A 55,906-nucleotide genomic window follows, 5' to 3' on the forward strand; every position below is an offset into this window, starting at 1 on the left:
CCAGTTCCTCCACGAGCAGGGCCGCGAGCCCACGCCCGAGGAAATGGCCGAGCGCCTGTCGATGCCGCTCGAAAAGGTCCGCAAGGTGATGAAGATCGCCAAGGAGCCGATCAGCCTCGAAACGCCGATCGGCGACGAGGAAGACAGCCACCTGGGCGATTTCATCGAGGACAAGAACGCGATCATACCGGTCGACGCGGCGATCCAGGCGAACCTCAAGGAAACGGTCACCCGCGTGCTCGCCTCGCTCACGCCGCGTGAGGAACGCGTGCTGCGCATGCGCTTCGGCATCGGCATGAACACCGACCACACGCTGGAGGAAGTCGGCCAGCAGTTCTCGGTAACGCGCGAACGCATCCGCCAGATCGAGGCCAAGGCGCTGAGGAAACTCAAGCACCCAAGCCGGTCAAGGAAGATGCGCTCGTTCCTGGACCAGTAAGAGAAAAGCCCCGCTCCGGCGGGGCTTTTTTCTAGCAGCTGGGCTTAGCGTGTGTTTGCCGGCATTTTATCTTGAAAGCTGCCGGTCCGGTCACACCGGCATTCCGGTCATTCGGTGAACTGCTTGACGTTCCCGAAAGAAGTCAAACGGCTAACCGCCAGCTACGCTCTGCAGTCACTGTCACTCGACCGCACACTCGCAATGGACTGTTCGATCGATTGCCCGGGCCAACGCCATCAATTGGCTCTGACCTTTTGAATCATCTGATTCATCTGAGGACGCGCGCTTGCCCAAGCGGTATCGGTGCAGAGCTTTCTATCGCGCTCCTCCCAATGCGCGGGGCGCGGAGCAGTTGGGCAGATCGTCGAGACCGCCGTGCCGACACGCCGTTCCAATTCCCGCTCGCCCCCAGGCGAGGCGAGATCGATGTCCGTGATATCGACCACTTGCTTGACGAGCTCAAAGCCTCTCGGAACCTTGATCTTGCCGGTGACCATGATGTCCGTCTGTTGGGCGGCTGCCGGAGCCGTCAGGCAGAGAAGGCTTGCGCCTCCGATTATCGGAAGAACGAACTGACGAAGGTTTGTCATGACTAATCCTTTCCCAAACACTGGCGAAGCACGCCCAAGTCTGGATTGCCGGGCTTTCGGCAAGAGGATCATGCCGAAACCGGCAGAGGAATGCTTACTCCCTTAAAGTGAGTCGCACCACCCGGCTGGGTTCGGCGCGGATGCGACATCCACGCAGCCAGGTCCGGTCACCCGACATTCCTCCCCTTCGGCGGCGTCAAGCAGCCCCGGGAAGTTGACACTCCTGCTCCTGGCTCACTTTGTCATTCCCGCGGACGCGGAAATGACAAAGTGGAGGGACACGGATTCCCCCCGGGACACACACCAAGAGAAGCGCCCGCCCTTACTTCCCCCGGTGCGGTTTCTTGGCACCCCATTTCTTCTTGCCGCCTTCGCCATGCGGGCCGGGCTTGCCGCCTTCGTGGCGTGCGCCGCCGCCGTGCTTGCGGAAGGGCTTGGGCGCATAGCTCTGACCGCCCTTGTCCTTGCGGCGGTGGCGAGCCTCGTCGCGCGGCTTGCCGTTGAAGGGATGGATTTCGACTTCATCGTCGGGCTCGGCGGTGCGGCGCACGGCGTCGAGAAAACGGCCTGCCAGCGCGCTCGGCACTTCGAACACGGTCTCGTGCGAGGTGATGCGGATCGCGCCGATCTCGCCGCGGCTGACATGGCCGCGGCGGCACAACAGCGGCAGGATCCAGCGCGGGTCGGCGTTCTGGCTGCGGCCGACGTTGAGACGGAACCACTGCGTGTCCTCGAAGCCCGGACGCGGGCCGCGCGGGGCTGGCGGGGCGTCGCTGGCAATCAGGTCCTCCGGCTCGGGCAGGCGCGCGCGATGCGCGTGCACAAGAGCGGCGGCGATTTCCTGCGGCGTGCGCTCGGCCAGAAGCCGCTCGGCCAGTTCATGATCCTGCTCGACGAATTCAACCGGTGCGAGCAGCGTCGCCATCAGCCTTTCGCTGTCGGACCGGCGGATGTCGTCGATCGTCGGCGGCTTGGTCCATTCGGCTTCGATCCGCGCGCCGCGCAGCATCGATTCCACGCGCTTGCGGCGCGGATACGGCACGATCACCACCGCCGTGCCCTTGCGGCCCGCGCGGCCGGTACGGCCCGAACGGTGCTGGAGCGTTTCGGCGTCGCGCGGGATCTCCACGTGAATGACGAGGCTAAGGCTGGGCAGGTCGATGCCGCGCGCAGCCACGTCAGTCGCCACGCAAACCCGCGCGCGCCGGTCGCGCAGCGCTTGCAGCGCGTGATTGCGCTCGTTCTGGCTGTGCTCGCCCGAGAGCGCGACGGCGGTGAAGCCGCGCTCGACAAGGCTGGCGTGAAGACGGCGCACTGCCTCGCGCGTGGCGCAGAACAGCATCGCAGTATCGGCTTCGTGGAAGCGCAGCAGGTTCACAACCGCATGTTCGATATCGGCCGGGGCAACGGCCATCGCCTGATAGCTGATGTCGCCATGACCGCGCTGTTCGGTGATGGTCGAGATATGCAGGGCATCGCGCTGGTAGCGCCGGGCAAGCGCCGCGATCGGCGCCGGCATCGTGGCCGAGAACAGCAGGGTACGACGCTCGGGCGGGGTTGCGTCGAGGATTTCTTCCAGATCCTCACGGAAACCCATGTCGAGCATCTCGTCGGCCTCGTCGAGCACGACCGCGCGCAGATCCGACAGGTCGAGAGCGCCGCGCTCAAGGTGGTCGCGCAGGCGCCCCGGCGTGCCGACGACGATATGCGCGCCCTGCGAAAGCGTGCGGCGCTCGCGGCTCGGGTCCATGCCGCCGACGCAGGTGGCGATGCGCGCACCCGCCTTGCCGTAGAGCCAGATCAGCTCGCGGCTCACCTGCAGCGCCAGTTCGCGCGTGGGCGCGATTACCAGCGCCAGCGGCGCGATCACGTAGGGCATCGAGGCCGCGCCGCCGAGCAGGTCGCCCGCCATGGCGAGGCCGAACGCAACGGTCTTGCCCGAGCCGGTCTGCGCGGAAACGATCAGGTCGCGGCCTTCGGCCTGCGGTTCAAGGACGGCGGCCTGCACCGGGGTGGGCGCTTCATAGCCGCGCTCGGTCAGGGCTTCGGCAAGAACCGGCGGAAGTTTGGAAAAAGGCATATAACTCGCAAATCAAAACGGGGCCGCCAGTGGTGGCGGCCAAGGGGGACGGACATTTTCAGCCGGAAACATGTTCGCGAAGGGCATGATCGCGCATGCCACTCCGTCAACGCTCTCGCGGGCCTATACATACATTACACGTGTTTGGCTTGCGTTGTTTTTCGCCACCGTTCAGGCGCCCTTCCCGGGTCACTTGTCGCCGGGACTCGCTTTGCGTCAGACTCGCGACTAAGGGGGGCGCAAACGAATCCCCCTAAAAGGACAGGCCCGTCTCGCCCATGCGCATTGCCATCGCATCCGACCACGCCGCCGTCGACCTCAAGGCGACCTTGCGCGAATACCTCATCGGCCTCGGCCACGAAGTCGCCGACCTCGGCCCCGAAACCGCCGACCGCGTCGACTATCCCGACTATGGCTACAAGCTGGCGTCGGTGGTTGCCGACGGCACTGCCCAGTTCGGCGTCGCGCTGTGCGGTTCGGGCATCGGCATCTCGATCGCGGTCAACCGCAATCCGGCGTGCCGCTGCGCACTGGTCTCCGAGCCTCTCTCGGCGGCGCTGGCGCGCGAGCACAACAATGCCAACTGTATCGCCATGGGCGCGCGCCTGACCGGCGAGGATATGGCCAAGGCCTGCCTCGACGCTTTCCTTTCGACCGAATTCGGCGGCGGCCGCCATGCCGGACGCGTCGAAAAGCTCTCCAACCCCGCAATCTGATCCGAAGAGGTCCCAGAACATGACCGTCGAAACCGCCATCCGTTCCCCCGGCTTCTTCACCGATACAATTGCCCAGAGCGACCCCGCCGTCGCGGCCGCCATCGGCCACGAGATGAAGCGCGAGCGCAAGCAGATCGAGCTGATCGCCTCGGAAAACATTGTCTCCAAGGCTGTGCTCGAAGCCCAGGGCTCGGTGCTGACCAACAAGTACGCCGAAGGCTACCCCGGCAAGCGCTACTACCAGGGCTGCGAGCCTTCGGATGAAGTCGAAACGCTTGCGATCGAGCGCGCCAAGCAGCTGTTCGGCTGCGGCTTCGCCAATGTGCAGCCGCACTCGGGCGCGCAGGCCAATGGCGCGGTGCTGCTCGCCACGGTGAAGCCGGGCGACACCATCATGGGCATGAGCCTCGATGCCGGCGGCCATCTTACCCACGGCGCGCGCGCTGCAATGTCGGGCAAGTGGTTCAATGCCGTGCAGTACGGCGTCACCCCCGATACCCACCTGATCGACTATGACCAGGTTCAGGCGCTGGCCACCGAGCACCAGCCCAAGCTGATCATCGCGGGCGGCTCTGCCTATCCGCGCGTGATCGACTTCAAGCGGATGCGCGAAATTGCCGACAGCGTGGGCGCGCTGTTCCAGGTCGACATGGCGCACTTCGCCGGACTCGTCGCCGCCGGACTGCACCCCTCGCCCTTCCCGCACGCGCACATCGCCACCACCACCACGCACAAGACGCTGCGCGGTCCGCGTGGCGGCATGATCCTTACCAATGACGAGGCGCTGGCCAAGAAGATCAACTCGGCGGTGTTCCCCGGCCTGCAGGGCGGCCCGCTGATGCACGTCGTCGCCGCCAAGGCGGTGGCCTTCGGCGAAGCGCTGCGTCCCGAGTTCAAGGACTACGCCGCCAAGGTGATCGAGAACGCCAAGGTGCTCGCCGACACGCTGAAGGAACGCGGCGCCGCGATCGTTTCCGGTGGCACCGACACGCATCTCGCGCTGATCGACCTCTCGCCGCTGGGCGTCACCGGCAAGGATGCCGACGAGGCGCTGGAGCGTGCGGGCATTACCTGCAACAAGAACGGCATCCCGTTCGACCCGCTGCCGCCGATGAAGACCAGCGGCATCCGCGTCGGCTCGCCGGCCGGCACCACCCGCGGCTTCGGCGCGGAAGAGTTCCGCGAAATCGGCAACATGGTCGCCGACGTGCTCGACGGCCTTGCCAAGTGCGGCGAAGCGGGCGACGCTCAGGTGGAACAGAACGTGCGCGCCCGCGTTGAAGCGCTCTGCGACAGGTTCCCCATCTACGAGGACTGACATGACCGACTCCCGCCGCCCCAACGACACTGGTGATTTCGTCCACGACGCCCGCCAGGAACTTGCCGGAATGCTCGCAGATGGCCTCGACCATCCTTCGACCAAGCCGGTGCTCGTCTGGGGGGCGCTGGGCGCAGTGGCAGGGGCCATGCTTCCGTTTGTTTCCGTCGGTCTCGGCCTTGCCGCCGGGGCCGGCTACAAGTTCTACAAGCGCGTGCGGCCTGACTGAACGCGCCACAACTCAAGAGAGTGATTGCCTGAATGCGCTGCCCTTTCTGCGCCAACGACGACACGCAGGTGAAGGATAGCCGCCCCACCGAGGACAATACGGCGATCCGGCGGCGGCGCCAGTGCTCAAGCTGCGGCGCCCGCTTCACCACGTTCGAGCGCATCCAGCTGCGCGAAGTGACCGTGGTGAAAAGCAACGACGACCGCGAACCGTTCGAGCGCTCGAAACTCGAACAATCGGTGACTCTCGCCTGCCGCAAGCGCGGCATCGACCGCGAGAAGATCGACCAGCTGGTCTCGGGCGTGCAGCGCCAGGTGGAAACCAGCGGCGAGGCCGAGATTTCCTCGCTCGCGATCGGCGAGATGGTGATGGAAGGCCTGCGCGTGCTGGATTCCGTAGCCTATATCCGCTTCGCCAGCGTCTATCGTTCGTTCAATGAAGCCAAGGATTTCGAGGAATTCGCCGGAACCGTGCGCGATGTCGCCGGAGGTGATCCGGACAATGTCTGAACGTCCTCCCGTCATCGTCCTCGTGCGCCCCCAACTGGGCGAGAACATCGGCAAGGCGGCCCGCGCCATGCTCAATTTCGGGCTGAGCGAAATGCGCCTCGTCACCCCGCGCGACGGCTGGCCCAATCCCTCTGCCGGGCCTGCTGCCGCAGGCGCCGACGTGGTGCTGGAAAAGGCGCAGGTGTTCGAATCTCTGGCCGAGGCCGTGGCGGACTGCGCCAACGTCTACGCCACCACCGTGCGCAAGCGCGGCGTCACCAAACCGGTCGTCACCCCGGAAGAAGCTGCGCGCGAAATCCACACCGCGAGCCAGACGACAGGAGGCCGCTCGGCCTATGTCTTTGGCCCCGAACGCTCCGGCCTGGAAACCGAGGACGTCGCGCTCGCCCGCGCGATCCTGACGGTGCCGATCAACCCGGAATTCGCCTCGCTTAATCTCGCTCAGGCCGTAATTCTCTGCGCCTATGAGTGGAGCAAGGGGGCCTCGCTGGAGCAACCGACGGTCGAGGACCTGCTCCCCCCTGCCCCGCAGGACGAACTGGAAGGCCTCATCGGCCACTTCGAGCGCCTGCTGGAAGACAAGAACTACTTCTGGCCGGAGACGCGCGCTGCGGCCAACCGGCTGACCCTGCGCAACCTTCTGACGAAGCCCGCCTGGAACCATCTGGAAGTGCGCACCATGCGCGGCGTGCTTTCGGCACTGGAAAAGGCCCGCCGCCCGCGCGATCAGGCTTGACTTTCCGGCGTAGCCCCGTATGGGCCACGCCTTCACATGGCGCCTGCCCTTACAGACAGGTTTGACCATTCGGCCCCGCACCCCGGTGAAGCGGCGGCCGCATCCAGCGAAATACGGCTGGATGGTGCGCCCCGGGAAACTAAGGATCGCTGGCCACCCCGGCCGGGCGACAAGCAGAACGGAGACGACTTATGTCGAAGCGCAAGAGCGCCAAGTACAAACTCGACCGCCGCATGGGCGAGAACATCTGGGGCCGCCCCAAGAGCTCGGTGAACCGCCGCAGCTACGGCCCCGGCCAGCACGGCCAGCGCCGCAAGAGCAAGGTTTCGGACTACGGTCTGCAACTGCGCGCCAAGCAGAAGCTCAAGGGCTACTACGGCGACGTGACCGAGAAGCAGTTCAAGCGCACCTATCAGGAAGCTTCGTCCATGAAGGGCGACACCGGTCAGAACCTGATCGGCCTGCTCGAACAGCGCCTCGACATGGTCGTTTACCGCGCCAAGTTCGCGCCGACCATCTTCGCTGCCCGCCAGATCGTTTCGCACGGCCACATCCGCGTGAACGGCGTGAAGTGCAACATCGCCTCGCGCCGCATCAAGGTTGGTGACGTGATCAGCCTGGGCGAAAAGGCCAAGGAAATGGCGCTCGTCATCGAAGCCCAGAGCCTGCCCGAGCGCGAAGTTCCCGACTACGTCGCTCAGGACGGCACCGACAAGGTGAGCTTCGTTCGCGTCCCGACGCTCGACGAAGTGCCCTACCCGGTGAAGATGGAACCGAATCTGGTCGTCGAGTTCTACTCGCGCTGATTTCGGATCCCTTACGGAATTCAGGAAAGGGCGGTCCTTCGGGGCCGCCCTTTTCGTTTGACGGCACGTGTGAAACTTTTCGTACGATTATTGACACTTGTCAGGGAACTGACGCGGTTATCGGCCATTGAGCCCACACCATGAAAAACTATCGTTTCGTCACGCCCAGACGCACCGGCAAATGGTATCCCGATCTGCTGACAGCACAGCGCCACGCAAGCGAGATCGGCGCCGGATACCTCGACAAACGCACCGGCCAGTTCGTGGCCTATGTGGGTACAGTGCTGGAAACCATTATTAGAAACACAGCACGCAAAGATCCTGCGACGGCCTGAACCCGCTCAGGAGACCGGCGCCAGTTCCAGCTTCGCACTGACCCAGTCCCACAGCGCGTCGGCCTCCCCCGCAGCCTTGCCTTCCGGTTCGACCTCGGACGCAACTTCGCCTGACGCTGACGCGCGGTGGAACGCTGCCCGCTCGCCGAAATGCACCGGGCAAACCTCAAGGCCATGGCCCGAGACCAGGTCCGCTGTTTCGGCGAGGAGCCTCGTGGCACGGGCAGGTACTGCGTTCAGCAGCACAAAGGCTGGTTTGCGCGCATATCTCACGAGTTCCGACGTGGCTTCCAGTGCGTGAAGATCGAATGCACGGGCGCGCGTGGGGATGAGGATAAGGTCGGCGGCCCGCGCCGCCTCACGCGAGGCGAGATCACTTTGCGGCGGCGTATCGATCACGAGGATTTCCGACCCGCCGCGCGTGGCCTTCAGGATCGTGCTGACAAGCCGCACCGGCGGGCACGTGATCACTTCCGGCAGGTAATCGCCGCGCCAATCCCCCCACGCGGCAGCCGTCGCCTGCGGATCCATGTCGATGACGCAGCTTTTGCGGCCATCGTACGTCGCGCAAGTAGCGAGGTGCAGAGCAAGGGTGGTCTTCCCGGAACCGCCCTTCTGGCTCACAATCGCAATCGTCGGCATCAGCAGCCTGCCTCCGGTTTCTGGCGGAACCGCGCTGAGTCGTCCGCTATGGCGTTCATGCAGGGAGGTTCTTCGCAATTGCAGCAAAAGTCCAGCCGCGCGGCGCGAATTGACTCTGCCGCCAGTCAGCCCATCCGCAGGTAGTCCTGCCGGAAATCCGATGCGAACGCGGCAAAGCGCCCTTCTGCGATCGCGTCTCGCATTCCCTGCATAAGCTGTTGGTAGAACGAGACATTGTGCTCGGTCAGCAGCATCGCCCCCAAAATTTCGCCCGAGCGGATCAGGTGGTGGATATAGGCGCGCGAATAAGTGCCGCAGGTCGGGCAAGTGCAGCGCTCGTCGATCGGGCCTGTATCCTCGGCATGGCGGGCATTGCGCATGTTGAGCGGACCGTTCCAGGTAAAGGCCTGTCCGTTGCGGCCCGAGCGCGTGGGCAGCACGCAGTCGAACATGTCGACGCCTCGTTCTACAGCGCCAACGAGATCGTCAGGCTTGCCAACGCCCATCAGGTAGCGCGGACGGTCGGCGGGCAACTGGCCCGGCGCAAAGTCGAGCGTGGTGAACATCGCCTCCTGCCCCTCACCCACGGCCAGACCGCCGATCGCATAGCCGTCGAAGCCAATGTCGATCAGAGCATCGGCTGAAGTCTTCCGCAGGCCTTCATCCAGCGCGCCCTGCTGAATGCCGAACAGTGCCGAATTGGCCTCGTGCTCACCACCGCTGTCGAACCCCTCACGGCTGCGTTTTGCCCAGCGCATCGACATTTCCATGGAGCGGGCAATCACGTCGCGCGGCTGATCGATCTTGGGACATTCGTCGAAGCACATGACGATATCCGAGCCTAGCAGGCGCTGGATTTCCATCGACCGTTCAGGCGTCAGGTGATGACGCGATCCATCAATGTGGCTGGCGAAGGTAACCCCTTCCTCCGTAATCTTGCGCAGATCTGACAGACTCATGACCTGATAGCCGCCGCTGTCGGTGAGGATCGGGCGATCCCAGTTCATGAACTTGTGCAGCCCCCCAAGCCGCGCGACGCGCTCCGCTCCGGGTCGAAGCATCAGGTGGTAGGTATTGCCGAGGATGATGTCTGCGCCACTAGCGCGCACGTCCTGCGGCTTCATGGCCTTAACCGTGGCGGCGGTGCCCACCGGCATGAAGGCCGGCGTGCGGATCTCGCCGCGACGCATACGGATCAGGCCGGTACGCGCCTTGCCGTCAGTGGCGTGGATCTGGAATTCGAAACGGGGATTCTGCTGGGACGTCATCCCCGCCCGTTAGAGAAATCAGAAGCCGTAGACCAGCGAGAAGCGCGAGATCGTGTCCGTCGGCAGGGTTCCCGCCGCGGGCGAGGTCTCATGCTTGATCGAATAGGACAGCTTGGCCTTGAGGCCCCGGGCCATCCCGGCTTCAAGTCCGGTCAGCGAGGTGAAGGTGCTGTCGTCCGATCCAATGTAACTCGTCGCGTTCTGCGTCAGCTTGAGCGTACCGTTGACCCTCCAGTCGAAATCGAGGGTGGTGAGCGCGGACCATGTCGTTTCGTTCGGGTCCGCAACGTAGTTCGTGCGACGAAGCGCCGGTCCGGCTTCCACGGACAAGTTCATGTCATCGCTCTTGATCACCCGGTAGCCGAAGCCTCCAGAGGCCGAATAGCGGTCGCTGAACCCTTGTATCTCGTCTTTCTCATACTGGAGACGGCCATAGGTGAACACGCCGTCGTGCAACGTGTAGCGCGGTTGATAGCTCGCCCCGTACTGCTCGCGCGTGACCGTGCCGGTATCCTTCTGGTAGTCGGCATTGAGCTGGATCGTGTGCTGCCAGTCGATCCCCTTGCGGTCGAGTTTCACAGCACCCGTATACCCGAAATTACTGGTGTTCCCTGTCGAACGGAAAGCGCCCAGCTCGATCTGGCCTTTCCACAGTTCCAGCACGCCGGATCGGCGGATACGCTCGCGGTCCGCCTCGGCACGCCGCTCAATCAGCAGCTTGTGCCGGTTGACGTAAGCCTCGTTCATTGCGTCAATCTCGTCCTTGTCGAACGGATTGGTCTGACGCGCGAATTTCACCAACGCTGCGACCGCCTCGGTATCCTCGGTCTTCATCGCCGCTTCGAGAAGCTTGCGGACAGGCTTGGCAAGACGCGGCGGGTCAGCGTCGATGAACGGCACCGGATCGACGAAAGGCGGCACCTCCACCCGCAAGGGCCCGGCCGGAAGCACCTCTTCAAGGGCTGTATCGTCGGCGGCGCTGTCATCCGGAAGCAGCACCTGAGCGACGGCCGGGTGGGCGACGACAAGAAAGGGCAGGATGGCGAGGACGGGGGGAGACTTCGTCATGCCGGGTTGTTATCGCGTCATGTGCGCAAACGCCACCCGGTCTTGAAGATCCAGGCGATGAACGTCACGCAAATTGCGAGGAAAAACAACGTCAGGCCCAGCGAGACCCCGATCGACACATCCGAACTGCCATAGAACGTCCAGCGCAGGCCGTTGACCAGATAAACTACCGGATTGCCCATCGCCACCGAACGCCAGGGCTCGGGCAGAACCTGGATCGAATAGAATGTGCCCCCCAGAAATGTCAGCGGCATCAGGATCAGCATAGGCACGATCGAAAGCTTCTCGAAACTGTCCGCCCATATTCCGAGAATGAATCCAAAGAGCGAGAAACTGGCCGAGACCAGGAGGATATAGCCGAATGCGTAGAACGGATGGGCTATAGTGTAGTCGACGAAGAAGCTGGCCGTACCAAGAATGATAGCGGCGAGAATCAGCGACTTTGTCGCCGCCGCCCCCACGAAACCGGCCAGCGTCTCCGCCACGCCGACCGGCGCCGACAGCAGTTCGTAGATCGCGCCGGTGAAGCGCGGCATGTAGATACCGAAGCTGGCGTTGGACGTGCTTTCGCCCAGCAAGGTCAGCAGCAACAGGCCCGGCACGATGAAGGCGCCATAGTTCACACCCCCCATGCCGCCCTGCATCTGCCCGCCGATGGCTGCACCGAAGACCACGAAATAGAGCGTCGTGGTCAGCACCGGCGCAAGGATCGACTGCATGGCCGTACGAAAGGCTCGCATGAGTTCCTGCTTGTAGATGGTCCAGGCGCTGCGTGCGTTGAACAGGCTCATGCGGCGCCTCCTTCCAGCAGGTCGACGAAGATGTCCTCAAGGCTCGATTCGTGGATGTCGATGGCGGTGTAGTCGATACCCGCGCGGGTAAGCGCCTTGGTCAGTTCGGCAACTTCGGCCGATCCGCCGAGATCGCCTTCTCCGCCACCGCCACGGTAACATAGCACGGTGCTCTCCTCCGTCAGCGAAACGGGGAACGCGCCAAGCGCCTCCGGAATTTCATCCAGCGGCTGCGCCAGCGTGATCAGCGCCTCGGTCCGGCCGAGACGCTCCATCATAGCCTGCTTGTCATCGACCATCAGGATATCACCCTTGTTGATGATGCCCACACGGTCGGCCATCTCCTCGGCTTCCTCGAGATAGTGGGTCGTCAGGATGATCGTGGTGCCACGCTCGCGCAGCAGCGCGATCTGACGCCACATGTCGCGCCGCAGTTCGACGTCGACGCCCGCCGTGGGCTCATCAAGGAAGAGCAGTTCGGGTTCATGAGCCAAGGCCTTGGCAATCAGCACACGCCGTTTCATGCCGCCGGACAGCGTGCGGATCTGCGCGTCGCGCTTGTCCCAAAGGCTCAGAGCCCGGAGGATTTCCTCGACCCTGGCCGGGTCCGGCGGCAGCCCGAACAGTCCCCGTGAATGATTGACGGCCCGCTCAACGCGCTCGAACATGTCGGTCGCGAGTTCCTGCGGGACAAGGCCGACACGGGCACGCAGGCGCCTCCAATGCTTACCCATGTCCTCACCAAACGCGTGGATCGTGCCCGAAGTCGGCCGCACCAGCCCGCACACGGCGCCGATGAGCGTCGTCTTGCCGGCGCCATTGGGTCCGAGCAGCGCGAAGATCTCGCCCTTGTTGATCGAAAGGTCCACGCCCTTGAGCGCGGTGAAGCCGCCTGCATACGTCTTGGTCAGGCCGCTGATTTGGAGAATGGTTTGCATAGCCCATAGATGCGCGAGCAAGGCTGCGGTTCCAAGACCCTTTGTCCAAAGAACAACTAGGGCAGCAACAAGCTGGAATCGCCGTAGGAATAGAACCGGTACCCGCTTGCGATCGCGTGTGAATAGACCGCCTGCATCCGCTCGCGCCCCATCAGCGCCGAAACGAGCATAAACAGGGTCGACTTGGGCAGGTGGAAATTGGTCATCAGCCCGTCGATGGCCTTGAAGCGATAGCCCGGCGTGATGAAGATCGAGGTGTCGCCTTCGAACGGGCGGATCACGCCATCTTCGCCCGCCGCGCTTTCGAGCAGCCGCAGCGATGTCGTGCCGACCGCGATCAGCCGGCCGCCATTGGCACGAACCGCATTGAGGCGCTCTGCCGTTTCCGCATCGATGTGGCCCCATTCGGCATGCATGCGGTGATCGTCGGTGTCGTCTGCCTTTACCGGAAGAAACGTGCCCGCGCCGACGTGCAGCGTCAGCGTTTCCCGCGCAATTTTCGCCGCATCCAGTCGATCCACCAGTTCCGGTGTGAAGTGCAGCGCCGCTGTCGGTGCCGCCACGGCGCCTTTCTCGCGCGCGAACATGGTCTGGTAATCGCTCGCGTCGGCTTCGTCGGTCTCGCGCTTGCCAGCAATATAGGGCGGCAAAGGCATCCGCCCGGCCCGTTCGAGCAGTACTTCGACCGGTTCTTCGCCCTCAAAGAGCAAAGTCCAGCTGCCGTCTTCGTGGCGCTGCTCCGCAAGAGCGGTGACATCCGCCGGAAAGGTAATGCGATCACCGGGCTTGAGGCGCTTGGCGTTGCGCACGAAGGCCTGCCAGCGCCGCAGATCGATCCGCTTGTGCAAGGTGGCCCCGATCCGTGCCTCGCCCCGCTTGCCCTCAAGCTGCGCCGGGACCACGCGCGTATCATTGAAGACCAGTACGTCACCCTCGCGCAGCAGATCCGGAAGGTCGCGCACGTGACGGTCCGCGAAAGCCGCATCACCCGCGACCACCAGCATCCGCGCGGCATCGCGCGGCCGGGCCGGACGCAGGGCAATGCATTCGGGCGGCAAATCAAAATCGAACAGGTCAACACGCATGGCGCGGCGCGCTAGACGAGCAGGCGCGCTTCGACAAGGTCCGCAATACCGGCCCGGCTCAGCCTGAGCGGGCCGAAAGGATCAATTCGACTTGGAATTGCTCAGCTGATCAGCGGTAATCGGCGTGGATGCAGCCTGCATCGCGGCGAAATCCGGTGGAGGCAGCTGCTGTGATGCCAGCGAAGCCTGGACGATCTTCGTGGGATGCTCGGGCGGCTCGCCGCGCTGAATCTTGTCGACATATTCCATGCCTGAGATCACGCGGCCGAACACGGTGTACTTCCGGTCAAGCGCGAAGCGCGGGTAGAAAACGATGAAGAACTGGCTGTTCGCGCTGTCCGGATCATTGGTGCGCGCCATCGAAACGGTGCCGCGCAAGTGCGGCATCGAATTGAACTCGGCCTTGAGGTCCGGCAGATCCGAACCACCCTGTCCCGTGCCGGTCGGGTCCCCGGTCTGCGCCATGAACCCGTCGATCACGCGGTGGAATATCTGGCCATTGTAGAAGCCCTGCTTCGCCAGCGACTCGATCCGCTCGACATGATGCGGCGCCCATGCCGGCATCAGGCGGATCACCACGCGGCCGCCGTCCGACAGGTCGAGATTGAGCACGTTGTCGGGATCGTGCGTGGGATCGGGATCGACGAAGGTGGGCAACGCCACCGGAGCCGGAGTGACCGGTTCCTTTTTCTTCGCGATCGCGGGAGAGGCAACGAGCGCAACGCCCATCATCAATGTGGTCAGCGGCAGGCGAAACTTCATCGAATACTCACAAACAGGTCCGATCATGCCATGGCGGATAAAGCCCGGCCGCTGTCGGCACAATGAATGATTTTGGGGAAGATCAGGGCTGCGCCCCGTTCAGTAGTCCCCCTGAAGACCGTTGGCGGCGATACGGGCCACGACATCCTCGCGTACGGCGGGGCTGACGAATTTCGCGATATCGCCGCCAAACAGGGCTATTTCCTTGACCAGCTTGGACGCAATGGGCTGCAGACTGACGTCTGCCATGAGGAACACCGTCTCGATGTTCGGGTTGAGCTGCTGGTTCATCCCGGCCATCTGGTATTCGTATTCGAAGTCCGCCACGGCGCGCAAGCCACGCACGATCACGCTCGCACCCTGCTTCTGGGCAAACTTCATCAGCAGCGCGTTGAAGCCGACCACTTCGACATTGCTGATGCCCATCGCCGCCACTTCACGCTCAACCATGGCCATGCGCTCTTCAGCTGTGAACAGCGGATTCTTGGACATGTTGGTGGTGACGCCAATGATCAGCTTGTCGACCAGCTTGGCTCCGCGCCGGATGATGTCGGCGTGGCCGAGCGTAAGAGGATCGAACGTGCCTGGATAGACACCGATCCGTTCGCTGACCGTCATCAATGATCCCTCTCGACGATATAGCGCGCGACCGCACGCAGAAGATCGGCCTCGCGGCCATGCTGGGCAAGATGCTCGACTGCCTGTTCAACCAGCATGCGCGCCTGTTCGCGCGCACGTTCAGGGCCGAGCAGCGAGACGAATGTCTGCTTGCCGGCGACGGCATCCTTGCCGACGGCCTTTCCGGCCACCGCTGCATCGCCTTCATGATCGATGAGATCGTCGGTGATCTGGAAGGCCAGACCGATATCGCGTGCATAGCCGCGCAAATGCGTGCGGCCTTCTGGCGCGACCCGTCCGAGGACCGCACCCATCTCCACCGCCGCGCCCAGCAGGGCACCGGTCTTGAGCTGCTGCAACCGGGTAACGGTCTGCAGATCGAACTCGCTGGTCTCTGCAACGAGGTCCATCATCTGGCCGCCGGCCATGCCGCGCGCGCCGCTGGCCTGCCCCAGCGTCTGGACCAGTTCGATGCGCGTGAACGGGTCAGCGCTCGTCGCCGGATCGGACAGCACCTCGAACGCGAAGGCATGGAGCGAATCGCCTGCCAGAACCGCGGTGGCATCATCGAACGCCAGATGCACGGTGGGCTTTCCGTGGCGCAGGGCATCATTGTCCATGCACGGCAGATCGTCGTGGATCAGCGAATAGACATGGATCGCCTCGATCGCGACACCGGCCCGCACTGCCGCCTCGCGTTGCACGCCATACATGTTGGCGACCGCCGTCAGCAGCAGCGGCCGCAGCCGCTTGCCGCCGCCAATCGCGGCATAGCGCATGGCTTCGATCAGCCGTGCGCGGGCATCATCCGGAACAGGAAGAAGCGCGTCAAACGCATCGTCGATTTCGCTGGCGATGCGCGCCAGTCCTTCAGCCAGCACCATGTCTGTGACGCCCGGCGCGCTCACGGCTCAGCGCTCCGCCGCATCGAACGGCTGCGTGCCAGCAGCCGCGCCATCGGGACCGGTCACGATCCGTTCGATGCGGGCCTGCGCGGCGTCGAGCCGCTTCTGGCAATGCTGACGCAGTTTCTCGCCCTTTTCGTAAAGCGAGATCGAATCCTCAAGCGGCACGTCCCCGCTCTCGAGCTGGCGCACGATGGTTTCAAGGGCACGCAGAGCATCTTCGAAGCTCAGCTCTGCGATCTCTTCGGTCTCTCCGGTCATGCCGCAGCAATGGCGGCACCGCCGGGCACGGTCAAGGTGGGAACCGGAGAATTCCGGGATCCCCCGGAAATCGGACACGAACGTGCGAACTCGCTGCAGCGGGCTAGCGCATACGACAGGACGGGGCTAAGGCGCGACGCATGAGCGGAATCACCCCTGACGTCGTCGAGGCGCATGGCCTCAACCCCGAAGAATACGAGCGCGTGCTGCATGCGCTGGGCCGCGAGCCCAACCTCGTCGAGCTCGGCATCTTCTCTGTCATGTGGTCGGAGCATTGCTCGTACAAGTCGAGCCGCTTCCACCTGAAGAAACTGCCGACCGAGGCGCCCTGGGTCATCTGCGGCCCCGGCGAGAATGCCGGCGTTATCGACATCGGCGACGGACAGGCTGCTATCTTCAAGATGGAGAGCCACAACCACCCCAGCTACATCGAGCCCTATCAGGGCGCGGCGACGGGCGTGGGCGGCATCCTGCGCGACGTCTTCACGATGGGCGCGCGCCCCGTTGCCAACATGAACGCGCTGCGCTTCGGCCGTCCGGACCACCCCAAGATGAAGCACCTCGTGCAGGGCGTCGTCGCGGGCATTGGCGGCTACGGCAATTGCGTGGGCGTGCCCACCGTCGGCGGCGAGACGAACTTCCACAAGGCCTATGACGGCAACATCCTCGTCAACGCGATGACCGTGGGCGTGGCCGATACCGACAAGATTTTCTACTGCGCCGCCACCGGCCTCGGGAACCCGATTGTCTATGTCGGTTCGAAGACCGGCCGCGACGGCATCCATGGCGCCACCATGGCCTCGGCCGACTTTGACGAGAACTCGGACGAGAAGCGCCCGACCGTGCAGGTGGGCGACCCCTTCACTGAAAAGCTGCTGATCGAAGCCTGCCTCGAACTGATGGCGACCGACGCCATCGTCGCCATTCAGGATATGGGCGCCGCGGGGCTCACCTCGTCTTCGGTTGAAATGGCCAGCAAGGGCGGCGCCGGCATCCGCCTCGACATGAACAAGGTGCCGTGCCGCGAAGAGGCGATGACGCCTTACGAGATGATGCTGTCCGAGAGCCAGGAACGCATGCTCATGGTGCTGAAGCCGGGCAAGGAAGCCATGGCCGAAGCCATCTTCCGGAAGTGGGAACTGGACTTCGCCGTGATCGGCGAAGTGACCGACACCGGCCACATGGTGCTGGAATTCAACGGCGAGGTCGTCTGCGACATCCCGCTGGGCCCGCTGGCCGACGATGCGCCGGAATACGAGCGCCCCTACGTCTCGCCTGAGGAATACAAGGCATTGGCCGCCGTTCCCGCGCTCGGCGATGTGCCGGAAAGCACCGACATCGGCGCGGACCTCGTCAAGCTGATGGGCTGCGCGGATCTCGCCTCGCGCAAGTGGATCTGGGAACAGTACGACAGCCAGGTCGGCGCGGACACGATGCAGAAGTCAGGCGGTGACGCCGCAGTGGTCCGCGTCCACGGCACGCAGAAGGCGCTTGCGATCAGCACCGATTGCAGCCCGCGTTACTGCTACGCCGATCCCTATGAAGGCGGCAAGCAGGCGGTCGCGGAGACCTACCGCAACATCAGCGCGGTCGGCGGACTGCCGCTGGCGATCACCAACTGCCTCAACTTCGCCAATCCGCAGCGTCCGCAGATCATGGCCCAAATCGTCGGCTGCCTGAACGGCATGGGCGATGCTTGCCGTGCGCTCGACTACCCGATCGTGAGCGGCAACGTCTCGCTCTACAACGAATCGAAGGCAACCGGTGGCGGCTCGGCGATCCTGCCGACCCCGGCCATCGGCGGCGTCGGCCTGCTAAACGATCACGACAAGATGGCGACTATCGCGTTCAAGAACGACGGCGACGAGGTGTTTCTGCTCGGCGGCAATGGCACGCACCTCGGCCAGTCGCTGTGGCTGCGCGAAATCGCGGGCCGTGAGGCAGGCGATGCCCCCGCAGTCGATCTCAAGGCCGAGGCTGCCCACGGCGCCGCCGTACGTGGCTGGATCGGCCAAGGCAAAGTTACCGCCGTCCACGACGTCAGCGACGGTGGCCTGCTGGTGACACTCGCCGAAATGGCATTGGCCAGCGGCAAGGGCTGCACGCTCGATAAGCCGCTCACCACCGCCGAAGCTTTCGGCGAAGACCAGAGCCGCTATGTTGTGACCGCTCCCGCAGGCACAGCGCTGCCGGGCGCCGTCAAGATCGGCTCGGTCGGTGGCTCCACTGTTGGAGGCGTTGAAGTTGCCGCGCTGCGCGAAGCCAACGAGGCATTCTTCAAGGACTGGATGGAAGCCTGATCGCTTACTGACAGTTCAGACGTATTTACCGCCCCCTTGCCCGTCAGGCTTGGGGGCGGTTTCGTATCAGCCCTGCACCCAGTCCTTCTCGGGAATGCCGAGCAGGCGCAACACGCTCGTCAGGTCGCCGCGATCGATCCAGCCATTGGCAGCCGCACGGGCCTTGGGCTTGGCACGGTAGGCGATGCCGTAAGTCGCGGCCTGCAGCATCGGAATATCGTTGGCGCCGTCACCGGTCGCAAGGCTGGTCGCCCCTTCCGGCTCCTCTGCCATCAGCGAATCCAGCGTCGCCTTCTTCACCGAGCTGTCGACGATCCCGCCGACCAGCCCGCCGGTCAGCTTGCGGCCCGATACTTCGAGCCGGTTGCCGACGACCTGCTCGAAACCCAGCCATTCGGCGACGGGATCGGCGAAGTGATGGAAGCCGCCTGTTACCAGCACGGTGCGGCATCCCAGCTTCTTGAGCGTCTCAACGAGGACCTTGGCTCCGGCCATCGGACGGATACGGCCCGTCAGGCACTGGTCGATCGCATCGATCGAAAGCCCTTCCAAAAGCCCGACGCGCTCACGCAGTGCCTGTTCGAAGTCGAGTTCGCCCTGCATCGCGCGCTCGGTGATGGCCGCGATCCGGTCCTTCAGCCCTGCGAAATCGCCCAGTTCGTCGATACATTCCTGACCGATCATGGTCGAATCCATGTCCGAGATGAACACTTGCGGGACCGCCGGCTCGTCGGCACAGACAAGGCCGTCACTGGGGGCAAAATGTGCGTCCAGCCCGGCACGCAGCGCTGCCGCATCATCATCAGGGGAGTCGATTTCCATCGTCTGCCCGCAGAAATCGAGCATCGAGGCCGAGGCGATCCGCACGCCCGATTGGGCCATGTCCGCTTTCGCGGCTTCGAGCCGGGTCGAAAGATGATCCGGTTCTGCTATCAGGCGGGCAATGAGCACTGCGAATTCCCTTGATGCGTCATATGATATCGAAGCCGGAGACCGGCCGCCGCTGGCGCTCATTGCAGGGCCGACCGCCAGCGGCAAGAGCGATTGTGCGGTCATGCTCGCGCAGGAACTGGAAAGGCGCGGTCGCCGGACGGTCATCGTCAATGCCGACAGTTCGCAGGTCTATGCCGACCTGACGATCCTGAGCGCACGCCCGACTGAAGACGAGATGGGCGGCATCGAACACCGCCTGTTCGGGGCGTGGGATGGGGCGCAGAGCTGTTCCGCCGCCGACTGGGCCCGCGTGGCGCGGGATACGATCGCCGATGTCCATGCCGAAGGCGCAGTGCCGATCCTCGTGGGCGGAACAGGCCTTTATATACGCACCCTGCTCGATGGCATTGCGCCGGTGCCGCCGATCGACCCACACGTTCGCGATGAGGTGCGCGCCCTGCGCGTCGAACAAGCCTTTGCCGCACTGCAGGCCGAAGATCCGGATCGGGCCGCCCGTCTTGCCCCCGCCGACACCACTCGCATCGCGCGCGCATTGGAAGTCGTACGCTCCACCGGCAAGCCGCTTGCCCACTGGCAGGCGATGACTACCGGCGGAATCGGCGATGCCGTCACGCTCTTTCCCGCCATCCTGCTGCCCGAGCGGCAGGCGCTCTATGAGCGCTGCGACTTGCGCTTTGCCCGCATGATCGAGCGCGGCGCGATGGCGGAAGTGCAAGTCCTGCTCGCACGGCGACTCGACCCGGCGCTTCCCGTGATGCGCGCCATCGGCGTGCCCGAACTGGCCGGAGTCGTTACCGGATCGTGGTCTCTGGACGATGCCATCATGCGCGGATCGCAGGCCACGCGCAATTATGCGAAGCGCCAATACACCTGGTTACGCCACCAACCGCCTCCGGAGTGGCCTCGCGTTGAATTTCAAAATTACCATAATGTCGGCGTTATTGATATTTTATTTCCTATTTTTGGGTTGACGTGACAGATAGCATCACATAAAGCGCCCCAACAGCCTGCTGATGGAAGTATTGCAGGGAGGAGAGGTTGACCCGGTACGGCCATTGTCGTGCCGGGTCGGTTTCTTTAGAAGGCGCAAGACCTCGCGAAACGCTTGTTTCCGGGGGCAGTCCCACTATGGATGCGCGCTTTCGAATGGAGCCCGGGCAATCGGGCCTGCATCGATTCGAGACGGCTCGCACCAAACGGGCCAAACTTGATAAAGGAATGTGTTGTGAGTGAAGAGCGCAGCGGCGCAAACATCCTGGTCGAAAGCCTGGTCAAGCAGGGCGTCGAATTCGTATTCGGCTACCCCGGCGGTGCCGTGCTTCCGATCTACGATGCTCTCTTCGGCGACGAGCGCCTCCGCCACATCCTCGTGCGCCACGAAGCTGGTGCGGCCCATGCGGCCGAAGGTTATGCGCGCTCGACCGGAAAGCCCGGCGTCGTACTCGTCACCTCTGGCCCCGGCGCGACCAATGCCGTTACCGGCATTGCCGATGCCTTCCTCGATTCGATCCCGCTCGTCGTCATCACCGGGCAGGTTCCGACCGCGCTGATCGGTTCGGACGCGTTTCAGGAAGCCGATACCGTCGGCATCTCGCGCCACTGCACCAAGCACAACTATCTGGTGAAGGATCCGGCCGATCTGGCCGCGGTCGTCGACGAGGCCTTCCAGATCGCCACCACCGGCCGGCCCGGCCCGGTCCTGATCGACATCCCCAAGGACGTCCAGATTGCCATGGCCACATGGCATGACGGCCCGGCCCAGCGCCGCCAGCGCTATGCGCCGCGCACAAGGGGTGAGATCGAGGAAATCGAAGATGCCGTCGCGATGATCGCGGCAGCCAGGGCGCCCGTGTTCTACACCGGCGGCGGCGTCATCAATTCCGGCCCGCAGGCGACCGCATTGCTGCGCGAGTTGCAGGCCAAGACCGGCGCGCCCGTCACCTCGACGCTGATGGGCCTCGGTGCCTTCCCGGCAGACAGCCGCGACTGGCTGGGCATGCTCGGCATGCACGGCACCTACGAAGCCAACATGGCAATGAATCAGTCGGACCTGATCATCTGCGTCGGCGCCCGCTTCGACGACCGCGTGACCGGCCGCCTCGATGCCTTCGCGCCGAATTCGAAGAAGATCCACATCGACATCGACCGGTCCTCGATCAACAAGACGGTCCGGGTCGACCTCCCGATCATCGGTGACTGCGCGCAGGTTCTCGAGCAGATCCTCGAAGTCTGGGGCGACCGCAAGCCGCAGGACCTGACCGCGTGGAAGGACCGCATCGACACCTGGCGCCAGAAGAAGAGCCTCTCGTTCCCTGACAACCGCGATGCGATCATGCCGCAGCTTGCAATCCAGCGCCTGTTCGCGCTGACCAAGCCGATGGACCCGATCATCTCGACCGAAGTCGGCCAGCACCAGATGTGGGCGGCACAGCACTTCCACTTCTTCAGCCCGAACAAGTGGCTGACGTCGGGCGGCCTCGGCACCATGGGCTATGGCCTGCCCGCCGCGATCGGCGCGCAGCTCGGCAACCCCAACAGCCTTGTCATCGACATCGCGGGCGACGCCTCGATCCAGATGAACATCCAGGAACTGGGTACCGCCACGCAATACCGCCTGCCGGTCAAGGTCTTCATCCTCAACAACGAGTGGATGGGCATGGTCCGCCAGTGGCAGGAACTGACCTACGAGAGCCGCTATTCGAACTCGTATTCGGACAGCTTGCCCGATTTCGTGAAGCTCGCCGAAGCCTATGGCTGGAAGGGCATCCGTATCGAGAACGAAAGCGAGCTCGATGCGGGCATCCAGGCGATGATCGACTATCCCGGCCCAGTGATCGTCGATTGTCTGGTCGCCAAGGAATCGAACTGCTTCCCGATGATCCCTTCGGGCGCCTCGCACACCGAAATGATCCTGTACGGCGATACGGTCGCCGGAACCATGGATGACGAGGCCAAGGCGCTCGTCTGAGCTCGGTCCGCCTAGGAAAATAATGGAAATGATGCACATCAAGCACGAGGCCGAGGAACGGCACGTCCTGACCGTGACGGTCGACAACGAGGCGGGTATTCTCGCCAAGATCGCCGGCCTGTTCACCGCACGCGGCTACAACATCGACAGCCTGACCGTGGCCGACATCACCGAGAACCACGCGGTGAGCCGGATCACCATCGTCACCCACGGCCCGCCGAGCCAGATCGACCAGATTCACGCCCAGCTCGAACGGCTGGTGCCGGTGCACAAGGTCGTCGACCTCACCGAGGCAGGCCCCTTCGTCCAGCGCGAACTGGCGCTGATCAAGGTTGCGGGCGCAGGCGAAAAGCGCGTCGAGGCGCTGCGCATCGCCGACGTGTTCCGCGCAAAGCCGGTCGATACCACGACCGAAAGCTTCATTTTCGAGCTGACTGGCGCTCCCGACAAGATCGACACTTTCGTGGCGATCATGCGCGAGCTGGGCCTTGTCGAAGTGGGCCGTACCGGTGTTGTCGGCATGATCCGCGGCACCAAGGAAGCCTGACCATTTGATCCATGGCTTTCGCAAGACCGGAAGCCTAACCGAACCCCGCGCCACAGGCGCACCGATACCAGGCCCGGCAAAGTCCGGGCCGCCGAAAGGACAGTACGATGAAGGTCTATTACGACGCCGATTGCGACATCAACCTGATCACGGACAAGAAGATTGCCGTGCTCGGCTACGGCAGCCAGGGCCACGCCCACGCGCAGAACCTGCGTGACAGCGGCGTCAAGGAAGTCGCCATCGCCCTGCGCGAAGGTTCGGCGACCGCCAAGAAGGCCGAAGCCGCCGGCTTCAAGGTCCTGTCGAACAAGGACGCCGCTGCCTGGGCCGACATCATCATGATCCTCGCGCCCGACGAGCATCAGGCCGCGATCTATGCCGAAGACCTGCACGCCAACCTGAAGCCCGGCGCGGCTCTCGCCTTCGCCCACGGCCTCAACGTCCACTTCGGCCTGATCGAGCCGCGCGCCGACATCGACGTGATCATGATCGCGCCGAAGGGTCCCGGCCACACCGTGCGCAGCGAATACCAGCGTGGCGGCGGCGTGCCCTGCCTCGTCGCGATCGCGCAGGACACCACCGGCAATGCCCACGACATCGCCCTTGCCTATGCCTCGGGCGTCGGCGGCGGCCGTTCGGGCATCATCGAGACCAACTTCCGCGAGGAATGCGAAACCGACCTGTTCGGCGAGCAGGCCGTGCTCTGCGGCGGCGCCACTGCGCTCGTCCAGGCTGGCTTCGAAACGCTGGTGGAAGCCGGTTACGCACCGGAAATGGCCTACTTCGAGTGCCTCCACGAGCTCAAGCTGATCGTCGACCTGATGTATGAAGGCGGCATCGCCAACATGCGCTACTCGATCTCGAACACCGCCGAATACGGCGACATCACGATCGGCCCGCGCATCATCACCGAAGAGACCAAGAAGGAAATGAAGCGCGTTCTCACCGACATCCAGTCGGGCCGCTTCGTGAAGGCCTTCGTGATGGACAACCGCGCCGGCCAGCCCGAACTGAAGGCCGCCCGCAAGATGGCCCAGCGCCACCAGATCGAGGAAACCGGCGCCAAGCTGCGCGCGATGATGCCCTGGATCGGCGCCAACGCTCTGGTCGACAAGACCAAGAACTGATCAGTTCCTGATCCGGCCTCCCCGGAGGCCAGGACCTACTCCCGGTCCCGCCGCAAGGCAGGGCCGGGAGTTGTCGTTTGAAGGCTGCCGCTATCCGCGCTAGGCTGGCCTTGACGGTCAGGAGAGATGCCCATGATCACGCCCCGCCTCGCCCTTGCTGCCACTCTGCTGAACCTTGCCGCATGTTCCGCCGAAACGCCGCCGGTTGAGGCGGCCATGCCGCCAAGGCCCAGTCTGGAACCCGGTTGTGGTGCTGAAGAGCTGAGTGCCTACATAGGCACGAAAGCTACTGACGAGGCGGTCGCAGCAATCCGCGCCTGGCGCGGCGATCATCCGGTTCGCGTGCTAACGCCCGGAACAATCGTAACGATGGACTACCGCCCCGACCGCCTCAACATCAATGTCGATGCCGATGGCGTGATCAAGGGCTTCCGCTGCACCTGATCAGCGCATGAGCGCGAAGCAGCTGCGTACTTCCTCGACGAATATGTCCGGCTGCTCCCACGCGGCGAAATGGCCACCTTGTAGAGCATCGTTCCAGTACACGAGGTTCTGCAGGATACGCTCGGCCCATTTGCGCGGGGCCCTGGTGATCTCACGCGGAAAGGTCGTCACGCCTGCTGGCAGATGCACCGGCTGCGAGCGGCCGATGGCGTCGAAGCTCTCCCAGTAAAGCCGCGCCGCTGAAGCCCCGGTGGCGGGAAGCCAGTAGAGCATTACATTGTCGAGAATCGCGTCCATCGAAAGGGCATCGAGCGGCGAGCCGCGGTTATCCGTCCACGACCACATCTTCTCGTAAAGCCAGCCCGCCAGAGCCACCGGGCTATCGACGAGACCATAGCCAATCGTCTGCGGCCGGGTCGACTGGATCGCGGAATAGCCGGAATCGACAGCCTTGTACTTCTGGCCCGCCTCTTTCGCGGCCGTCACTTCCGGACTGGGATCGGCGTAGTCCTCACGCGTGGGCCTTGCGACAGGCATGTTGGTATGGATGCCGACCAGTCCTTCGGGCGCCTGCCCCCCCATGACCGTCGTGACGATCGCGCCCCAGTCGCCGCCTTGCGCAAACCAGCGGCCGTAGCCGAGGCGGCGCATCAGTTCGGCCCAGGCTTGCCCGATCCGTTCGACGCCCCAACCGGGTGCGAACGGTTTGCCCGAAAAGCCGTATCCGGGCAACGACGGCACTACGACGTGAAAGGCGTCCTCCGCCCTGCCCCCATGCGCCACGGGATCAGTCAGCGGCGCGATCACCTCCATGAACTCGATCACCGAACCCGGCCAGCCATGCGTCAGGATCAGCGGCATGGCCTGCGGATGCGGCGAGCGGACGTGCAGGAAATGAATGTCGACCCCATCGATTTCCGTCAGATATTGGCCGAACAGGTTCAGCCGCGTCTCGCAGCGGCGCCAGTCGTAGTCACCGGCCCAGTACCGAATGAGGTCGCGCAGCGCGGCCAGCGGCGTTCCCTGAGACCAGTCATTCACCGTCTCGCGCTCCGGCCAGCGGGTCATCGCGATACGGCGGCGAAGGTCGTCGAGTTGCTCTTCGGCAATCGAAAGGTGGAAAGGGCGGATAGCGGTCATCCCGCAAACCTAATCCTCTGCTCTGCCCGCCAGCAAGACCGTGCTCGTATCGGGCTAGCCGCTATGCCGCCACGGCCAAAAAGCGCGATTTCGAGCCAGCTGGACTGCCTTTGCCTCTTTACACGGCGCCAGTGAATGCCCATAGGCACAACCATGAATCTCCGTCTCGGCCTTCTCCTGCGACTTACACGCCCTTGGGCGTGAGTTGACGCGTCGCACCTGCGGCGCGCTCGGCGCCCAAGGGGACCTGAAACAGCGACGCCCAGTAGAAGACGAATTCCCGAGCGAGACACGACCATGACCATGCTGAAAGATCCCTCGGTCAAGTACCGACCGTTCCCGCAGATCGACCTGCCCAACCGCCAATGGCCTTCGCAGGTCATCACCAAGGCACCGCGATGGCTCTCCACCGACCTGCGCGACGGCAATCAGGCGCTGATCGACCCGATGGGCGCCGAAAAGAAGAGCCGCTTCTTCGACCTGCTGGTGAAAGTGGGCCTGAAGGAAATCGAGGTCGGCTTCCCGAGCGCAGGGGCGACCGAGTTCGATTTCATCCGCGGCCTCGTCGATTCCGGCCGCATTCCCGAGGACGTGCTGATTCAGGTGCTGACCCAGTCCCGCCAGGACCTGATCGAACGCTCGTTCGAAAGCCTCGCCGGTGTCCACGCCGCGATCGTCCATGTCTACAATGCCGTCTCGCCCCTGTGGCGCAACGTCGTGTTCGGCATGGAACAGTCCGAAATCCGCGGCATTGCCGAGAACGGGGCGAAGATCATCCGCGACCAGATCGCCAAGTATCCGCAAACCAAGTGGCATGTGGAATACTCGCCGGAGACGTTCTCGACCGCCGAACTCGATTTCTCGATCGAGTGCTGCGAAGCGGTGATGAACATCCTGCAGACCACGCCGGAAAATCCGATCATCCTCAATCTGCCCGCGACGGTCGAAGCGGCAACGCCGAACATCTACGCCGACCAGATCGAGTATTTCTGCCGCAACCTGCCGAACCGTGAATCGGCAGTCATCAGCCTGCACACCCACAACGACCGGGGTACCGGCGTCGCGGCGGCGGAACTGGGCCTGATGGCCGGTGCGGACCGCGTGGAAGGCTGCCTGTTCGGGAATGGCGAGCGCACCGGCAACTGCTGCCTGGTGACAGTCGCCCTCAACATGTACACGCAAGGCGTTGATCCGGAACTGGATTTCTCGGATATCGACGAAGTCATCCAGACCGTCGAGTACTGCAACCAGCTCAAGGTGCCCGAACGCCATCCCTATGGTGGTGAACTGGTCTTCACCGCTTTCTCCGGCTCGCACCAGGATGCGATCAAGAAGGGCTTTGCCGCGCAGGAAACGCGCAACGACCAGCTCTGGTCGATTCCCTACCTGCCCATCGACCCGGCAGACCTGGGCCGCGACTACGAGGCGGTGATCCGCGTCAACTCGCAGTCCGGCAAGGGCGGCTTTGCCTGGGTGATCGAACAGGATCAGGGCCTCAAGCTGCCCAAGAGGATGCAGGCCCATTTCTCCAAGCACGTGCAGGATCTGGCGGACGAACTCGGCCGGGAACTGCAGGCCAGCGACATCTGGCAGGTCTTCCGCAAGGCCTACCGCCTTGATGAGCCGCAGCACTTCCAGTTGATCGACTGGGACGAAGCTAGGAGCGCCGACGGCACCCGCGTCTTCGCTGGCAAGATCGGCGTCAACGGCAAGGAGCAGAGCGTCTCGGGCAAGGGCAATGGCCTCATCTCCTCGGTCATCGCGACCCTGAAGGACAGCTTCGGTGTCGAGCTCGAAGTGCGCGATTATGCCGAACATTCGATGGGCAAGAGCTCGGATGCCCGTGCAGCCGCCTATGTCGAATGCGTGCTGCCCGATGGCCGCACCATCTGGGGCGTCGGCATCGACGAGGACGTCGCCACCGCCAGCGTGCGCGCCGTGCTCAGCGCCGCCAACGCCGCCTGACGCGGCGTCAATTGCAAGACAATTGAAAAGGGGCCGGTCTGGGGACCCGCCCCTTTTTGATGCCCGGCGTACCCGACGAGCATTGGAAGACGGATGCTAGGCCCTGCCTTGCGCCTGCAGTTGATGCACGCGCAAAGCGAACTCTTCCAATGACATGACCTGATGGAACACCAGTCCATAATACGGGTGACGCCGCCAGCGCACCGTCACATCAAACGCCGGCAAGTTGTCAGCCTCAAGACCCAGCACCTGCCCGATCGCGAGATGCTGGGAGGTCTCGATCTTGGCACCCTGACTCGAAAGATCGTGAATGCGGCTTCCGTAAGCAGCTCCGCCATGACGCAGCCGGGCGGAACAATCCAGATTGATGCGCATGGGACGCTTGGGAAACGGTCCGTGTTCGGCCACGAATTGCGAAATATCGATCGCGTCCAGAAACCGGATACCGGCCTCGTTGCCATTCTCCCAGACTTTTTCGACCGCTACGCGTTGACCCGTCGCCGTTTCCAGCACCAGCTCTTCACTATCGACCATAGGATGGAACAGGCGGAGCTTGGCTCCGCTATTCGACACGTCACGAACAATGCATAGAAATTCGCCGGACGCTCCCGCCAACTTGGCACTGCGCAACAGCAGCGCAACGCGCGGTTCGATCCGCTTCTCGTTCAGACCCTCCGCCTCCTCTATCGGACGGCTTTGAGAAAACTCTGGAACCTTCATAACCGGCACCTTGCCTATTCGCCCACCCACCCGAACGCGACCACCCTGTATGGATACGTGTGGGAGTACTGAACGAATTACGTCCAGTTTATGTTACCATTGCCATTAAGTGTATGATGACCGGCGCATTAATCATTTGCACCCGCGACCGGCCAATCCGCGAAATTCGCGCATGATGCGGCATGGGAACGCCCTCACCACCCACCTGCAGATGTGGCTTATACAAACGATATTAATCAAGGTAATCCGGGATTTTGATGCTGACGGCCCCTTCTTGCTCCGCGGCTGCCTGGCGAACCAGGTCGCAAGTCCGACGCAGGCACATTAAAATGCGTTCATTCGCAAGTTTCACTCCAAAATGGACTAATCTAGCGACCGAAAACCCGCTCCGCCCGGTAATGCCGGGAGAAGGAAAAAGGGGCACCCTCCGGCGCCCCTTTTCCATTTCAGCCTTTGCGCCGGATCAGTCCGGCTTCTTTGGCAGCGCAATCTCGGCCACGCCCATGCACATCTTTACGCCCTTCTGATTTTGCATGAGATGCTTGACCTGCACGAGATGGCGACCTTCCTCGTCCACCATCTTGTCGACCACTTCGGCGGTCTGGATGGTCACATCGCCCGAGAGCGCAGGGCCGCGGTAATTGGCGGTGGAGTGGACGACCATGCCGTGCTCGCCCGCCCATCCCGCGAGATAGTCCGTCACCCAGGCGCCCATTGAGGCACCATAGCCATAGGCGCGCGGCATGCCGATCTTGCGTGCGTACCTTGGGAACAGATGGCCGCGCGAAGGGCCGAAATAGGCGCCATCCGTAAGTTCGGGGTTGATACGCTCCATGTGCGGATCATTCTCGTGGCCAGCCATTTCCTTCGTGAAGCCCAGCGCCTCCAGGTCCAGTTCGCGGCGATCGAGCGTACCCCAAGTAGTGAACAGGTAGGAACGCCATTCGGTCGTGAAACTGGCGATGGTGTGCGGACCGAACACGCGCTCGGGAAGCTGGTCTCCCACGCTGACGTCATCCCACCAGCGTTCGCCATGTCCCAGATCGTGAAGCATCTGGATCCACGTGAACTTGCGCTCCTCGATCTGCTCCAGTTCAGCGTCGGTCCATTCCGGCTCTTCGAACTCCGCGGTGTTCACGGTATCGCCGCCGGCATGGGCGAGATACCGGATCGCCGTCGAACGCTGCTTGGCGATCAGTTCGCCGTGCTGGTTGCGGTAAAAGTTGTCCCCGCGCTGGAAGCAGGTCGGCCCGAAGCCTGTGTTCTTGACCGTGTAGTCGAAGGGGATGCGCTCGTTCGTCACGGTGTCACCGCCGAAGACGCGTGGACCGTAATGCCAAAACTCGTCGCCGCCGAAGAGCAGGTGCGAATTCTCGATCTTGCCGACGCACGAAGGCGCTGTGCCATGGCCATCATCCATGACGATCGGGAAGCTCTGCGGCGCCACCAGCTTGCCCCAGCGGCTTTCGGCGGCAAAGGCCGGATCGAAGTGCAGCAGGTTGGGATAGTGCATTGCCTGCACCCAGCGGCGGATGTCGTTATTCCCCAGCGGCTCGCGGATCGGCGAGGAATCGATGACCTTGCCGAGCCACTGATCGATGTCCGAGCAATCGAACGGAATTTCGGTAACGTCATCTGCCATGGCTCAAATCCTCCCAAACGGCCTGCCGGTGCAGCCCGCTACTAATCGACACTGATGTCTAGATCAGCTTGCCACGAAGGTCACGCCTGTTTGCGCACGCGAACCACGACAACGCGATGGCGGTGCGGGGCCGCATACTCGACAGGCCCGATCCGGCGCAGTATGGCGCCATTTAATCGCTCGCTTAAACGGAGAAGAGATGCCCCTGCCCGCGCCGTTCCAGTCGCTGCGCCTGCCCGTGATCGCAGCGCCCATGTTCATCGTCTCCAACCCGGATCTGGTGATTGCGCAAGTGCGCTCGGGCATTGTCGGCAGCTTTCCTGCGCTCAATGCGCGCCCTGCCAGCCAGCTCGACGAATGGCTGCACCGCATCATCGAGGAAACGCAGGACTGCGAGGCACCGTTCGCCGTCAACATGATCGTCCACAAGACCAACAACCGTCTCGAGGAAGACCTGAAGACGCTGGAAAAGTGGAAGGTCCCGCTCGTCATCACCTCGCTCGGTGCCAATGCCGAAGTGAACGCGGCCGTGCACGGGTGGGGCGGTGTGGTGCTCCATGACGTCATCGACAACAGCTTTGCCCGCAAAGCCGTTGAAAAGGGCGCGGACGGCTTGATCGCCGTCGCGGCGGGCGCTGGCGGGCACGCCGGACCGCAATCTCCATTCGCGCTGATGCAGGAGATCCGGGACTGGTTCGAAGGACCGCTGGCACTGTCGGGCTCGATCGCCTGCGGCCGCTCGATCCTCGCCGCGCAAGCCATGGGCGCCGACTTCGCCTATATCGGCACGCCGTGGATCGCCACGCGCGAAGCCAATGCGGTGGAGGCTTACAAGCAGACGATCGTGGACTGCCATGCTTCCGACATTGTCTATTCCAACCTTTTCACCGGCGTGCACGGCAACTACCTGCGCCCGTCGATCGTCGCGGCGGGCATGGACCCCGACAACCTGCCCGAAGGCGATAAAAGCCAGATGAACTTCGGATCGGGCGGAAACATGGAAGCCAAGGCCTGGAAGGACATCTGGGGCGCAGGCCAGGGCATCGGTGCGATCCACGCCATCGAGCCCGTCGCGGACCGGGTGGATGCTCTTGTCACCCAGTATCAGGCTGCCAAGAACGAGTTGCGCGCCCGCGCGGACATATGAGCTTCGGCCGAAGCGTCCGTCGCTCCCCATAGTGCCTCAGCCATGGCATCCAGGCTTGTGAAATCGACGCCCGTGCCAAGCGGATCGCGTCGGTTCAGCACCGCCCGCCGCCTGCCGTTGAGCAGGAACCGGCGCAACGCATGCTGCAGCAGGGCCAGACGCATATGCACTTCCACCGCGGCATCTTCGGGCGAGCGGCAGTGCATCACGGACCATCCCGCCTCGATCTGGCCTACCCGCTCCATCACCATGCCGCTGTAGCATCGGTGCGGCCCGCGGTGGAGCGGCAACCCCATGCGCAAGGCTGCAAGCTCATCGCAAGGCAGGAGCAGGCCATTTGCGCGAAAGTCGTCGAACCGGTAGCGCTTCCCGCCCGCGGCTGCGAACATGCGCGCCAATGCGGGCCGGGCCAGAACCTGCCGGGGCAGAAGGTGATGCCGCTGCATTCCGGCGTCATGGTCTGAGGTGCCCCGGCGGTTGACTGCGCGAAATGGCAGATAGCCTCGCGCAATCCCCGGCATTCAACTATGCGCGCGCCAGACCCAAACCCGCTTTCCCACGCTCGAGGGTTCGGCCAGCAACTCGCCTGCCGCTTGCGTGATCGTATGCGGCTCGGTCAACGGGCCATGGCGCACGAGATAGTCCACCAGCCGGATCGCGAGCTTCACGGAATCGACACGCGCTTCACCTTCCATGGCTTCAAGTTGCATTTCCTGACCGATAAAGTGCGAAAGGCCAGTGCTGGTGACAGTTCCGTCACTCGCGGGCGTCAGCGCGGTCAACCCCAGAGCCGGAAAAGCGCCGCCAGCCAGCCAGTTGAAGACTGCGCCGGAGAAATACCGCGGTTCCATCACGGTCCCGGCGGGAAGCCACAGCACTGCTTGCACCGGCAGCCGGATGGCCAGATTCGCGGCGAGCTGGAACATCGTGCGCAACACCGGTCCAAGTACCGCACCCGCAGCGATGTGGCCCGCCGCGACAAGCCCCACGCCCTCCATCTGCCCGTCGGGAAGTGCGCCCTCAAAGCCATAGGCATGCGGCACGGGATCATGCGGCACGGGTGCAGCAGGGGACAGGCCCCGCAAGTCGAATGTCAGCCCGCTGGCAAGCAATTCCAGCCATCCCTCGGACGGATCGGGTTGGTGGCTGATGCGGACAGCCATGCCCGCGTCTGGAGCGTCCAGCAAACGGGCAATGTCAGCTGCCGCCGGACGCGAGTCCGCACCAAACAGCAGCATCAATGCCGCCTGCCCGGCATCACCTGCCTGAGAACTGGGCAATTCCGGTTTCTCCGCCACCAACGGGAACGCGAAAGAATAGGCACGATTCTCCCTTCCGCGTCGAGTCTGTTTCGCACAGGCCATGCCTGTACGTCAGAATATCCCGAGCGAGAGACCCTCGGCCAGCGCCGCGCCAAGATCCCGGCATTGCAGCAGTGCGCTTTCCGGAACCATCTTCTCCGCCAAGATCTGCTCGGGCGTCTGAGCGCCGAGATTGACGATCAGGGGCTCCGCTACACGTTTCAGCCGCCAGCCGGCAACGATCCGGTCAATCTGACGTTGCGCCCCTTCTCCATCCGATCCCGCCGCGATCACCGTGGCATAGGGCCTGCCTTCGACCCGCCCCAGGAGGGGATAGTAGCAGCGGTCGAACATCTCCTTCATCAGGCCCGACATCGAGGCCAGATTTTCGGGACAGACGAAGACGTAGCCTTGTGCCGCCAGCAGTTCCTGCGGGCTTGCGTCAGCAGCGGCAATCAGGCGCGCTGCTGAGCGCGCGCCTTCATGCACCGCCTCCGCCAGCGCCCGCGAGGCTCCGGTACGGCTATGCCAAACAATCGCCAGCAAGGTTCAACACCCCTGTCCACCGCTCAGCACGCCGCCCAGCATCCCGCCAAGGCCGCGCTTGGGCTTGCAACCGGAATTCGCCGGCTGCTGCGCCCCCATGGCCGATCCCATATCCATGCCCTGCGCCTGCATCCAGCTGGTCGTCGAACGATGGCGGATACGTGCCGTCCATTCGAGGTGCCATGGAGCCTTGGGATCGGCCGGTCGCGGGGGATAGGCAAAGCTCTCCTGCGGACCGAAGGCCGTCAGCGTGCCCATGCGGAAATCGGGGGATGCCGCCGTCACCTCGGCCGGTACCACGCAACTGGTGGTGGCCGGCGCCATCAGCGTGCCGGTCTTGACCAGCGAAGCCGCCTGATCCGGCGAGATCCAGTCGGCGAGACCTCCGCCGAACTGGCGGTCAGCGCTGCTGGTCCACATCACCATGTCGCCCGACTTCCCATCGGGGCCCATCTTGCCGCCGGTCAGGAACGCCAGCCATGCGGTCGCCCCGGAAACACCGGTCCACGACACGCGCGAGGCTCCCGACGGCAAGGCCGCAGTCCTTGCGCTGAGCGGTGCCATGAAATCCTTGGCGAGCGTAAAATCGATCTCGGGCGCATAGGTGCTGACCACCCGGTGCGCGCCGACCAGCGAGCTGTCGGGCTTCACGAACTTGTGATCCTCGGAAGGCCAGCGCGCGAATGTCTTCGAGTTGCCAGCGTTCGGGCCCCAATCGCGGATGACGGCAGAACCGGGCATCCCGGCGGGCATCTGCCCAGCGGCCACCTTTGCGAAATCAATCACCACCGGCTGCCCCTTGGGCGCATGTTCGCCGCAGCCCCAGAAGATCAGCAGCCGCCCCTTGGGTTTTTCCGGAAGCAATTCTGGCTCCGTCGCCGGCTCGCTTTTGGCGGGAGCCGTCAGCGCCACGGACTTCCCGAGGTTGGCAGCAGGCGGCATGAAGTGATCAGCCTTCGCCTTGCCTCCGGTGGGCGCCTGCGCGGACCCAAGGCGCAAATACAACTCGTGCTGGACGTTGTTGCCACCGCCCCCGCCGAACATCATGCCCATGCCGCGGCCCATACCACCGCCCATTGCCCCGAAACCAGAAACAGTACCCGCGCGCATGTCATAGCGCGCGACAGGTGCAGCCTCCCCGGCAGCAAATACAACGGCAGGAATTGCGATTGCCGCGACTGTTAACAGGGCCACCCGCGTCTTTGTAACGAATGACATGCTTCAGGTCTCCTCCAGTTTAACGAACACTCTGTACTTGCGAAGCGCGGGCGCCCCTAGAGCATAATCATTCGCAGAATACCGGGGATCGACGAAACCGCACCTCTTCCCGACGAAGGCGGTGTGGAGTAACGGGAATCCATGGATTCCCGTTCCGCGAATGTCTTCGGTATCGCCCGCTCGCTTACTGGCAAGGCCTGGCGGTGGCGCGGCGGCAACATGGATCTGTCGGAAGGCCCGATGGGTCTTGAAGACGGCATCGTCACCCAGCTCCTGCTTTCGCGGGGCGTCGCGCGCGAGGATCTGGAGCGCCATCGCGTCCCTTCGCTGCGCGCCTTCCTGCCCGATCCCTCCGCGTTCCGCGACATGGACGCGGCGGCCGAGCGGCTGGCGCAGGCCGTCATGACGAACGAGACGGTCACCATTTATGGCGACTACGACGTCGATGGCGCGACGAGCGCCGCGCTGCTGATCCTGCTGCTGCGCCATCTGGGGCACGAGGCCCGCTATTACATCCCCGACCGCCTGCTCGAAGGCTACGGCCCCTCGGGCGAGGCGCTGGTGCGGATTGCGGGCGAAGGATCGAGCCTGATCGTCACTGTCGACTGCGGCGCCATGGCTTACGAAGCCCTGCAGATGGCGCACGAGGCCGGCGTCGACGTGGTCGTGGTCGATCACCACAAGTGCGCGCCTGAACTTCCCCGCGCCGCAGCACTGGTCAACCCGAACCGGCTGGACGAGAGCGCGCTCGCCGCCAGCCATGGCCATCTTGCCGCCGTCGGCGTGGCATTCCTGCTTGCGGTGGCGACGGTCCGCGTGCTGCGTCAGCGCGGCTTCTTCGAGAGCCGCCGCGAGCCGGACCTGTTCGCGCTGCTCGATCTGGTGGCGCTGGGCACGGTAGCGGATGTCGCCGCGCTCCACGGCCTCAACCGCGCACTGGTGGCCCAAGGCCTCAAAGTCATGGCCAGGCGCGACAACGTGGGCATGTCCGCGCTCATCGACGCCAGCCGCCTCAACCGCGCGCCCACGTGCTCCGATCTGGGCTTCGCGCTTGGCCCGCGCATCAACGCTGGCGGACGCGTGGGCGAATCGACTCTGGGCGTGCGCCTGCTCACCACGACCGACCCCGACGAGGCTCGCGAAATCGCGGCCCAACTCTCGCGCCTCAACGAAGAGCGCCGGGCCATCGAGCAAACCGTGCAGGAAGCCGCCGAAGCGCAGATCGAACGCCAGCACAACCGCGCCGTGCTCGTGCTCGCGGGCAAGGGCTGGCATCCGGGCGTGATCGGCATCGTCGCGGGTCGGATCAAGGAAAAGACCGGCAAGCCGACCCTCGTCATCGCGCTCGATGCGGACGAGGCAGGCAATGGCAAAGGATCGGGCCGCTCGATCACCGGTGTTGACCTCGGGGCCGCGATCATCGCGGCCCGCGAAGCCGGCTTGCTGATCGCTGGCGGCGGCCACGCGATGGCTGCGGGCCTGACGATTGCACCGGACAAGCTGGAAGCCCTTTCCGAATGGCTCGATTCGTTGCTCGCTGCCGATATCTCGCGCGCCAGCGCCAATCAGGCGATGTTGCTGGACCTCGCTCTCGCCCCCGGCGGCCTGAACCCGTCGCTGGTGGAGACTCTCGAAAGCGCGGGCCCCTTCGGCATGGGCTGGCCCGGGCCGCGCGTGGCGGTGGGGCCGGTAAAGATCGTCAAGGCCGATGTCGTCGGCGCGGATCACGTGCGGCTGATCGTCGGCGGAAAGGATGGTGGGCGTTTCAAGGCCATGGCTTTCCGGTCTGCCGAATCCGAAATGGGTCAGACCCTGCTCCACGGATCGCAGGGGCGGCACCTGTGGCTCGCAGGCCGTGCAAAGATCGACGATTGGGGGAGCCGTCCGGCGGCCGAACTGCATCTCGACGACGCCGCTTTCGCGGACTGAATCGCCCAATGCAATTTTTATGTAGCACCGGGGGTTGACCCCCCTGCAAGGCGCCGCTAGAGGCGCGGTCCTGCCACCGGCACTGATCGGAATGGCCCCTTCGTCTAGCGGTCTAGGACGCGGCCCTTTCACGGCTGAAACACGGGTTCGAGTCCCGTAGGGGTCACCATCCGATACAGTGCCCGGCAGGCCTGAATGGCCTGTTGGCCCCTTCGTCTAGCGGTCTAGGACGCGGCCCTCTCACGGCTGAAACACGGGTTCGAGTCCCGTAGGGGTCACCATACCGCCGCCCCTCCCTACATACAGATCGAAGTCAGCGGTGTGACAGCCGTGCGAAGATGCACGTGCCCGCCATGAGCGCTGCCCACAAAAAAAAGGGAGCCGTGCGGCTCCCCCTCTCCGTTTTACGGCGAACGGTTCGCTCAGATGGGTGGAACCGGCTGAGGCGGCACGTCCTCATCTTCCTCGTGCACTTCAACGTGACCAAGACCCACGTGGCTGCGGCTGCGGCTGTAGGCGAAGTAGACCACCAGCCCCACGGCGGCCCAGCCGACGAACATCAGCTTCGTCTCGAGGCCCAGGCTCCAGAACAGGTAGACGCAGCCCAGAATCGCGATCGGTGCCGTGATCGTGATCGCCGGCGTACGGAACGGACGATGCCGGTCCGCGTCGGTCTTGCGCAGCACCATGACCGCGATCGACACCGCGGCGAAGGCGAACAGTGTGCCGGAGTTGGAGATGTCCGCGAGGATCCCAACCGGAAAGAAGGCCGAGAACAGCGCCACGAACACACCGGTAAGGATCGTTATGACGTGCGGGGTCTTGTAGGTCGGGTGGACCTTGGAGAAAACGGCGGGAAGCAGGCCGTCACGGCTCATCACGAAGAAGATGCGAGTCTGGCCGAACATCATCATCAGGATGACCGAGGGCAGCGCCAAACCGGCCGCAAGGCCGAGCAGGTTGCCGATCTGCGGCCAGCCGATTTCACGCAGGGTCCAGGCCAACGCCTCCTTCGAACAGGTCACAGCCTCGTGGCCGGACGCGGCCAGAGCGGCGCACTGCTGCGAGAGCGCCGTCGAGCCGGGGGCAAGCACCTGACCGGCCGGGCCATAGACCGGCTGCGCGCCGACAGTGCCGATCACACCAGCGGCGACCAGCATGTAGAACACGGTGCAGATGGCCAGCGAGCCGATCAGGCCGATCGGCATGTTGCGTTGCGGGTTCTTGGTCTCTTCCGCCGCGGTCGAAACCGCATCGAAGCCGACATAGGCGAAGAAGATCGAGGCCGCGGCGGCCGAGATGCCCGAGAAGCCGAGCGGCGCGAACGGCGAGAAGCCGTCCATTTTCATGACCGGGACCGAGAGCACGATGAACAGCGTCAGCGCCGAAACCTTGATGGCGACGAGGATGGCGTTGACCGTGGCGCTCTCCTTGGTGCCGATGACCAGCAGCCAGGTGACCAGCGATGCGATCAGCATGGCAGGCAGGTTGACCATGCCGCCATCAAACGGACCGCGCGTGAGCATGTTCGGTATGTCCATGTGAAATGTATGTTCGATCAGTCCGACGACATAGCCAGACCAGCCGACCGACACCGCGCCTGCCGCAACCGCGTATTCCAGAATGAGCGCCCAGCCCACCATCCAGGCGATCAGTTCGCCCATGACCGCGTAGCTGTAAGTGTAGGCCGAGCCCGAGACCGGGACCATGGCTGCCATCTCGGCGTAGCAAAGGGCTGCTACGGCGCAGACGAAACCGGCGATCACGAACGATAGCATCATGCCGGGACCAGCCTTCTGGGCAGCCTCGGCGGTGAGAACGAAGATACCGGTACCGATAACGGCGCCGATACCCAGCATGGTAAGTTGGAAAGCACCGAGCGAGCGGTGCAAGGATTTCTTTTCAGCCGTCGCCAGAATGGCATCAAGCGGCTTTACGCGTCCAAACATGCGTGGATCCCCGGAATTCTTGGATGGCGTGACGCTAACGACATGCGAACGCATGGCAAGAGCGAATGGCGCGCCACTCCCCAGCTTTGCAGATTTTCGCTGCGCTCGCTAAGACGCTGTCCATGTCCACGACTTTCCAGCTCGACACCGCGACCAGCCGCGCCAATCCCACCCCCGCGCCGATGAAGCGCCTGACCGTGCCAGCAATCCAGCGCCGCAAGTTCGAGGGCAAGACCAAGGAACCACTGGTGATGCTCACTGCCTATACGGCGCGGCAGGCGCAGTTGCTGGACCAGCATTGCGACATGCTGCTCGTCGGGGATTCGCTGGGGCAGGTGATCTACGGGCTGCCCTCGACGCTGCAGGTCACGCTCGACATGATGATCGCCCACGGCGCCGCCGTCGTGCGAGGCAGCTACCATTCGGTCGTCATCGTCGACATGCCTTTCGGCGCCTACGAAGCCAGCCCGCAGCAGGCATTTTCCGCCGCCAGCCGGATCATGGCCGAAACCGGCGCCGCCGCGGTCAAGCTCGAGGGCGGGCAGGCGATGGCCGATACGATCGCCTTCCTCACGCAGCGCGGCATCCCGGTGATGGCGCACGTCGGCCTGACCCCTCAGGCGGTGAACGCACTGGGCGGGTATGGTGCACGCGGTCGCAGTCAGGAAGAACACGCCAAGATCATCGCCGATGGTCAGGCCGTCGCCGATGCCGGGGCCTTTGCCATGGTGGTAGAGGGCGTGGTGGAACCTATCGCCATTGCCCTGACCCAAAGTGTCGAAATACCCGTGATCGGTATCGGCGCCTCGGCCCAGTGCGACGGGCAGGTTCTGGTGACCGAAGACATGCTGGGTATGTTCGAACGCGTGCCGCGCTTCGTGAAGAAATACGGCGACATCGCCGGATTCATCTCGGACACCGCCGCGAAATATGCCGAGGAAGTGCGCGCCCGCACTTTCCCGGGCCTGGAGCAGACCTATCAGCCTAAGTAGGAGTTCAGGCAAAGCCTCCCGATCCCCGGCGACACATCCCTTATTGCGAATCCTCTTCGCAACACCCTAAGGTTGCGGGAAAGCAGGAAGAGGATGCACATATGGACCCCGCAACGAAGAAGACCGTGCTTCGAATGATCCCCTACGGGATCTACGTCATGACCGCGAAAGGCGCTGACGGCCACCTGACGGCCGCAACCGTCAACTTCGTGACACAAACCTCGTTCGCGCCTCCGCTGATCGTCGTCGGCGTCAAGGTGGACTCGGGCTGCCACCTTGCTGCGAAGGAATCCGGGCAATTCGCGCTCAACATGCTGGGCAAGGGCCAGCAAGGCGCTGCCTTCGCTTTCTTCAAGCCAGCCGAGGTCGAGGATGGCAAGCTGTCCGGAGAGCCCTTCCGCCCGGGCGAGAACGGTGCACCGATCATCGACAGCGCCATCGCCGCCGTGGAATGCAAGGTGTCCGAGATTGCCGCCGTGGGCGATCACCACGTCATCATCGGCGAAGTGACGCAGGTCCATCTCCACAAGCACCCGGAAGGGCGTCCCGACGCCGCCATTCTGGAAATGAAGGATCTGGGCGAGAACGTCTTCTACGGCGGATGAGGCAAGTCCGCCCGGATACGGCCGCCGGGCTCAGCCGCTCGTCTTGAGCAAGGCCCGGCGCGCCTCGGCGATCAGCGGCGTGTTGCCCGACAGCGCCTGCGCCTTGTCCAGCAAGGCCTGCGCATCTTCGCGACGAGTACCGGCCGCCACATAGCTGAAACCGAGCGCCTGGGTAGCCAGAGGGCTGGAACGCTGCAGACGGTACGCCGTCAATGCACTGGCACGTGCTGCTTCGGGATCGCCCTCTCTCGCCTGAACCAGTGCCAGATCGGACCGCAGCCGCACATCGCGCGCACCACCGTTATCGCGCAGCCAGCTCAGGATCACGTCCGCGCGGTGCAGGTCGCCGGTGCCGATCGCGAGCCGGACAGCCGCCCGAAGGGCCGCACGGCTGGTAGGGTTCTGGCGCAAGTACCCTTCGACCAGGTCGCGTGCACCGGAATAATCGCCGGCCATCGCAAAGGCTTCGAACCGTCGCTGAAACAGGCTTTCGGGCATGCGGATCGAACTGGCAGCGGCATAGCGTTCCTGCGCCGCTTCCGGGTTTCCAAGCGCCAGTTGCACATCCCCGGCAAGCGCCTGATTGTCGTAGAAATCCGGGTCGGCATTCCTGGCCGATTCCACAATGTCCTGTGCCTCTGCACCCTTGGCCTCGGCCAGCAACTCGCCGATGCGGCCCTGATGCGGCACGACCCGCAGCACCGGCATCTGCGCGCGCGCAGCGCGGTCCAGCAAATCCCCTGCATGCATCCTGTCGCCCAGCACTTCATAGCTGCGCGCGACGACCGTCAGCAGGTAGGGTGAGGCATCACCGCTCGCAAGTTCGTCCGCAAAGCGCAGCGTGACGTAGCGGTACTGGCCGGCAAGATAGATCGCGCGGGCCAGCAGATTCTTGGCCTCCCGGCAATCCGGCTGCATGCGCAGCGCCTCTTCCAGCGCATCGCCGGCCAATTCGTAGTTGCCTGCCGCGATTTCAACGGCGCCGCGCAGTATCTGTACTCCGGGCAATTCGTCCAGTTTGTCACCGGTGCGCAGCAGCAATCCGCGCGCAAGTTGGTAATTGCCCGCGCGCGCCGCGATCACGGCCTGCAGGTAGTAGGCCCGCGGGTTCTTCGGACTGAGGTCAAGAACCCGGCGGGTCACCGTCACCGCGTCGCTCGCGCGGCCCAGGTCGCCCAGTGTTGCCGCATAGTCGAGCAGGACCGGGACATCCTTCGGATCGTGCAGCAAGGCCTTCTCGAACCACGGCAGGGCCGCTCGCAGGCCATAGCGGTCGCGCACCAGCTGGCCGCCGAACTGGAGCGCGCGGACATTGGCGGGATCGAGTTCGAGCGCGTGTCCGGCCGCTGCGATCGCCTTCCGGTGCTCCCCGCCCGCATAGCGCAGGCGCCCGATCTCGACCCACAGCGAGGCATCGCTGGGGATGAGCTTCATTGCCTTGTCATAGGCCCGGCCGGATTCCGGCAAGTGGCCCTGCAACTTTTCGAGCAGGCCCAGTGCGCGCCAGCCATCGGCTTCTGTCCCGTGTGCAAATGCGCCCGGCGCCAACCAGTCTCGTGCCTTGTCGAGATCGCCCTGTTCGATGAACGCCTTGCCCATCCAGGCCGCGACATCACGCCGGGCCGCCCCGCTTGCGAGCGCCGCGCGCAGCTTCATTTCCGCATCGATGCCGTCGCCGCGATTCAGCGCCGCGCGCGCCGCGTCGATCGGCGCTTCGCTGGCCGGGCGGTCGCCAAACCCCGGAGTGGAATGCAGTGCAAGCGGCAACGCCAGCGCAGCAAGCGCCATGGCAAGCCGCGCCTTCCCCCGCCCGGCCTTCCCCTTTTGGGACCGGTCAGGGCTGGAGGTCGTACTGCTTGAGCAGGTCATAAAGGGTAGGCCGGCTGATCCCGAGCATCTTGGCCGTGCTCGATATATTACCCTCGCTGCGGGCCAGCGCATGGCGGATGACCTTGCGGTCCGCCTGCTCACGCGCGGTCTTCAGATTGAGCGCCTTGATCACCTGCTCGTCGGGCCCGGTGAGATCGAGATCGGCAGCGCAGACAAGCTTCTCGTCAGCCATGATCACCGCGCGCTTCACCCGGTTTTCCAGTTCACGCACATTACCGGGCCAGGCCCAGGCGTCGATCGCGGCCAGCGCATCGGATGCAAAGCCGCGCACGCGGGGGTTCATTTCCTTGGCATAGCGGTTGAGGAAGGCCTTGGCGAGCAAGGTGGCATCGCCAGGCCGCTCGGCCAGGCTGGGGATCTTCACCACGATCTCGGCCAGGCGGTAATAGAGATCCTCGCGGAAGCGTCCGTCGGCGATCATCGTCTCGAGGTCCTGATGCGTGGCGCAGACGATCCGCGTGTCCACCGGGATCGATTCGCGCGAGCCTACGCGCTCGATCACCCGCTCCTGCAGGAACCGCAACAGCTTGACCTGCAACTGCAGAGGGATGTCACCCACTTCGTCTAGGAACAATGTGCCCCCGCCCGCCTGTTCGATCTTGCCCGGCGTGGTCTTCACGGCGCCGGTGAAAGCGCCCTTCTCGTGCCCGAACAGCTCACTTTCCAGCAGGTTTTCCGGGATCGCGGCGCAGTTGATCGCCACGAACTCCCCCTTGGCCCGGTCACTGGCATCGTGAAGCCCGCGCGCCAGCAGTTCCTTGCCGGTGCCGCTAGCGCCCAAAAGCATGACCGAGACATTGGTATTGGCAACGCGTTCGATGGTCCGCGCGACGCGAACCATTTCCGGCGCGGCGGTGATCATGCGGCCGAGCACTTTCTCGTCCTTCTCCACCTTGGCGGCGAGACGGCGGTTTTCGTCCTCCAGCCGGTACAACTGGAGTGCACGCCGGACGATCAGGCCCAGTGCGTCAATGTCCACCGGCTTCTGATAGAAGTCGTATGCTCCGCGGGCGATCGCCTGCAGCGCGCTTTCGCGCGCGCCGTGGCCGCTGGCAACGATCACCTTGGTATCGGGTTTGAGCGCCATGATCTCGTCTAGCACGGCGAAGCCTTCGCTCACGCCGTCAGGGTCAGGCGGCAGGCCCAGGTCAAGCGTCACCACATCAGGCGACTCCGCACGCAGCAGTGCCAGCGCGCTGGCACGGTCTCCGGCCACGAGCACGTCGAAGTCCTCGTAGGCCCACTTCAACTGGGCCTGCAGCCCGGCGTCGTCTTCCACGACGAGGAGTTTGGGACGGATCCCGGTCATCATGCCACCTTCTGGTCCTGGCTGCTCATGGTCTGAAAAATGTCGGATGCGGCGGAAATGGGGACGTAGACGAGGAACCGGGATCCCAGCCCTTCGCGCGATTCCACTTCGAGCCGGCCGCGCATCGCCCGCACCAGTTCGCGCGCTTCGAAGGCACCGATGCCGAAGCCGCCGTTCTTGGTAGAGACAAACGGCTTGAACAAGCGGTTGCGCACGAATTCGGCGCTCATGCCGCAGCCGGAATCGAGCACTTCGAAACGCGCCGTGAGCCCCTCGACCGTCAGCGAGAGAAACACCGGGCTTTCCGGCTTGCTGGCATCGATGGCGTTCTGGACGAGATGCACCAGCACCTGCTCCAGCGAATGACTGTTCGCGGTGACCTCTACATCCACGATCTGGGCCAGCACCACCTGTGGATTGGCGCGAAAGCGCTCCATGACCGATGCGACGACTTCGCTTGCACGGACCTGTTCCAGCTTGTCCACTGCGCCGTTCCCGTAGCGCGAAAGGCGGGCCAGCAGCGCATTGAGCTTGTCCGAAGAATTACGCAGCGTCACCAGCATGTCGGCGCGGAAGGCAGGCTTGTCGGCATGAAGTTCGGCATTGCGGGCCAGCAGGCTGAACTGGCTGGCCAGGTTCTTGATGTCGTGCATCACGAACGCGATGCGGCGGTGGAAATCCTCGAACCGGCTCGATTCAGCAAGCGCCTGCTGGCTCGCGTTCTCGGCCAGATAGCTCGCGACCTGCTGGCCGAACACGCGCAGCAAATCGAAATCCTCCCAATCGAACTTGCGCACGATCTGCGGCCGCGCCAGCACGACCATGCCGACGAGGCGTTCGTAGTGCACCAGGGGGATCAGGGCCCAGACCCGCGCATCACCGGTCAACCAGGCCGGAACCTCTATGTCAGCTTCCGGCAAGGCAAGGCCCGCACGCAAATCGTCGAGATCGGCAATATACCCGGTGCGCTCGAAATAGGTCTGGGCGTGCAGGGGAAATGCAACAGCGGGCACTTCGATCTCGGGCCAGTTCCACCGTGCGGCAAGGGTCAGATCGCCCTGCTCGCCCGGCGTCAGCAGAAGCCCTGCCGGGCTTTCGAAGATATCAGCCACAGATTGCACCACGCGCTCTCCCAGAGGCGAGGCCTCGGATCCGCGACTGCCGATTGTCCGGGTGAAGCGCAGCCATTCCTCGCGGTAGTCGTAGCGGTGCTGAAAGAAATGCTTGGTCAGCGTGACCTTGAGCCAGCCACGTACACGCCGCGAGGGCAGCACCACCAGCGCCACGGCGCTCGCCAGCGTCAGGAACGCCAGTTCGATCAGACGGGCGAAATTGCCCCCCGCGTAGGACAGCCACTGCGCCACTGCCACCATCGCCACGAGATAGAACCCGATCACCAGCAGCGAGAATGTCTGGAACGTCACCGCGCGCGACGGCCGCAAGCGCAGCGCATCGCGGTTGCTTGCGGCCGCCAGTGCGAAACAACCAGTCAGCACAAGCGTGGCCACGCCCCGGAATGCCGCGATCTCGACAGGCCACCGGGCTGCCAGATAGGCGATCGTGTAAAGGTTGAGATCGAACGCCCAGAGTACGGCAAGTCCCACCGCAGGCCAGCGCAGAGCCGGGCGCACCTCTCGTGGTGCCCCCGCATAGAGGTTGTGCACCAGCACCAGCCCGCCTACAGTCACGAGAAGGCGGAACAGCACGTTGAAATCGAACGCGAACTGAAGCAGTTGTCCGTCAAGCGCAACGCGCGACAGGGCAAAGTCCACGCCCAGGTGGAGCATTTCGACGAAAGCCAGCGCCGCAATCACCGGACGGATCGGTGCAATGGTGGCGTGACGTCCATCACTGGCGAACAGCCGGTAGACCACGACGAGCCAGATCAGGTTGCGCGCACTTTCCGCGACCGACGGCAGGAAGACACCGGACACCACGGCAGAGGCCGAAGCGACGGTCAGGCACCAGCCCGCCGTCACGAACAAGGCCGCCGGGATCACGCCACCGGCACTGCCGAACCGTTCACGCCGCGGCCAGAGCCATATCGCAAGGGTCGCCAGCGCAATCGCGCCAGTCAGGTCGAATGCGACCCCGACAGCCCCCCAGAGACCGGTTGCCTCCTGCCCCATCAGCGCGCGCCCTCGCTCCACAGGACGACCCGCAGGGTCTGCAGGATGATCAGGAAGTCCAGGAACGGCGTGTAATTCTTGGCGTAGTAGAGATCGTATTCGAGCTTGTTGCGCGAATCCTCCAGTGAGGCGCCGTAGGGATAGTTGATCTGGGCCCAGCCGGTGATTCCGGGCTTCACCATGTGGCGCTCTGCGTAATAGGGGAGCCGTTCCTCAAGATCTGAAACAAATTCCGGACGTTCCGGACGGGGCCCGACGAAGCTCATCTCTCCCTTTAGGACCGTCCATGCCTGCGGCAGTTCGTCGATGCGGACCTTGCGGATGAACTTGCCCACGCGCGTGACACGCGGATCGTTCTTTTCTGCGTACTTTGCGCCCGCTGCCTCTGCGTCGGTACGCATCGAGCGCAGCTTGATCACATCGAAGTGCTGGCCGAACAGGCCAACGCGCGACTGACGGTAGAAAGCAGGCCCTCTGCTGTCGATCTTCACCAGCAGCGCGAAAAGCAGGATGAGCGGGGCGGTCAGTGCCAGCAGCAGCGCGCTTGCCGCGATGTCGAACACGCGCTTCGCCGCACTGGAGACAGCCCGCCCGGACGAGAAACCGTCCGAAAAGATCAGCCAGCTGGGATTGACCGTATCGAGATCGACGCGGCCCGTTTCCCGTTCGAGGAAGCTCGAGAACTCATTGATATGGAGTCCCTCGGTCTTCATCCGCAGCAGGTCCTTGAGCGGTAGCGAATTGCGCCGCTCTTCAAGGGCCAGAACCACTTCGCTGACGCCAAGATTCTCCACGAAACGCGCAAGATTGGGGATCGCCGCACGCGGGATCGCTTCCTCCACGACAGGCGCCGCTTCGCTCATGCCAATATAGCTGACGATAGCGAACCCGCTCTCGGGCCGGTCCGACAATTCGCGCAGCCGCTGTGCCCGGTGCCCTGCCCCCAGAACCAGGACCCGGCGGCGAAAGGCCGACGTCCCCAGGAAGCCGCCCAGAAAGAGGCGGTTGAGGACCAGCAGGACGATCGCAAAGGCCATCGAATAGGCCAGTGTCGAGCGCCAGAAGTTCTGCGACCCGACCAGGAAATCGACAAAGGACAGCGCGATCACACCCAGCGAGATCGCCACCAGAAGGCGCGCGGAAGCGAAGCGCATGGAACGCAGGGCATCCGCGCCGTAGACTCCTACCGCTACCATCGAAAGCACAATCACGCCCGCGAAAGCGGCGTGCATCCCCAGCCGATCATCCAGCTGGCCCAGCGCCATGCCGATCTGCTCCGCGCGCAGGCGCCATGACATCTCGTTGGCGCCGATCAGCAGCATTACGTCGACCAGCCAGAGCAGGACAACCGCGTGGGGTATGTAATGTTTGAAAAGACGAATCATCGCCGAACGCGCCATCCTCCGGGCCGCTTTGGAGCTTGCGATCCTGACTAGGCCAAAGGCGTAAAATGTCGGTAAATCTGACAGCGACTATAAATTCAGCCGCATTTCGGGTGGCATACTGCGGAAATTTTTGTCCGAAGCGTCGGTTATTCTTACATACTGGCCCGGAAACCTGCCGCACTGCCCCTGCCGGAGCACAACCCGGCGCTAACCATAGCTCGTTACCAATGCCCGCGCTTCACTTAGGCATGAGGCGCATCGCGGTCAGTGTCAGCGCCTCCGATGCGGATGCGATCACCTTGTCCGCTTCGGGAGCCCAGAACGGGCTGTGCAGCGAGGGCAGCGGCGGGCCTCCGGCCCTGGCGGCCGCGAGCTTGTCTGCAGGCGAGCCTCCAACCCAGAAGATGATCGACTTGATGTTGTCCTCGTCAGCGCGGCGGAATTCACCGAAGTCTTCACCACCCATCACCGAAGGTGTGATTACCGCGCGATCCTTGCCCATCTTCTGCTGCAGGTAATCGATCGCTTGCTGCGTGAATTCAGGTGAGTTGTAGGTGGAGCGCGTGTACGGCTCCGCAACCGTGACTTCGGGCATCAGATCCTTGGGTATGCCAGAGGCGATAGCTTCTCCCTCGACGATCCGCCGGATGCCCGAAAGCAGCTTTCGGCGTGTCTCGTCGGAATAGCTGCGCACGGTCAGCTCCAGCTTGGCCCGGTCCGAAATGACATTGTGCTTGGCCCCGGCATGGAACGAACCCACCGTCACCACGACCGGATCGAGCGGATCGATCTCCCGGCTGGCGAGCGTCTGCAGTTTCATCACGATCGCACTGGCCAGCACGATCGGGTCCTTCGTCATGTGCGGGTAAGCGCCGTGCCCGCCCACACCCTTCACCAGAATGTCGACGCTGTCGACATTGGCGAGCGCCCAGCCCTTGGCCGCGCCGACCACGCCCGAAGGCAGTTCGGGGGTGTCATGGAAGGCCAGCGTGTAATCCGGCTTGGGAAAGCGCGTGTAGAGTCCGTCCTTGAGCATTTCGACGGCGCCGAGGCCCATCTCCTCCGCAGGCTGGCCTATCATCACCAGCGTGCCGGACCAGTCCGCCTTGTGTGCTGCCATGAGCCGTGCGGTCTCGATCCACGCTGTCATGTGGGTATCGTGCCCGCAGGCATGCATGATACCACTTTCCACACCAGCGGTTGAGACGCCGCGCTGTTTGGAAGCGAACGGCAGGCCGGTCTGCTCGGTCACCGGCAGTGCATCCATGTCGGCGCGGATCAGGACCGTGGGACCGGTGCCGTTCCGCATTACCGCAACCACGCCGGTCTTGCCGACCTTTTCAGTCACCTCAAATCCAGCCTCTCGCGCCGCCCTGGCCATGATGGCAGCGCTGCGCAGTTCCTGAAAGCTGAGTTCTGGATGCGAATGGAGGTCGCGGTAGATCTCCATGAGGCCAGGAAGATCGGATGCAATCCTGTCAGGAACGGCCCCGGCATGAACGGTTGCAGGAACAGCGGCAGCAACAGCAAGTGCAGCAAGGGAGATCAATTTCATGGGACGGCAGGCTAAGTGGACAGTCCAGCGTCCGCAAGCCATCAATCGTGGCACTGCCAACGGCAGTGGTGCCCCTGGCCCGACTCGAACGGGCACGCCTTGCGACAAACGATTTTGAGTCGTTCGCGTCTACCATTCCGCCACAGGGGCACGGAAAGCCGGCCGCCCGCTTAGCCGTGCGTCCTCCGCCATTCAAGAGGGCTTTGCACGAACCCGCCGAATGTTCCGAACAGTGCGCCGGAACCCGACGAATTCAGAAAGTCCAGTCCATCGCCACGTGCAGCAGCTTGGACTTCATCACGCCTTTGCGTGAGCCGTAAGTGCCAACCTCGAAGCGGGGACCGCCCTCTACCGGCTGGTACTGCCAGCGGATCTTCACCTTTTCGCGGCGAATTTCCTCGCCATCAGACGAAACCTTCTGGCGCGCCGCATCCATGGTCGGGCTCAAAGGGGGCAATACCGTCGTGCTCAGGTCAAAAGCCGGCGTCGGCGTTGTTACCGGCGCCAGCGTGGCGGCAACAGCCCCAGCCGGTACAGCCTGTGCATGGGCCAAGCATGGCCCGAACACGGCGCCCGGCGCCAAGATAGTGAAAGCCCAGCCCCTGTGTCCCATGCGCGCCGCCATTCGGCACAAACGGGGAAACTACCGCGTCAGTTGCGTGGCATTTCGGAGACACGCGCCATCCTTACGACGAAGCGCCCGTCAAGCACGACGAACAGAGACACCACTTCAGTCCTTCAGTGCGTTCGCCACGATCTTGTGGAGGCGCGAGTGCAGCGCATCGTTACCGGCAAGGATCTCGGTGTCGCAATACGGCTGCGAACGACCCTTCCAGTCGGACACGAAACCACCGGCCTCACGCACCAGCAGGCAACCTGCCGCCGTGTCCCAGGGCTTGAGATCGGATTCCCAGAACCCTTCATACCGGCCCGCCGCGACCCATGCGAGATCGAGCGCAGCTGAGCCGAAACGACGGATTCCCGCTACCTGCGGCGCGATCGCGTTATAGATCTTCGCCCACTGCCCCACATCGCCATGCCCCTGGAAGGGAATGCCGGTGGCGATCAGGCTCTCGTCAAGGTGACGGCGCGACGAGACGCGCAGGCGCCGGTCCTGCAGCCAGGCACCGCGCGATTTCTCGGCCCAGAAGCTCTCGTCGGTGATCGGTTGGTAGACCAGTCCGGCCGTCACGTCCCCCCAGCCCTTCCCGTCAAGACGCGGCTCCTGCACCGCGATCGAGATCGCGAAGTGCGGCAAGCCGTGCAGGAAGTTGGTGGTGCCATCAAGCGGATCGACGATGAAGCGCGGCTTGGTGGGATCACCCTCGATCTCGCCAGCTTCCTCGAACAGGAAGCCCCAGTCCGGACGCGCAGCGCGCAGTTCGTCCCAGATCGTCCGCTCCGAGGCCTCGTCGGCCTTCGAGACGAAATCCGATGGCCCCTTGCGGCTTACCTGCAAGTGCTCGATTTCGCCGAAGTCGCGGCGCAGACGGCCGCCCGCCTTGCGGGCAGCCTTTTCCATGACGCGGATGAGACCGGAAATTGCGGCCATGACCTGTTCTTTACTCCTGCTGCCGGACCGGGTCCGGTCTGACTTAGCGGCCCTTGGCCGGGTTGCTGGATGCGGCCGCCTGCGGGTTGTAACCGCAAATTCGGACCATGACGCCCAGCAGCTCGCTGGGGTTGTCCTTGTGGATCTTGCCGGGGTTCTCGGCGATCACCTTGTCCATTGATTCGGTGATCTGGCCAAGCGAGTTGTTGTAAAGGCAGCCCACCAGAGCGCCCTTGACCGGCTGTTCGACCTTGTCGGACTGAAGGCCACTGATCAGCACCTTCAGATAAAGCATCGCATCCTGAACTTCGGCCTTGTTCGCCGGTGCCTGGGCCGGAGCCTTGGCAGGCGCCGCGGCCAGCGCGCTGGTGCCGGGCAGAGCTGCAGCCAGCAGCGCCGAAGTCATGATCTTTGCAATAGTCCGCATCAGTCAGCCTTTCGAATGTATGCCTTCTCGTACACGTCGACCACGATGCGGGTGCCGCTTTCGATATGCGGCGGCACCATGACTCGCACACCGTTGTCGAGCACGGCGGGCTTGTAGCTGGACGAAGCTGTCTGTCCCTTGACTACCGCATCAGCCTCAACAATCGTCGCTTCGACCTGTTCGGGCAACTGGACGGAGATGGGCCGTTCTTCCCACAGTTCGAGCAGAACCTGCATGCCATCCTGCAGGAACGCCACGGCATCGCCGAGCAGGTCGGAGGGAAGCTGGATCTGGTCGTAGGTTTCGATGTCCATGAACACCAGCTGGTCGCCTTCGACGTAGAGGAACTGGAAGTCCTTGGTGTCGAGGCGGACCTTCTCGACCGTGTCGGCGCTGCGGAAGCGCACGTTGGTCTTGCGGCCGTCGATCAGGTTCTTCATCTCGACCTGCATGAAGGCACCGCCCTTGCCGGGCTGGGTGTGCTGCGTCTTGGCGACCTTCCAGATGCCTTTTTCGTATTCGAGAATGTTACCGGGACGAATGTCGACGCCGCTGATCTTCATGGTTGTGGCCTTCGATGGGAAAGAGCTAGTGGGTCCGGGCCGCATCCCGCACATCGGGAACCGCCCTTGGAAGCCTGCGCCCTTAGACGAGGCGCGCGGGCATGGCAATTGCTTCGCGCCGGTGCTAGCTGAAGCGCCATGAACCGCGCTCCCAAGTCCGACGCCGAGCCTCGCGCCGCTCTGCTGGCCACCCTGCTTGCCGTAGCAGGCGTCCCGGTCGTCACCGCCTGCGCCGCCAGTGCACCTCCGCCGCCCGTGCCCGGTGGCCGGATCGATACGCTCGCGCTGGGTCATTACACCTGCGAACTGCCGGGCGATGCCGGCGGCCCCTCGGGCACGCCGATGCCGGAGTACGACTTTCGAATCGTCAATGCTTCCAGCTACAAGGCCGGCGGCATTCGCGGCAGCTATCTGTTTGCCGGCGATCGCGTGGTTATGACGGGGGGCAAGCTCAAGGGGCTCACCCTTCGTCGCATCTCCATCGGCTTTCTACGCCAGATCGCCGAAGATGGCAGCGATGGCCCCATGCGCTGCGTCCGCACGTCGCGCTACTGAGCGCATCCTCGCCCGCTGATCGCCCCCACGGTTTGCACCCCGGCGCCGGGGAGAATAGCTCCTGAACGGACAAACCGTTTGGGAGCGGGCATGGATTTCCAGCTGCAGGACAAGGTGGCCATAGTCACCGGCGCCACCGCCAATATCGGCCGCGCCGTCGCACTCGATCTTGCCGCAGAAGGCGCAAAGGTCGTCGCCGTCGGGCGCGACGCGGATGCAGGCACAAGGCTAGTGGCAGACTGCAAGGCACATGGCGCAGCCGACGCCGTGTTCGTCGCCGCCGACTTGCTCGATCCCGCCTCGCCCGCGAAGATCCTGGCCGCCGCCGATGCGCTCGGTCCGGTGGACGTTCTCGTCAACAACGTGGGCGGCAATGTCGATCAGGGCTTCTTCGCCGATTCCGATCCCGCCAAGTGGATGGCGGACATCGACCTGAACTTCGGCACCGTGCTGCGCATGACCCACGCCGTCCTGCCCGGCATGATCGCCCGCAAGACCGGCGCCATCGTCAATGTCGGCTCCACTGCGGGGCTGGTGGGTGACTACATGCTGCCGGTCTATTCGGCGGCCAAGGGCGCGGTGCACAGCTTCACGATCGTGCTCGCCAAGGAAGTGGGCCAGCACGGCATTCGCGTGAACGCCATCGCGCCCTATGCGACGATCCCGACCGATCCGGCCGCGCTCAGTAAGGGCAGCCGCTTCAACCCGGAAAGCGGCCTGTTCTCCAAGGGACAGGCCAGCGTGAGCGAGGAAGACCGCGCCATCCGGCAGCGCCGCACGTTTGTGGGCAAGCCCTTCGCCTCGGCGGAGGAAATGGCGGCGATGGTCACGTTCCTAGCCTCGGGCCGGGCAAGCTTCATCACCGGGCAGGTCTATCCCGTCGACGGCGGCGCGCTGCTCTAAATCATCCCAGTGGAGGGGACATCATGGCAATCGACGAAAAGGCCCTGCAGTCGGTCATCGACAAGGATGCGATCCGCGACCTCGTACTGCTCTATTCGCGCGCGATCGACCGACAGGACATCGATCTGCTCAAGGACCTCTACACCGAAGACGCGACCGACAGCCATGGGGACAGCTTCGACGGCTCGGCCGGGGACTACTGCAAGTTCATCGCCGGGTCGTTCCCCTACATGCCCTATTCCGGCCATCACGTTTGCAACCACCTGATCGCCGTCGATGGCGACGAAGCGAGCGGCGAAGTCTATGCGCTGGCGTATCACCTCATCCCCACCCGCGAAGGCGGCAAGGAAGAGGACTTCATGGCGGTACGCTACATCGACAACTACCGCCGCTGCGCCGATGGCAAGTGGCGCTTCTCCAGGCGCGTCGTCACATACGACTTCAAGCTGCGCCGCCCGTTCGACGGCGGGGGCACGCTCGGCCAAGGCGCCAGCGATCCGAGCTATGCCGTCTGCACCCAGCGCCTGTTCCAGCGCGGCGCGCGGGCCTGAACCTGTCATGCAGCCTTTTGCGCGCTGATCCATTGCTGTGCGGGAAGAAAAGCTACCACGCGGGGAGAACAGCATGACGCAAAGCATAAAAGTCGGCGTACTCAACGACATGGCCGACATTGCCGATTTGAAGGACGGCGACCCCGGTCCGGGCGACGTGACCGGATGGCTCGAACGCGAGATCGAGGCTGTGCGCAAGAGCGGACGGCTGAGCGCACCGGTCGAATTCGTCCATGCCTATGGCCTTGGCCTGCCCTCCGGCACGGCTGAAGCTGTCGAACGGGCCTACCGGCAACTGGCCGATGCTGGCGTGGGCCTGATCGTCGGCCCGGCGATCGGCGACAATGCGCTGGTCGCAACGCCTCTGGCCGAGGAACTGCGCATCCCCACGATCAACTGGGCCGGCGCCGAACGGGCACGCGGGCGCTACATGTTCCATCATCAGGTGGGCAGCCACGAGGATGAATCGCTGGTCATGGCCCGGCATATGGCCGCGCTCGGCTGCCGGCGGCTCGGCGTTGTCTACGACATCTCGCCCATCGGCACCCGGCACCTCAAATACCTGCAGGACGAAGCGAATATCCTCGGGATCGCGATCGTGGCGACAGAAGGCATTTCCCCGCTGGCCGACGACGCCAGCGAGGAGGCCGGAAAAGTGCTGCCTGCACAGCCGGACGGCTTCGTCTATCTCGGCCTCGGCCTATCGGCGCCCGGCGTGGCAGCTGCCCTGACCGGCGCGGAGTGGAAAGGCCCGCGGATCATGAACACGGCGGGCCTGCGCGGCTATCACGGCAGTTTCGCCAAAGCCTGCGACGGCTGGTTCTACATCGACATGCATTCGGACTCGAACCGCACACTGCAAGCGGTGATGGCCGAACTGAGCGCCCCCCGCCAGCAGGCGCTGGCCATCGCCAAGGGCCACGACATCGGCCGCCTCGTCGCCGAAGGGCTCGCCCGCGCGAAGGATTTCAGCCGCGAGGGCGTGCGCGTGGGTCTCGAACAGATCAAATGGCTCCCCGCTGCCGAGGGCGAGGAAGGCACCCTGCTCGGGTTTGGCATCCAGGACCGTGGCGCGCTGCACGGACGCTATCTGGTGGTGCGGCAGTGGATGAATGGCGAGACGGTGGAAGTGACGTCACAGCCGTGACGGGGTTTACCCCGCCACGTGCGGCGCCACCCCTTCAGTGCCGACGATCACCCGCTGCAGCACCCGCCGCCCGGCGCCCTCGAGGTTCCCGCGCGCATGCTGCAGAGCCACGTTATCCCAAAACACCACATCTCCCTTGCGCCACACATGCTCCAGCACGCGGCCGGGCGCATAGAGTTGGCCGAACACGGTGTGGAGCAAGTCCCTACTCTCCGCCCAATCCATGCCCAGCAGGCGAGCAGTCTGTAACTCGCTGACCCACACACACGGACGGCCGTTGTGCGGATTTTCCAGCATGGCCGGTCGAACCCCTCGCTTCATCGCCACGGGATCACGCTGGTCGCAAGTACGCGCTTCCAGCACGGTGTAATGGGGGGAAATCATCTCCTGTTCGCACCCGGCCAACTGCGCGCACAGATCCCCAGGCAGCGCCGCTTCTACGCTGACGAAACGGGTCGAGGACGCATCGTCCACCACGTCGAGCGCATGGAGCGAAATCGCATCGAAGGGATGATCGGTATAGGCCGCGTCCGAATGCCAGGCGAGCGCCGAGGCGCTGGGCCCACCTGCTTCGTTGGAGAGCGCCTCGCCCTCTCCCTCGCGCAGCAGGACCGGGCCGAGCAGACTGCACAACTCGCGGTGCCGCTCCATCGAGAGCGCCTGTCCGCGCGCCAGCATAAAGCCATGCTCGCGCCAGAGTTCGCGGAAATGGTACGCCAGCGACGGAGCCAGCGGCTGCGACAGGTCGAAGTCTATCTCGACCCCGAAAGGTTCTAGCCTGCGGAACGGCAGGGTAACAGCCATAGGATCATCCTCCACCGACGCGCGGCAGCACGATCACCTCCCGGGCCTGTGCCAGCTCTCGCGTCCAGTCCGTCTCAAGTACTCCATCAACTGCGAAATGCACACGCGCCGGGGCGATGGCTGCGAAACCCGGCGCCAGCGCCTCCAGTCGCTCGACAAGGTCGAACAGGTTATGCGGCGCCAGATCGAGACGATCCGCGCCGAAGAACTCCTTGTCGAACGGCGGCATCACGACGATGCGCACCGCGCGTCACCCTTCCGGATGGAGCGCGGCGTAGACCCGGTCGGGCGCCATCGGCAGGTCCTTGAGGCGCACCCCGGCTGCCGCATGGATGGCGTTGGCGACTGCCGCGAGCGGCGGCACGATCGGCACTTCACCCACGCCCTTCACACCGTAGGGGTGCGACGGATTGGGCACTTCGACGATAACCGCCTCGATCATCGGCAGGTCCGAGGCCACCGGCATGCGGTAGTCGAGGAAGCCCGCGTTATCGAGCTTGCCGTCCTTGCCATAGATATAGGCCTCGTTGAGCGCCCAGCCGATGCCCTGTGCGGCGCCACCCTGGATCTGCCCTTCGACGTAATCCGGGTGGATCGCGATGCCCACATCCTGAACCGCGGTATAGCGCACGATCTTCACATGCCCGGTCTCGGGATCGACTTCGGTATCGCAGATGTGCACGCCGAAGCCCGGCAGCCAGCCCTTCGCGCTCAGCGCCGCAACAGCCGCGATCGGCCCGCCCGAGTGGAACGAGCGCCCGGCGATGGCGGCAGCTGACATCGCCTGTCCCTGCTTCTCGCCATCAAGACAGATAACTTCGCCCGAACGCCACTCGACCTGATCGGAGATAACTCCCCACATCCGCGCGGCGCGTTCGCACAGCAGGCGCTTGACCTCTTCTGCGGCCTGCACGGTGGCCATGCCGGTCGCAAACGTCGTGCGGCTGCCGCCGGTGACCATGGACACGCCGATGGACGCCGTATCGGCCACGACGGCGCGCACCTGCTCATAGGGAATGTCGAGCACTTCGGCCGCCATGATCGCCATCGAGGCGCGACTGCCTCCGATGTCGGGGCTGCCGGTGGCGACGGTCACAGTGCCGTCCTCGGCAACACTCACGTTCACGGTCGAAGGGCCACCGTAGTTGCCCCAGTACCCGCCCGCGATGCCGCGCCCCTGATTGGGGCCGAGCGGCGCGGACCAGTGCGGATGCGCTTTGGCGGCTTCGAGGCATTCGACATAGCCGATCCGCCCCCAGGGCAGGCCGGTGGTCTGCGGATCACCTTCGATGGCTGCATTCTTCAGACGCAGCTCCAGCGGATCGATACCCAGCTTACCCGCCAGCTCGTCCATCGCGCTTTCGACCGCGAAATTGACTTGTGGTGCGCCCGGCGCACGGTAGGCCTTGGCAGCAGGACGGTTGCACAGCACCTCGATACCGACCACCCGGCTGTTGGGGATGCGGTAGTGCCCGATCGCGCTCGATACGCCCGCACCCGCATCGTTCGCGGTATAGGCGCCCGAGTGATAGAGGAACTCGACGTC

The 55,906-nt window shown here is 64.0% G+C and carries 56 protein-coding genes and 3 tRNA genes (1 of these 59 cut by a window edge); 25 read left to right on the forward strand and 34 right to left on the reverse strand.

Going from position 1 to position 55,906, the window contains the following annotated elements:
- Positions 1–439: sigma-70 family RNA polymerase sigma factor (locus tag MTR64_RS03185; protein WP_243990708.1), on the forward strand; the 439-nt coding region annotated here is incomplete at its 5' end.
- A 236-nt stretch (positions 440–675) separates the two neighbouring features.
- Here the strand turns inward: MTR64_RS03185 and MTR64_RS03190 are convergent.
- Complete coding sequence (locus MTR64_RS03190; RefSeq protein WP_243990711.1) at positions 676–1,029, reverse strand: UrcA family protein; 354 nt, start codon at positions 1,027–1,029, stop codon at positions 676–678.
- Positions 1,030–1,351: 322 nt separating this feature from the next.
- Complete coding sequence (locus MTR64_RS03195) at positions 1,352–3,109, reverse strand: DEAD/DEAH box helicase (RefSeq protein ID WP_243990713.1); 1,758 nt, start codon at positions 3,107–3,109, stop codon at positions 1,352–1,354.
- A gap of 278 nt (positions 3,110–3,387) precedes the next feature.
- On the opposite strand from MTR64_RS03195, the gene MTR64_RS03200 reads away from it, so the two are divergent.
- From MTR64_RS03200 to MTR64_RS03230, 7 genes are all read left to right on the forward strand, one after another.
- Positions 3,388–3,825, forward strand: a complete 438-nt coding sequence (locus MTR64_RS03200; protein WP_243990715.1) for an RpiB/LacA/LacB family sugar-phosphate isomerase — start codon at positions 3,388–3,390, stop codon at positions 3,823–3,825.
- Positions 3,826–3,844: 19 nt separating this feature from the next.
- Positions 3,845–5,143: a serine hydroxymethyltransferase gene (glyA, locus tag MTR64_RS03205; RefSeq protein WP_243990717.1), complete on the forward strand. Its 1,299-nt coding sequence runs from the start codon at positions 3,845–3,847 to the stop codon at positions 5,141–5,143.
- A 1-nt stretch (position 5,144) separates the two neighbouring features.
- A complete protein-coding gene (locus MTR64_RS03210; protein WP_243990719.1) occupies positions 5,145–5,372 on the forward strand; it encodes a hypothetical protein in 228 nt (75 codons plus the stop codon).
- A gap of 32 nt (positions 5,373–5,404) precedes the next feature.
- Positions 5,405–5,881, forward strand: a complete 477-nt coding sequence (nrdR, locus tag MTR64_RS03215; protein ID WP_243990727.1) for a transcriptional regulator NrdR — start codon at positions 5,405–5,407, stop codon at positions 5,879–5,881.
- Positions 5,874–6,617: an RNA methyltransferase gene (locus tag MTR64_RS03220; RefSeq protein ID WP_243990729.1), complete on the forward strand. Its 744-nt coding sequence runs from the start codon at positions 5,874–5,876 to the stop codon at positions 6,615–6,617. Before nrdR ends, MTR64_RS03220 begins: the two co-directional genes overlap by 8 nt.
- 191 nt (positions 6,618–6,808) lie before the next feature.
- Positions 6,809–7,423 (forward strand): 30S ribosomal protein S4, encoded by a 615-nt coding sequence (gene rpsD / locus MTR64_RS03225; protein WP_243990732.1) that lies wholly within the window; start codon positions 6,809–6,811, stop codon positions 7,421–7,423.
- 140 nt (positions 7,424–7,563) lie between these two features.
- Positions 7,564–7,758 carry a hypothetical protein gene (locus MTR64_RS03230; protein ID WP_243990734.1) on the forward strand — a complete coding sequence of 65 codons (195 nt, stop codon included), beginning with the start codon at positions 7,564–7,566 and terminating at the stop codon, positions 7,756–7,758.
- Between the two features lie 6 nt (positions 7,759–7,764).
- On the opposite strand, the gene MTR64_RS03235 is transcribed toward MTR64_RS03230, so the two are convergent.
- The 10 genes from MTR64_RS03235 to MTR64_RS03280 all read right to left on the reverse strand — a co-directional run bounded on the left by MTR64_RS03235 (position 7,765) and on the right by MTR64_RS03280 (position 16,096).
- Positions 7,765–8,400, reverse strand: a complete 636-nt coding sequence (locus MTR64_RS03235) for a ParA family protein (RefSeq protein ID WP_243990736.1) — start codon at positions 8,398–8,400, stop codon at positions 7,765–7,767.
- Positions 8,401–8,525: 125 nt separating this feature from the next.
- Positions 8,526–9,668: a tRNA guanosine(34) transglycosylase Tgt gene (gene tgt, locus MTR64_RS03240; RefSeq protein WP_243990738.1), complete on the reverse strand. Its 1,143-nt coding sequence runs from the start codon at positions 9,666–9,668 to the stop codon at positions 8,526–8,528.
- An 18-nt stretch (positions 9,669–9,686) separates the two neighbouring features.
- Positions 9,687–10,736, reverse strand: a complete 1,050-nt coding sequence (locus MTR64_RS03245; protein WP_243990739.1) for a DUF481 domain-containing protein — start codon at positions 10,734–10,736, stop codon at positions 9,687–9,689.
- Between the two features lie 17 nt (positions 10,737–10,753).
- Positions 10,754–11,527: an ABC transporter permease gene (locus MTR64_RS03250; protein WP_243990740.1), complete on the reverse strand. Its 774-nt coding sequence runs from the start codon at positions 11,525–11,527 to the stop codon at positions 10,754–10,756.
- Positions 11,524–12,465 carry an ABC transporter ATP-binding protein gene (locus tag MTR64_RS03255; RefSeq protein ID WP_243990741.1) on the reverse strand — a complete coding sequence of 314 codons (942 nt, stop codon included), beginning with the start codon at positions 12,463–12,465 and terminating at the stop codon, positions 11,524–11,526. The genes MTR64_RS03250 and MTR64_RS03255 overlap by 4 nt, the downstream gene beginning before the upstream one ends.
- Positions 12,466–12,521: 56 nt before the next feature.
- Positions 12,522–13,550, reverse strand: a complete 1,029-nt coding sequence (gene queA / locus MTR64_RS03260) for a tRNA preQ1(34) S-adenosylmethionine ribosyltransferase-isomerase QueA (protein WP_243990742.1) — start codon at positions 13,548–13,550, stop codon at positions 12,522–12,524.
- Positions 13,551–13,631: 81 nt separating this feature from the next.
- Positions 13,632–14,312, reverse strand: a complete 681-nt coding sequence (locus MTR64_RS03265; RefSeq protein ID WP_243991076.1) for a peptidylprolyl isomerase — start codon at positions 14,310–14,312, stop codon at positions 13,632–13,634.
- A 99-nt stretch (positions 14,313–14,411) separates the two neighbouring features.
- The gene (coaD, locus tag MTR64_RS03270) at positions 14,412–14,930 is read right to left on the reverse strand and encodes a pantetheine-phosphate adenylyltransferase (RefSeq protein WP_243990744.1); all 519 of its coding nucleotides are present in this window, start codon (positions 14,928–14,930) and stop codon (positions 14,412–14,414) included.
- Positions 14,930–15,814: a polyprenyl synthetase family protein gene (locus tag MTR64_RS03275; RefSeq protein ID WP_243991078.1), complete on the reverse strand. Its 885-nt coding sequence runs from the start codon at positions 15,812–15,814 to the stop codon at positions 14,930–14,932. Before MTR64_RS03275 ends, coaD begins: the two co-directional genes overlap by 1 nt.
- 27 nt (positions 15,815–15,841) lie before the next feature.
- Complete coding sequence (locus MTR64_RS03280) at positions 15,842–16,096, reverse strand: exodeoxyribonuclease VII small subunit (protein WP_243990747.1); 255 nt, start codon at positions 16,094–16,096, stop codon at positions 15,842–15,844.
- 140 nt (positions 16,097–16,236) lie between these two features.
- Here MTR64_RS03280 and purL point away from each other — a divergent pair, with 140 nt between their 5' ends.
- Positions 16,237–18,396 (forward strand): phosphoribosylformylglycinamidine synthase subunit PurL, encoded by a 2,160-nt coding sequence (gene purL, locus MTR64_RS03285; RefSeq protein ID WP_243990749.1) that lies wholly within the window; start codon positions 16,237–16,239, stop codon positions 18,394–18,396.
- 66 nt (positions 18,397–18,462) lie between these two features.
- Here purL and serB read toward each other — a convergent pair whose 3' ends face one another.
- A complete protein-coding gene (gene serB / locus MTR64_RS03290) occupies positions 18,463–19,347 on the reverse strand; it encodes a phosphoserine phosphatase SerB (protein WP_243990751.1) in 885 nt (294 codons plus the stop codon).
- Between serB and miaA the strand changes: the two genes are divergently transcribed.
- From miaA to MTR64_RS03315, 5 genes are all read left to right on the forward strand, one after another.
- The gene (gene miaA, locus MTR64_RS03295) at positions 19,340–20,326 is read left to right on the forward strand and encodes a tRNA (adenosine(37)-N6)-dimethylallyltransferase MiaA (RefSeq protein ID WP_243990753.1); all 987 of its coding nucleotides are present in this window, start codon (positions 19,340–19,342) and stop codon (positions 20,324–20,326) included. The two genes, serB and miaA, sit on opposite strands and share 8 nt — an antisense overlap.
- Positions 20,327–20,575: 249 nt before the next feature.
- Positions 20,576–22,318 (forward strand): biosynthetic-type acetolactate synthase large subunit, encoded by a 1,743-nt coding sequence (gene ilvB, locus MTR64_RS03300; protein ID WP_243990756.1) that lies wholly within the window; start codon positions 20,576–20,578, stop codon positions 22,316–22,318.
- Between the two features lie 28 nt (positions 22,319–22,346).
- A complete protein-coding gene (gene ilvN, locus MTR64_RS03305) occupies positions 22,347–22,865 on the forward strand; it encodes an acetolactate synthase small subunit (protein ID WP_243990771.1) in 519 nt (172 codons plus the stop codon).
- Between the two features lie 107 nt (positions 22,866–22,972).
- Positions 22,973–23,992: a ketol-acid reductoisomerase gene (gene ilvC / locus MTR64_RS03310; RefSeq protein ID WP_243990773.1), complete on the forward strand. Its 1,020-nt coding sequence runs from the start codon at positions 22,973–22,975 to the stop codon at positions 23,990–23,992.
- A 132-nt stretch (positions 23,993–24,124) separates the two neighbouring features.
- Positions 24,125–24,436 carry an I78 family peptidase inhibitor gene (locus MTR64_RS03315; RefSeq protein ID WP_243990776.1) on the forward strand — a complete coding sequence of 104 codons (312 nt, stop codon included), beginning with the start codon at positions 24,125–24,127 and terminating at the stop codon, positions 24,434–24,436.
- Here MTR64_RS03315 and MTR64_RS03320 read toward each other — a convergent pair whose 3' ends face one another.
- A complete protein-coding gene (locus tag MTR64_RS03320) occupies positions 24,437–25,576 on the reverse strand; it encodes an epoxide hydrolase family protein (protein ID WP_243990779.1) in 1,140 nt (379 codons plus the stop codon).
- A 297-nt stretch (positions 25,577–25,873) separates the two neighbouring features.
- Between MTR64_RS03320 and leuA the strand changes: the two genes are divergently transcribed.
- Complete coding sequence (leuA, locus tag MTR64_RS03325; RefSeq protein ID WP_243990780.1) at positions 25,874–27,541, forward strand: 2-isopropylmalate synthase; 1,668 nt, start codon at positions 25,874–25,876, stop codon at positions 27,539–27,541.
- Between the two features lie 96 nt (positions 27,542–27,637).
- Here the strand turns inward: leuA and MTR64_RS03330 are convergent, their stop codons facing one another.
- Together MTR64_RS03330 and MTR64_RS03335 are read right to left on the reverse strand one after the other, a co-directional pair.
- The gene (locus MTR64_RS03330) at positions 27,638–28,261 is read right to left on the reverse strand and encodes a PilZ domain-containing protein (RefSeq protein WP_243990781.1); all 624 of its coding nucleotides are present in this window, start codon (positions 28,259–28,261) and stop codon (positions 27,638–27,640) included.
- Positions 28,262–28,724: 463 nt separating this feature from the next.
- Complete coding sequence (locus tag MTR64_RS03335) at positions 28,725–29,903, reverse strand: FAS1-like dehydratase domain-containing protein (protein ID WP_243990782.1); 1,179 nt, start codon at positions 29,901–29,903, stop codon at positions 28,725–28,727.
- Positions 29,904–30,102: 199 nt separating this feature from the next.
- Between MTR64_RS03335 and MTR64_RS03340 the strand changes: the two genes are divergently transcribed.
- The gene (locus MTR64_RS03340) at positions 30,103–31,050 is read left to right on the forward strand and encodes an NAD(P)H-dependent flavin oxidoreductase (protein WP_243990783.1); all 948 of its coding nucleotides are present in this window, start codon (positions 30,103–30,105) and stop codon (positions 31,048–31,050) included.
- Here MTR64_RS03340 and MTR64_RS03345 read toward each other — a convergent pair.
- The 4 genes from MTR64_RS03345 to MTR64_RS03360 form a co-directional block, all read right to left on the reverse strand.
- Entirely contained in the window at positions 31,008–31,571 is a 564-nt protein-coding gene (locus tag MTR64_RS03345; RefSeq protein WP_268740712.1) for an AHH domain-containing protein, read from the reverse strand. The two genes, MTR64_RS03340 and MTR64_RS03345, sit on opposite strands and share 43 nt — an antisense overlap.
- Complete coding sequence (locus tag MTR64_RS03350) at positions 31,572–32,330, reverse strand: hypothetical protein (RefSeq protein ID WP_243990787.1); 759 nt, start codon at positions 32,328–32,330, stop codon at positions 31,572–31,574.
- A 93-nt stretch (positions 32,331–32,423) separates the two neighbouring features.
- Entirely contained in the window at positions 32,424–32,897 is a 474-nt protein-coding gene (locus MTR64_RS03355) for a flavodoxin family protein (protein ID WP_243990788.1), read from the reverse strand.
- 3 nt (positions 32,898–32,900) lie between these two features.
- Positions 32,901–34,115, reverse strand: coding sequence for a hypothetical protein (locus MTR64_RS03360; protein WP_243990789.1), 1,215 nt, complete (start codon positions 34,113–34,115; stop codon positions 32,901–32,903).
- A gap of 141 nt (positions 34,116–34,256) precedes the next feature.
- Here MTR64_RS03360 and recJ point away from each other — a divergent pair, with 141 nt between their 5' ends.
- The 3 genes from recJ (at position 34,257) to MTR64_RS03375 (ending at position 36,325) form a co-directional block, all read left to right on the forward strand.
- Positions 34,257–36,044, forward strand: coding sequence for a single-stranded-DNA-specific exonuclease RecJ (gene recJ, locus MTR64_RS03365; RefSeq protein ID WP_243990790.1), 1,788 nt, complete (start codon positions 34,257–34,259; stop codon positions 36,042–36,044).
- A gap of 93 nt (positions 36,045–36,137) precedes the next feature.
- Positions 36,138–36,213: transfer RNA gene (locus MTR64_RS03370), tRNA-Glu, on the forward strand.
- A gap of 36 nt (positions 36,214–36,249) precedes the next feature.
- A tRNA-Glu gene (locus MTR64_RS03375) sits at positions 36,250–36,325 on the forward strand.
- Positions 36,326–36,466: 141 nt separating this feature from the next.
- On the opposite strand, the gene MTR64_RS03380 is transcribed toward MTR64_RS03375, so the two are convergent.
- The gene (locus MTR64_RS03380; protein WP_243990791.1) at positions 36,467–37,993 is read right to left on the reverse strand and encodes an amino acid permease; all 1,527 of its coding nucleotides are present in this window, start codon (positions 37,991–37,993) and stop codon (positions 36,467–36,469) included.
- Between the two features lie 122 nt (positions 37,994–38,115).
- Here MTR64_RS03380 and panB point away from each other — a divergent pair, with 122 nt between their 5' ends.
- Positions 38,116–38,985 carry a 3-methyl-2-oxobutanoate hydroxymethyltransferase gene (gene panB / locus MTR64_RS03385; RefSeq protein ID WP_243990792.1) on the forward strand — a complete coding sequence of 290 codons (870 nt, stop codon included), beginning with the start codon at positions 38,116–38,118 and terminating at the stop codon, positions 38,983–38,985.
- Positions 38,986–39,086: 101 nt separating this feature from the next.
- Positions 39,087–39,590, forward strand: coding sequence for a flavin reductase family protein (locus MTR64_RS03390; protein WP_243990793.1), 504 nt, complete (start codon positions 39,087–39,089; stop codon positions 39,588–39,590).
- A gap of 30 nt (positions 39,591–39,620) precedes the next feature.
- Here the strand turns inward: MTR64_RS03390 and MTR64_RS03395 are convergent, their stop codons facing one another.
- The 10 genes from MTR64_RS03395 to efp form a co-directional block, all read right to left on the reverse strand.
- Positions 39,621–41,378, reverse strand: a complete 1,758-nt coding sequence (locus MTR64_RS03395; protein WP_243990796.1) for a tetratricopeptide repeat protein — start codon at positions 41,376–41,378, stop codon at positions 39,621–39,623.
- 46 nt (positions 41,379–41,424) lie between these two features.
- Positions 41,425–42,789, reverse strand: a complete 1,365-nt coding sequence (prsR, locus tag MTR64_RS03400; RefSeq protein ID WP_243991082.1) for a PEP-CTERM-box response regulator transcription factor — start codon at positions 42,787–42,789, stop codon at positions 41,425–41,427.
- Positions 42,789–44,918, reverse strand: coding sequence for an XrtA/PEP-CTERM system histidine kinase PrsK (gene prsK, locus MTR64_RS03405; RefSeq protein WP_243990798.1), 2,130 nt, complete (start codon positions 44,916–44,918; stop codon positions 42,789–42,791). The genes prsR and prsK overlap by 1 nt, the downstream gene beginning before the upstream one ends.
- Positions 44,918–46,303, reverse strand: coding sequence for a TIGR03013 family XrtA/PEP-CTERM system glycosyltransferase (locus MTR64_RS03410; RefSeq protein ID WP_243990800.1), 1,386 nt, complete (start codon positions 46,301–46,303; stop codon positions 44,918–44,920). Before MTR64_RS03410 ends, prsK begins: the two co-directional genes overlap by 1 nt.
- Positions 46,304–46,541: 238 nt before the next feature.
- Positions 46,542–47,858 carry an amidohydrolase gene (locus MTR64_RS03415; RefSeq protein ID WP_243990802.1) on the reverse strand — a complete coding sequence of 439 codons (1,317 nt, stop codon included), beginning with the start codon at positions 47,856–47,858 and terminating at the stop codon, positions 46,542–46,544.
- A gap of 66 nt (positions 47,859–47,924) precedes the next feature.
- A tRNA-Leu gene (locus tag MTR64_RS03420) sits at positions 47,925–48,008 on the reverse strand.
- A gap of 103 nt (positions 48,009–48,111) precedes the next feature.
- Positions 48,112–48,306 carry a hypothetical protein gene (locus MTR64_RS03425; RefSeq protein ID WP_243990804.1) on the reverse strand — a complete coding sequence of 65 codons (195 nt, stop codon included), beginning with the start codon at positions 48,304–48,306 and terminating at the stop codon, positions 48,112–48,114.
- A 282-nt stretch (positions 48,307–48,588) separates the two neighbouring features.
- Positions 48,589–49,410, reverse strand: coding sequence for an inositol monophosphatase family protein (locus tag MTR64_RS03430; protein WP_243990807.1), 822 nt, complete (start codon positions 49,408–49,410; stop codon positions 48,589–48,591).
- Between the two features lie 43 nt (positions 49,411–49,453).
- Positions 49,454–49,816 carry a hypothetical protein gene (locus MTR64_RS03435; RefSeq protein ID WP_243990808.1) on the reverse strand — a complete coding sequence of 121 codons (363 nt, stop codon included), beginning with the start codon at positions 49,814–49,816 and terminating at the stop codon, positions 49,454–49,456.
- A 20-nt stretch (positions 49,817–49,836) separates the two neighbouring features.
- Positions 49,837–50,400 (reverse strand): elongation factor P, encoded by a 564-nt coding sequence (gene efp / locus MTR64_RS03440; protein WP_243990811.1) that lies wholly within the window; start codon positions 50,398–50,400, stop codon positions 49,837–49,839.
- A gap of 138 nt (positions 50,401–50,538) precedes the next feature.
- Here efp and MTR64_RS03445 point away from each other — a divergent pair, with 138 nt between their 5' ends.
- The 4 genes from MTR64_RS03445 (at position 50,539) to MTR64_RS03460 (ending at position 53,556) form a co-directional block, all read left to right on the forward strand.
- The gene (locus MTR64_RS03445) at positions 50,539–50,955 is read left to right on the forward strand and encodes a hypothetical protein (protein WP_243990813.1); all 417 of its coding nucleotides are present in this window, start codon (positions 50,539–50,541) and stop codon (positions 50,953–50,955) included.
- 90 nt (positions 50,956–51,045) lie between these two features.
- The gene (locus MTR64_RS03450; protein ID WP_243990815.1) at positions 51,046–51,858 is read left to right on the forward strand and encodes an SDR family NAD(P)-dependent oxidoreductase; all 813 of its coding nucleotides are present in this window, start codon (positions 51,046–51,048) and stop codon (positions 51,856–51,858) included.
- Between the two features lie 23 nt (positions 51,859–51,881).
- The gene (locus MTR64_RS03455) at positions 51,882–52,409 is read left to right on the forward strand and encodes a nuclear transport factor 2 family protein (protein WP_243990818.1); all 528 of its coding nucleotides are present in this window, start codon (positions 51,882–51,884) and stop codon (positions 52,407–52,409) included.
- Positions 52,410–52,482: 73 nt separating this feature from the next.
- Positions 52,483–53,556, forward strand: coding sequence for an ABC transporter substrate-binding protein (locus tag MTR64_RS03460; RefSeq protein ID WP_243990820.1), 1,074 nt, complete (start codon positions 52,483–52,485; stop codon positions 53,554–53,556).
- 6 nt (positions 53,557–53,562) lie between these two features.
- Here the strand turns inward: MTR64_RS03460 and MTR64_RS03465 are convergent, their stop codons facing one another.
- The 3 genes in view from MTR64_RS03465 to MTR64_RS03475 are tightly spaced (at most 6 nt apart) and all read right to left on the reverse strand, a layout consistent with a single transcriptional unit that may run on beyond the window.
- Entirely contained in the window at positions 53,563–54,360 is a 798-nt protein-coding gene (locus MTR64_RS03465) for a TauD/TfdA dioxygenase family protein (RefSeq protein ID WP_243990822.1), read from the reverse strand.
- A gap of 4 nt (positions 54,361–54,364) precedes the next feature.
- Positions 54,365–54,604: a MoaD/ThiS family protein gene (locus tag MTR64_RS03470; protein ID WP_243990824.1), complete on the reverse strand. Its 240-nt coding sequence runs from the start codon at positions 54,602–54,604 to the stop codon at positions 54,365–54,367.
- Positions 54,605–54,610: 6 nt separating this feature from the next.
- On the reverse strand, positions 54,611–55,906 hold the 3' portion of the coding sequence (locus MTR64_RS03475; protein WP_243990826.1) for a xanthine dehydrogenase family protein molybdopterin-binding subunit. The gene runs 975 nt beyond the window's last position; 1,296 of the gene's 2,271 nt are visible here — the last part of the coding sequence; its start codon lies off the right edge, out of view; the stop codon is at positions 54,611–54,613.

Origin of the sequence: Novosphingobium album (ex Hu et al. 2023) (assembly GCF_022832385.1) — a bacterium.
Lineage (GTDB): Bacteria > Pseudomonadota > Alphaproteobacteria > Sphingomonadales > Sphingomonadaceae > Novosphingobium > Novosphingobium album.

Bases quoted from the DNA above. Each gene is read 5' to 3' on its own strand.
- MTR64_RS03190 (WP_243990711.1), bottom strand. From the start codon at position 1,029: ATGACAAACCTTCGTCAGTTCGTTCTTCCGATAATCGGAGGCGCAAGC.
- MTR64_RS03195 (WP_243990713.1), bottom strand. From the start codon at position 3,109: ATGCCTTTTTCCAAACTTCCGCCGGTTCTTGCCGAAGCCCTGACCGAG.
- MTR64_RS03200 (WP_243990715.1), top strand. From the start codon at position 3,388: ATGCGCATTGCCATCGCATCCGACCACGCCGCCGTCGACCTCAAGGCG.
- glyA (WP_243990717.1), top strand. From the start codon at position 3,845: ATGACCGTCGAAACCGCCATCCGTTCCCCCGGCTTCTTCACCGATACA.
- MTR64_RS03210 (WP_243990719.1), top strand. From the start codon at position 5,145: ATGACCGACTCCCGCCGCCCCAACGACACTGGTGATTTCGTCCACGAC.
- nrdR (WP_243990727.1), top strand. From the start codon at position 5,405: ATGCGCTGCCCTTTCTGCGCCAACGACGACACGCAGGTGAAGGATAGC.
- MTR64_RS03220 (WP_243990729.1), top strand. From the start codon at position 5,874: ATGTCTGAACGTCCTCCCGTCATCGTCCTCGTGCGCCCCCAACTGGGC.
- rpsD (WP_243990732.1), top strand. From the start codon at position 6,809: ATGTCGAAGCGCAAGAGCGCCAAGTACAAACTCGACCGCCGCATGGGC.
- MTR64_RS03230 (WP_243990734.1), top strand. From the start codon at position 7,564: ATGAAAAACTATCGTTTCGTCACGCCCAGACGCACCGGCAAATGGTAT.
- MTR64_RS03235 (WP_243990736.1), bottom strand. From the start codon at position 8,400: ATGCCGACGATTGCGATTGTGAGCCAGAAGGGCGGTTCCGGGAAGACC.
- tgt (WP_243990738.1), bottom strand. From the start codon at position 9,668: ATGACGTCCCAGCAGAATCCCCGTTTCGAATTCCAGATCCACGCCACT.
- MTR64_RS03245 (WP_243990739.1), bottom strand. From the start codon at position 10,736: ATGACGAAGTCTCCCCCCGTCCTCGCCATCCTGCCCTTTCTTGTCGTC.
- MTR64_RS03250 (WP_243990740.1), bottom strand. From the start codon at position 11,527: ATGAGCCTGTTCAACGCACGCAGCGCCTGGACCATCTACAAGCAGGAA.
- MTR64_RS03255 (WP_243990741.1), bottom strand. From the start codon at position 12,465: ATGCAAACCATTCTCCAAATCAGCGGCCTGACCAAGACGTATGCAGGC.
- queA (WP_243990742.1), bottom strand. From the start codon at position 13,550: ATGCGTGTTGACCTGTTCGATTTTGATTTGCCGCCCGAATGCATTGCC.
- MTR64_RS03265 (WP_243991076.1), bottom strand. From the start codon at position 14,312: ATGAAGTTTCGCCTGCCGCTGACCACATTGATGATGGGCGTTGCGCTC.
- coaD (WP_243990744.1), bottom strand. From the start codon at position 14,930: ATGACGGTCAGCGAACGGATCGGTGTCTATCCAGGCACGTTCGATCCT.
- MTR64_RS03275 (WP_243991078.1), bottom strand. From the start codon at position 15,814: ATGGTGCTGGCTGAAGGACTGGCGCGCATCGCCAGCGAAATCGACGAT.
- MTR64_RS03280 (WP_243990747.1), bottom strand. From the start codon at position 16,096: ATGACCGGAGAGACCGAAGAGATCGCAGAGCTGAGCTTCGAAGATGCT.
- purL (WP_243990749.1), top strand. From the start codon at position 16,237: ATGAGCGGAATCACCCCTGACGTCGTCGAGGCGCATGGCCTCAACCCC.
- miaA (WP_243990753.1), top strand. From the start codon at position 19,340: ATGAGCACTGCGAATTCCCTTGATGCGTCATATGATATCGAAGCCGGA.
- ilvN (WP_243990771.1), top strand. From the start codon at position 22,347: ATGATGCACATCAAGCACGAGGCCGAGGAACGGCACGTCCTGACCGTG.
- ilvC (WP_243990773.1), top strand. From the start codon at position 22,973: ATGAAGGTCTATTACGACGCCGATTGCGACATCAACCTGATCACGGAC.
- MTR64_RS03315 (WP_243990776.1), top strand. From the start codon at position 24,125: ATGATCACGCCCCGCCTCGCCCTTGCTGCCACTCTGCTGAACCTTGCC.
- MTR64_RS03320 (WP_243990779.1), bottom strand. From the start codon at position 25,576: ATGACCGCTATCCGCCCTTTCCACCTTTCGATTGCCGAAGAGCAACTC.
- leuA (WP_243990780.1), top strand. From the start codon at position 25,874: ATGACCATGCTGAAAGATCCCTCGGTCAAGTACCGACCGTTCCCGCAG.
- MTR64_RS03330 (WP_243990781.1), bottom strand. From the start codon at position 28,261: ATGAAGGTTCCAGAGTTTTCTCAAAGCCGTCCGATAGAGGAGGCGGAG.
- MTR64_RS03335 (WP_243990782.1), bottom strand. From the start codon at position 29,903: ATGGCAGATGACGTTACCGAAATTCCGTTCGATTGCTCGGACATCGAT.
- MTR64_RS03340 (WP_243990783.1), top strand. From the start codon at position 30,103: ATGCCCCTGCCCGCGCCGTTCCAGTCGCTGCGCCTGCCCGTGATCGCA.
- MTR64_RS03345 (WP_268740712.1), bottom strand. From the start codon at position 31,571: ATGCCGGGGATTGCGCGAGGCTATCTGCCATTTCGCGCAGTCAACCGC.
- MTR64_RS03360 (WP_243990789.1), bottom strand. From the start codon at position 34,115: ATGTCATTCGTTACAAAGACGCGGGTGGCCCTGTTAACAGTCGCGGCA.
- recJ (WP_243990790.1), top strand. From the start codon at position 34,257: ATGGATTCCCGTTCCGCGAATGTCTTCGGTATCGCCCGCTCGCTTACT.
- MTR64_RS03380 (WP_243990791.1), bottom strand. From the start codon at position 37,993: ATGTTTGGACGCGTAAAGCCGCTTGATGCCATTCTGGCGACGGCTGAA.
- panB (WP_243990792.1), top strand. From the start codon at position 38,116: ATGTCCACGACTTTCCAGCTCGACACCGCGACCAGCCGCGCCAATCCC.
- MTR64_RS03390 (WP_243990793.1), top strand. From the start codon at position 39,087: ATGGACCCCGCAACGAAGAAGACCGTGCTTCGAATGATCCCCTACGGG.
- MTR64_RS03395 (WP_243990796.1), bottom strand. From the start codon at position 41,378: ATGGCGCTTGCTGCGCTGGCGTTGCCGCTTGCACTGCATTCCACTCCG.
- prsR (WP_243991082.1), bottom strand. From the start codon at position 42,789: ATGACCGGGATCCGTCCCAAACTCCTCGTCGTGGAAGACGACGCCGGG.
- prsK (WP_243990798.1), bottom strand. From the start codon at position 44,918: ATGGGGCAGGAGGCAACCGGTCTCTGGGGGGCTGTCGGGGTCGCATTC.
- MTR64_RS03410 (WP_243990800.1), bottom strand. From the start codon at position 46,303: ATGATTCGTCTTTTCAAACATTACATACCCCACGCGGTTGTCCTGCTC.
- MTR64_RS03415 (WP_243990802.1), bottom strand. From the start codon at position 47,858: ATGAAATTGATCTCCCTTGCTGCACTTGCTGTTGCTGCCGCTGTTCCT.
- MTR64_RS03430 (WP_243990807.1), bottom strand. From the start codon at position 49,410: ATGGCCGCAATTTCCGGTCTCATCCGCGTCATGGAAAAGGCTGCCCGC.
- MTR64_RS03435 (WP_243990808.1), bottom strand. From the start codon at position 49,816: ATGACTTCGGCGCTGCTGGCTGCAGCTCTGCCCGGCACCAGCGCGCTG.
- efp (WP_243990811.1), bottom strand. From the start codon at position 50,400: ATGAAGATCAGCGGCGTCGACATTCGTCCCGGTAACATTCTCGAATAC.
- MTR64_RS03445 (WP_243990813.1), top strand. From the start codon at position 50,539: ATGAACCGCGCTCCCAAGTCCGACGCCGAGCCTCGCGCCGCTCTGCTG.
- MTR64_RS03450 (WP_243990815.1), top strand. From the start codon at position 51,046: ATGGATTTCCAGCTGCAGGACAAGGTGGCCATAGTCACCGGCGCCACC.
- MTR64_RS03455 (WP_243990818.1), top strand. From the start codon at position 51,882: ATGGCAATCGACGAAAAGGCCCTGCAGTCGGTCATCGACAAGGATGCG.
- MTR64_RS03460 (WP_243990820.1), top strand. From the start codon at position 52,483: ATGACGCAAAGCATAAAAGTCGGCGTACTCAACGACATGGCCGACATT.
- MTR64_RS03465 (WP_243990822.1), bottom strand. From the start codon at position 54,360: ATGGCTGTTACCCTGCCGTTCCGCAGGCTAGAACCTTTCGGGGTCGAG.